We start from the raw sequence: 51,188 nt of genomic DNA, 5'->3' as shown, positions 1-51,188 counted from the left end.
TGTGGCCTTGGACAGCACCGACAGCGTGTCGGCTCCCATCGCGAACTTCATGATCGTTCCGCACCCTCCCCGGCCCGCGATCGTGACCGCGGACCCACCCGAACAAGCAAAAGCCTGATCAGGGTAACCCACGCCACTGACACTCAGGGTGAGGATCTCCACAGGAAGCGCCGTGACGGCGGCGGCCGGTTCGTCCGGGTGTCACATCGGGATGCCGCGGTTCCACCCGGGCTTCCTGATGAGTCGCCCGTCGTTCCTGCGTGCGCGGCACTCGTCCGCGAACGCGGTGGCCGCGTCGTCGTCCGTGAGGAAGCACTCATACTCGTCGGCGGAGAGCTCGTAGTACTCGATCAGCCCCGGATCACTCGGGTGCGCCGAACTGTTCGAGGAGCGTGGCCGTGTAGTGGCCCGTGACGGCGCGGCTCGCGCGTCGCTCGGCGTCGGTCTCGGGCGGGATCGTCGCGTTGCGGCGGAGCGCGTCCAGCACGTACTCGCACGCGGCGGACTCCGTCGCGAACTCATGGACCGTCGTGAACTCGCCGCGGTCGACGCCGCCGACCGCGAACACGCCGTCGTGCGCCCAGATGACGAGTGACGCCGACTCCGCATCGCCGGCGCCGAGCACCGGAAAGCGCTTGTCGAAGACCGAGGCCGCTCCGAGCTCACGCTTCAGCGTGGCGCAGAGTTCTGGGTAATCCATGGCCGAACCTCCTTGATGTCAGCCACCATAGGTGATGTAGCCCCATCGCCAGGCGAGGGCGTCGACCCCCGTCTCATCGAGGCCGGGCAACGCCTCACGCAGCCGCGCCATGACCGTCGCCTGGGCGTGCTCTCGGGCGACTCCGTCGAGCGTGACCGCGTCCGCGGCGCTCAGCGCCTCCTTCACGAGCGGGAGCAACTGGTCGAAGTGATCGGGCGTGAACGCGAACAGCGCCGTCTCGTCGGCGGTCGGAATCTTGCGGACACCTCGTCCGACATACGCGGCGATCGCCCCGCCCCACAGGGCGAGCACCGTCTCATCGGCGATAGACATACAGCACCCTTCCACATCCAGCTCCTGCGGCCGACAGGGGCTACCAGCCGTGCGCCTCGAGGAACTTGTCGGGCACCCACAGGCGAGCGACCTCGGCGAACGCATCGACGAGGGTCGCGACATCCTCCACGCTCCTGAGCCCCACGACCGGCTGAGGCACTTTCATCCCGATTCGCCGCGACCCGTAGTCGACGCTGAACCCGCCGCGACCGCGATCGTAGAAGTACACGATCGGCAGGTAGTCGAAGACCTGGAACTCGAGCGTCAGCCACGGGGTCGGCTGATCCCGCGACTCCGACACGACGAAGCCCCCGACCGCGTTTCCGAGTCGCGCTCTGAGCGCGTCGATGAGGACCTCCGCGAGACGCGACATCGATCCCGGGAATCGCGGTTCAACCATCGGCATCCATCCTCACCCTCGTTCGGCCCTGCTTCTGAAGGTACGTCCACTCGGCGCACAGTGCGAACAGCGCGCGCGACAGCGCCCTGACAGCGCCGCCCGCCCCGTGACAGCGGCGCGACAGCGCCCGCGGCGCACGCTGGACGCATGACCTCAACCACTCGCACATCCCTCGTCCCCGCGGTGCGCGCCGAGGGCCTCGTCAAGGTCTTCGGCGACAACCGCGCGGTCGACGGCGTCGACCTCACCGTCGAAGCCGGGACCGTCTACGGCGTGCTCGGCCCGAACGGCGCCGGCAAGACCACCACCATCAACATGCTCGCAACCCTGCTGCGCCCCGACGGCGGCCGCGCCGAGATCTTCGGCCACGACGTCGTCCGAGAGCCGCAGGTCGTCCGCCAGCTCATCGGCGTCACCGGCCAGTTCGCGTCGGTCGACGAGACGCTCTCGGCGACCGAGAACCTCATCATCTTCTCGCGGCTGCTCGGCCTGTCGCGCACCGACGCGAAGCTCAAGGCGGCCGACCTGCTCGAGCGTTTCGCGCTGACGGATGCCGCAAAGCGGCCGCTCAAGAAGTTCTCGGGTGGCATGCGCCGGCGCCTCGACCTCGCGGCATCCCTCATCGCACAGCCCCCGCTCATCTTCCTCGACGAGCCGACCACGGGCCTGGACCCCCGCACCCGCGGCCAGATGTGGGACACGATCCGCGAGCTCGTCGCCACGGGCTCGACCGTGCTCCTCACGACCCAGTACCTCGACGAGGCCGACCAGCTGGCCGACCGCATCGCGGTGATCGACCGCGGCCGCGTCGTCGCCGAGGGCACGGCCGACGAGCTCAAGTCGTCGGTGGGCACCTCCAGCCTGCAGCTGCGGATCGCGGATGCCGCCGACACGGCCGACGCGCTGCGCGCGATCGAGCAGGTGCTCGGCGTGCGCGGAACGCTCTCGCCCGAGGCATCCCGCATCACCGCCCCCATGGCCGACGCCGACCGCGTCGCCGACCTGCTCATCACGTTCCGCGAGGCGGGCATCCACCTCACCGAGATGAGCGTGCAGAAGCCGACGCTCGACGAGGTCTTCCTCACCATCACCGGCCACGATGCCGCCGACCAGGCGCCCGACGCGGCATCCGACTCTCAGAAAGAAGAGGTGCCCGCATGACCGCCATCGCCGCCACCCCGATCATCCCGGCGACCGAGCGTCGCCTGAAGAACCACACGTCGATCTCGCAGACGCTGCAGAACACGTTCACGATGGCCTACCGCGGCCTCGTGAAGATCCGCCGCACGCCCGAGCAGCTCATCGACGTCACGGTGCAGCCGATCATCTTCACGCTCATGTTCGCGTACCTGTTCGGCGGCGCCATCGCCGGAGACGTGCAGAGCTACCTGCCGGCGCTGATCCCCGGCATCCTCGTGCAGACCGTCATCACGACCTCGGTCGTCACCGGCACGCAGCTGCGCGAAGACATGGACAAGGGCGTGTTCGACCGCTTCCGGTCGCTGCCGATCGCGCGCATCGCGCCGCTGTCGGGGGCGCTCCTCGCCGACACCCTGCGCTACGCGATCGCCACGACCATCACGTTCGTCGTCGGCTTCATCATGGGCTACCACCCCGCCGGCGGCCTCGGCGCGGTCGTGATCGCGGCGCTGCTCGTGATCGCGTGCTCGTGGGCGATCAGCTGGATCTTCGCGTTCTTCGGCGTCATCGCCCGCACCGCCGCGAGCGTGCAGGGCATCTCGATGCTCGTGCTGTTCCCGCTGACGTTCCTCTCGAACGCGTACGTGCCGGTCGACACGCTGCCGTCGTGGCTCGCGTGGTTCGCGAACGTCAACCCGATCTCGCACCTCGTCACAGCGGTGCGCGACCTTGCGAACAACGGCGTGTTCGGCGTCGACGCCTGGGTGTCGCTCCTCGGCGCCGCGGTGATCGTCGCGATCTTCGCGCCGCTCACCGTGCGCGCCTACATGCGCAAGGCATAGCCCGGCGCCCGTCGAGTGGATGCCTCGGCCGGTCGCCCTCGCGGACGACCGGCCGTCTCGCGCGGCGTGCGCGAGCGCGCCACTTTGCGGCGAACGCTGCGCGAATATGCGCAGCGTTCGCATCGAACTGCAGCGCTCGCGGTGCGGACCTCGACACCACGACCTTTCGCGACGGGTCAGACCTCGTCGAGGAGCGCCGCGAGCTCGTCGAGAGTCGGGGTCGCGGCATCCGTCGCGGCATCCGTCGTGGTGGACTCGGCATCGATCTGTGCGCGCACGCGGCGCAGATACGGGTCGGTCTCGTCGGCGCGGCCGCGCAGCGCCGCCGCCCGCCGCAGCGCCCCGGCGGCGAGCAGGGGGCGGCCGGTCGCCGCGAGCCATCCGGCGATGCTCAGCGCGACGTCGGCCAGGACCGGCTGATCGCCCGAATGCACCGCGGCGGGGATCGCCGCCCGCAGCAGCTCGCGGGCCTCGCCCGGCCGATCCAGCAGGAGCATCGCCTGGGCGCGCTTCGAGTTCGCCATCGCGATCAGCTGCTCGGGGTATCCGGGATCGAAGCTCACGACCACGCGGTCGAGATGCCGCAGCGCCGCCTCGCCGTCGCCCACCGCGATCTCGAACAGTCCCGCGTTCAGCTCGGACTGGCTGATCGCGCGCTGCGACCCGTCGGCGCGCGCGAGCCGGTCGATGTCGGCGATCTCGGCGCGCGCTTCGTCGATGCGGCCGAGTCGCGCGAGCAGTGACACGCTCTGCGACCGCTGCTGCAGGCGGTCGACGACCGATGTGAGCCCCGCGAGCTGCTCGGTCGAGGCCTGCGACACCGCGAGCGCGTCCTCGAGCCGCCCCTCGAGCATGAGCCACTCCGAGCGCATCTGGCTCGCGAACGCGATGCCCCACACGTCGCCGAGGTCGTGGAACATGCTCAGGGCCCGCTCGCTCTCGACCCCGAGCACGTCGTTGTCGCCGTTGTTCTGCGCGATCGCCGATCGCAGCAGGGCGACGAAGGCGTGCGTCCACGCGGGGGCTCCTGCGGGGGCGTCGCCGAGCGTGAACTCGCGCGTCCACATCCCGCCGTCCGCCCGGTCGCGCAGGGCGCCGTCGATCGCGCGCAGCAGCGGGCCGAGCGCCGAGGTGAGCTCGGACGGATGCGCCGTCGCAGCGGCGAGCAGGGTCTCTTTCCGCTCGTCGAACGCCGCGAGGGCGCGGGCCTGCGCCGCGGCAGAGTCGGCGGCGCCGAACCCGCTGAACAGCATCCCCACGCTTGCAACGACCACGGCGGCTTCCGAGTCCAGCCCGTCGCCCGGATCGAATCGCGTGACGCCGGTGACGATGTCTTCGAAGCGCTCGCGCATCATCCAGCCCCACACGCTCGCCCGCACGAGGTCTGTGCCGGTCTGGCGCAGGTCGGCCTGCTCGCCCGACGCGCGCAGCGCCGCCGACAGGTTCTCCTCGTTGGTGTCGAACCACGCGAGACCCTCGCGCACGCGGGGCCCGCGCAGGGTCGCGTCGCGAGCGAGGGCGAGCTCGGCCATCGTGCGCGCCTGAGCCGCGCGGAACCGCGCCTCGTCGCCCTCGGCACGCAGCCGGTCGACGCCGTACTCGCGCACCGTCTCGAGCACGCGGAAGCGCCCGTGGTCGCGTCGCACGAGCGACCGATCGACGAGCGCGTCGAAGGCCGCGGCATCCAGCCCGAACCATCGGCCCGCGATCTGCGCGTCCGCCGCGTCGAGCCCGTCGGGGAAGACTGCCATTGCGCGCAGCGCGTCGCGCTCGGGGCCGCTCAGGGTCTCCCAGCTCCAGTCGATGAGGGCGCGGAGGGTGCGGTGCCGCGGCTCGACCGCGCGGGGTCCTGCGTCCAGCAGCGCGAACCGGTCGTCCAGGCCCGCGGCGACCTCGGCGAGCGTGAGGGTGCGCGTCTTGGCCGCGGCCAGCTCGAGCGCCAGGGGCAGGCCGTCCAGACGCCGCACGATGCTCGCGACGAGCGTCTCGTCGGCATAGTCGGGACCTGACCCGCGCGCCGCGCGCACGCGCCGCGAGAACAGCTCGACCGCATCGGTCTGCGGCAGCGGACCCAGGTCGACGAACGCCTCGCCCGGCACGCCGAGCGGCTCGCGGCTGGTCGCCAGGATGCGCGCGCCCGGCACGGCGCGCAAGAGCTCGAGCGTCACGCGCGCGGCTTCGAGCGCGACGTGCTCGCAGTTGTCGAGCACGAGCAGCAGCTCACGTCCGGCGAGGGCCTCGATCGCGCGATCGCGCGGGGTGGCGGCCTGCACGGGGGCGGTCGAGTCGACACGGATGCTGCGCCCCACCGCGCCCGCGACCGCGGCCCACACCTCGCCATCTGTCGCCGGGGCGAGCTCGACCACGATCGCATCGGCGTGGTGGCGGGCGGTCTCGAGGGCGAGCGTCGTCTTGCCGGCGCCGCCCGGCCCGACGAGGGTCACCAGGCGCGCCTCGCCGAGCTGGAGCGCGATCAGGTCGAGCTCGCGACGTCGCCCGACGAGCGGGGTCAGCGCGGCGGGCACGGCAGAGGCGTGCGTGGCCGAGGCCTCGGAGACCGGCGGCGCCGCGGAGATCGCCGCCCCGGCCCCCGGCGCGGCCGAGCCGCCGCGCGCGAGCCGCTCGGCGTGGGCGCGGTCCTCGAGGAGGTCGCGCGTGAGCCAGTCGAACCCGTCGCCCGCCGTCCACGGGTCGCCCGTCCACAGCGCGAGCGCATCGCGGGCGAGCGCGGCCGCCGAGATGGGGTCGGCGCCTGCGCGGGCTGCGGCGACGAGGTCCTGGAACCGCGTCAGGTCGACGTCTTCGCGCGTGAGCGCGAGCCGATACCCGCCGGGCGCGGCCTCGATCGTGCCCGCGGGGAGCGCCCGCCGCAGGCGCGAGGCGAGCGACTGCAGCGCCGCGCGCGGGTCTTCGGGCGGATCGTCCGGCCACACGTCCTCGGCGAGGGCGCGATAGCCGACCGTGGTCCCGGCGTCGATCGCGAGCCGCAGCAGCAGGGCCTCTTGCCCGCGTCCGCGCACCGGCGCGGGCCGGTCGCCCGCGTCGATCGCGAGCCCCCCGAAGAACCTCAGTCGCACGCCCTCAACCCTAGGCGTGCCGCGATGCCGTGCGAGCGATGCGGCGGGTTGCGGATCGTCCGACGCTACCGGCCCTCGAGTTGGCCGTGCTCGGCCGCGGTGACGGTCTCGTACGAGGCGCGCACGATGTCTTCGAGCACCGCGAGGTCGATGTCGTCGAGGTTCTTGAGGTAGAGGCACACCCGTCCGGTTGTGTGCGGTCCGAGCCGTGACAGGGCGTCCGCGTGCGAGTCGATCCCCTCGGCGAGGTACACGACCGTCGACGGACGCCGGGGCGCGAACCCCGCGGCGCCGGTCTGTCCGCCGCCCGACGCCGAGTCGTAGTGGTGCAGGCCGAAGCCCACGATGCCCGGATGCCACATCTCGGGCTCTTCGCCGGTGACGCGCCGCATGAGGTCGACGAGGGTCGCGGCATCCCTTCGTCGCACGGCGGGCACGACCTGCGCGATGAACTCGTCGACGTCCTGCCCGGTCCGTCTCATCAGACGCCTCCGCAGCCTGAGCTTCTGCTGAGTCTCGATACAGCGCCTTCGGCGCCACTCGACCTTGCCCCGTGTCGCATCAACGCTCCTTCGGAGCATTGCCCCGACCCGCGGCAACCTTCGCGGCGCGCTTGTGCTCGCGCACGAGGGTGAGCGACTCCGGCGAGACGATGTCGGCGACGCTGCGGTGCGAGCCCTGCTCGCCGTAGGGGGCGGATGCCTCGCGCCATCCTTCGCCGGTGAAGCCGCACTGCTTGCCGAGGAGCGCGAGGAAGATCTTCGCCTTCTGCTCGCCGAAGCCGGGGAGCGCCTTCAGCCGCTTCAGCACCTCTGCGCCCGACGGCTCGCCCAGGGTCCAGATCGCGGCGGCGTCGCCGCCCCAGTCGCGGATGAGCGCGCCGCACAGCGCCTGCACGCGCGCGGCCATCGAACCGGGGAAGCGGTGCACGGCGGGGGTCTGCGAGAACAGTCCGGCGAAGGCCTCGGGGTCGTAGGCGTCGAGGGTCGCGGCATCCAGCGATCCGGCGCGCTCGCGGATCTTGAGGGGGCCCGCGAACGCCGTCTCCATCGCGACCTGCTGGTCGAGCAGCATCCCGATCAGCAGCGCGAGCGGGTCGTCGGTGAGCAGGCGGTCGGCGGCGTCGTCTCCGGTGATGTGCAGGGCCATGTGCCCAGTCTGCCAGCGGCGACCTCCGCCAGACATGCGCTGGTGGGCGTGATGACCTGTCGAGAACTGCAGGCGGGCGATGCCGCGCAGGTGCGCGATGCGTTCGTTTCGGATGCCGCAGAGATGAGCCGTCAGGGAGACGTCGACGCGACTGGCGATTGACCAGGGGCCCCCGTGATGTGGAGGGCCATTCGACCAGGTTCGCACCGGAGGTCCGGGAAAGCGCGCTTGACATGCATACTAGTTAGGCAGATAATCTAGTTATGCAGGTGAAGCACGATTCATCGGGCCCGACTCGAGAGTGGCCCAGTGATTGGATGCGAGCAATACTCGGAGCGGTGACTCTTCGCGCATTGGAGCACGGGCCGTCCTACGGGTACGCCATCATCACTGAACTCGAAGCCAGCGGAATGGGCGCCGTGAAGGGTGGCACGCTGTATCCGCTTCTGACCCGCTACGAATCGGCTGGGCTCGTCGCCGTTGAATGGCGACCGGGAGAAGCAGGGCCGGGGCGCAAGTTCTTCTCCCTCACCGAGTCCGGTCACCGCGAGTTGGAGCGAATGCGAGAGGAATGGGCGCGCTTCACCACGATCAGCAACGACTACCTCGCGAGCGTGCGAGCAGTAAGGACCGACGAGCAATGAACACGATCATGACCGACAAGACCTGGATCGATCTGTTCGTCGTCGAACTCCGCCTGCGCCGCGTGCCTGGTTCAGCGATCGGGGATGCGGTCGCCAGCGTTCGGGAACTGCTGGCTGATTCTGGGCAAAGTGCTGAGGAGGCCTTTGGGTCCGCACGGGAGTACGCGGCCTCACTTGATCTTCCCGTCGTGAATCCTCGACAGCGAGCTTTGCAGGTCGTGTTCCTGCCGGTTCTTGGTCTGTTCGCATTCCTGGTGTTCGCAGTGGCGAGTACCGCCTGGTTCGCGGGCGATCTCGTGCTGCTCTCGGTCCCCCAAGCGGCTCTGCTGGCGATCCCGGTGCTTCTGACAGTGATGTTCTCCTTCCCGTTCTACCCGCGCGCAGTCTTCCCACAGCGCTGGATCCCCTCCGCGCTGATTCTGGTGGCGGGATTGGTCAGCGCCGTAGCCGCGCTCTTCGCGCCGTCCACTGCGGATGACGCTTGGTTGGCTTTCTCCGCGTTGCCGCTGCTGATCGGCACGATGACCGTGCTCGTCATCCTGTCTGTTGTCGGAACCATCGCGACCATCAGAGGTGACGACGGGGACGAGATCATCGACCCGTCACGAGCACGGCAGCAGACGAAGCCGCGACAGGGGAGGCGGGCATTCCTCATCTTCGTCAACTGGCTCTTTCCCCTCCTGGCCATCGTCATCTTCGCCATGACGTGGGGATTCGCCCTCCTGCGCCCCTGATCATCGCCGGAACCGAAGATCCCACCCTGATCGAGCCTCATCGGGACAAGGTGCCCATCTCGGGTGCCTGAGCACGACACGGCCAACGCACCTGCTGGTGCGCCGCGCCGACCGCGTGATCGAACTGCACGACGGGCGTGTCACGTCCGAGACGCGGGGAACGGATGACGCCGCCCCCGATTCCCCGTCTGCTACTTGAGCGCCGCCCTCGCGCCGAGGCATCCGTTGTCCCGAAAGAGCCCCTTCATGTCGGGTCAGGGGTCGCCGGCATCCGCCCCTGGCCCCTTACCGGCGGATGGGAGGATAGACGTGTGCGCGACACCTCCGACACCTCCGACACCTTCGCCGCCCACGCCCGCCGCGCCCGCGTCGCCGTGGCGGGCGGGGGCGTCGCCGGGCTCGTCGCGGCGCTCGAATGCGCGAAGGTCGGCTCGCACGTCACCCTGATCGAGGCCGGCGACCGCCTCGGGGGCACGATCGGCTCGGCCGAGATCGCGGGGGCGCGGATCGACCTCACGGCTGAGGGCTTCCCGGCCGGAGCTGCCCCCGTGCGCGCGCTCGCGGGCGAGCTCTCGCTCCCGGTAGTGCCCGTGACCGGCGCCGATGTCGTGTGGATCGCGGGGCTGCCCTCGGGGTCGGCGCCGCTGCCGGAGGCGACTCTGGTCGGGATTCCCGAGAACCCGTGGCACGAATCCGTCCGCGCCATCATCGGGTGGAGCGGGGCGTGGCGCGCGTACGTCGACCGCATCCGCCCGCCCATGACGATCGGCAAGGAGCGCAGCCTCGGCCGCCTCGTGGGCTCGCGCATGGGCCAGACCGTGCTCGAGCGCCTCGTCGCACCGCTGTCGATAGGGACGTACGGCATCCACCCCGACGACGTCGACGTGGATGCCGCAGCTCCGGGCCTCAACGCGGCTCTCACGCGCAACGGGTCGCTGGCCGCCGCCGTCGCGCAGCTGCGGCCCGAGGCGCCGGCGCCGCTCGCGACCGTCGACGGCGGCATGGCGCGACTGATCGACGCCTTGCAGGCACGGCTGGCAGAGCTCGGCGTCGAGGTGCGCACCGGGGTCCGGGTGACCTCCCTCGCCGCGCGCGGCGGGCGCTGGATCGTCGAGACCGCCCCGAGCGAGTCGTCCCCGGCCGCCTCCGATCCGGCGCGAGAACAGGCGACGGATGCCCCGCCCGAGCCGTTCGACGCCGTCATCGTCGCGACACCCGAGGCCACCGCGCGAGCCCTGCTCGCCCCCGTCGTGGCGGGCCTGGACTCGCATCCGGCCCCGACGACGTCGCTGGAGCTGGTCACCGTCGTGTTCGACGCTCCCGGGCTCGATGCTCCCGCTCCCGCATCCGCCGCCGCGGCCACCGCGGTGTACACCGTCCCCGGCAGCCGCCGCGCGACCAGGCTGCTCGTGCTGTCCCGCCGCCACCCGGCGCTGGCCGCAGCCACCGGGTCCCACGTGGTGCGCGTGACCTTCGGCGCACCCGGCGAGCGCCCCGCGACCGAGGGGCTCGACGACGCCGAGGCGTTCGCGGTCGCGGTGGCCGAGGCATCCGCGATGCTCGGTATCGACCCCGCCTCGATCACCGTGCGTGGCGCGCACCGCGTGCGCGCGGAGCTTCCCCGCCCGGAGTCGGCGATCGGCCGCGCCGAGTCCAACGCCGCCGCGCGGCACACGGTGGCCGGTGTCGCGGGGCTCGGGGTCGTGGGGGCGTGGCTGTCGGGCCCGGGACTCGCACAGGTCGTGCTCGATGCCCGCGAAGAGGCCGACCGTGTGCGCAGGGCGCTGCTGTGGGGCGACGCGCCGACGCAGTGAAGACGGCAGAATGATGGTTCCGGAGCCCGAAGTCAAGAGGATGCCGGAATCGGAATACAGGACTAACGTGGGCCGTGTCGAACACGCGGAAGACCGTCAGGAGACCTCATGAGGGGCAAGGCAGGACTCGTCATCGGACTCGCGGTGGGTTACGTCCTCGGCACACGTGCCGGGCGCGAGCGCTACGAGCAGATCAAGGCGCAGGCGGTCAAGGTGTGGAACACCAAGCCCGTGCAGGATCAGGTCGACAAGGTCAAGGACTTCGCGAAGTCGAGCGCGATGGCGCTGCCCAGCACCCTGTGGGACACCGCGGTCAAGGTCGGCAAGGCCGCCTCGAAGGGCACGCCCGGGCAGCGCGTGGACGCTGCGATCAAGGTGGGCAAGGACTCGGCCGACGATCTCGGCGCGGCGGCGGGGACGTCGGCGCGCGCGGTGAAGGACGCGGCCGAGGACGCGCTCGACGACGTGTCGAAGGCCGTCAAGGGCCTCGCCGACGACGGGCAGTGACGTGAGCGAGCCGCGCCGCAGTCGCGACCGCGCCGACGACAGCCTGCTCACGCTGCTCGGCGACATTCCCGAACTCGTCCGCAATCTCGTCATCGCCGAGGTCGACGCGGCGAAGGCGTGGCTCGCCAAAGCCGCGAAAGACGGCGGCTGGGGTGCGCTGTGGATCATCGCGGCACTGTTCGTGCTGTTCTGGTCGATCCCCGCCCTCGGCGCCTTCCTCATCGCCGGGCTCTCGTCGTGGTGGCCGGTGTGGGCTTCGGCGCTGTTCGTGTTCGGTTTGACGCTCGTCGTGGCGATCGTGCTGGCCCTCCTGGGCGTCTTCCGATTCCGCAGGCTCGCCAAGCGGCAGAATCCGGTGCAGTCGATCGCCCAGGACGTGAGAGAGGTTCGCGATGAGTTCTGACCTGTCGCCCAGCGACCCCGGCGTACCCCGCACCGTGGTGCCGTCGGGCATCGCAGACCCGGTCGAGCGTGCGCGCGCCGAACTCAAGGCGGCCCTCGCCGCGATCGACGAGAAGGCGAACGTGCCCAGGCGCCTCGAGCGCGCGATCGACCGCAACCTCAGCAAGGCGCGTGCCTTCCAGCGCCGCAGTCCCGCGCTCGCGACGGCCGCGGTCGTCGCAAGCGCTGCCGCGGTCGGCGCGATCGTATGGGCGGCGGTGCGCGCGTACACGCGCCGCTGAAGCCGGATGCCGCGGCATCCGCCCGGGGGTCTTTCCGTGATCTGCCCGTGATCATACGGCGCGCAGTCCCGGGGTATGCTCAGGAACAAGCAGTGCGATGGAGCGATGCTGCCGATGCGTGCAACCGCAGATCCCGTACGGTTTCGCAGAGCGTCGGCTGCTCGATTTCGGGGTGGCCGGCGATGGACCACCAGCCCCTTCGGATACCCCCCCACACCATGAACGCAGCAGCAAAGCCGACGCCCGAAAAGCCCCTCACCGGGTGGCGCGTTCTCGTACCCCGGGGCGGCCCGTGGGGTGACTCGGTCGCGGCGACCCTGCGCCGTCAGGGGGCGACGCCGGTGGTCGCGCCGCTGATCAACTTCGCCCCGACGAACGACCTCGACACGCTCGAGAAGGCGCTCACCGACCTCGCTGAGGGCGTATTCGACTGGCTCACCGTCACCAGCGCCACCACCGTCGACGTGCTGTACGCCTACCGTGCGATGATCCCCGCCAAGACGAAGGTCGCCGCTGTCGGTGAGACCACCGCCGCGGCGCTGCAGGCCATGGGCTTCCGCGTCGACCTGGTGCCCGACACCGACAACTCCGCCGCCGGCATGGCCGAGCAGATGATCGCGCTCGAGCCCGAGCCGCGTGACGTGCTGACCTTGCGCAGCGAGATCGCCAAGCCCCTGCTCACGCGTCGCCTCGAGGCCGCGGGGCACCGCGTGCGCAGCGTCATCGCGTATCGCACCGTGGGGGTGCCGGTCACCGACCGCATCGCGGCCGACGTCGAGAGCGGGCGCATCAACGCGATCCTCGTCACCAGCGGCTCGGTGGCCGAGCAGGTCAACCTGCAGTTCCCCGACCTGCCCGCCTCGACCGTCATCGCCGCGATCGGCCCCCGCACCGCGAAGGACGCCCGGCGCGCCGGACTCTCGGTCGACGTGGTCGCCGAGACCCAGACCGTCGACGCCCTCATCACCGCCGTCGCGCAGTTCTCGCTGCCGCACGCGGCCGACGAGTTCGCTCCGCCCACCGGTATGCTCCCGCGCATCGAGCGCTGACGCGGGCGGGCCGCCTCGCGCGGGTGAGTGGGACGGCTGGCGAACGCACGCTCGCACGTGCCCTAGCCTGGACGGATGCCGTCCCCACCCCGCGTCGTCGTGCTCGCCGGAGGCGTCGGAGGCTCGAAGTTCACACTCGGGGTCCGCGGCGCACTGGCCGCGCGGGGGGTGGCCGACACCGCCGCGCAGCTCACGGTCGTCGTCAACACCGGCGACGACCTGTGGCTGTCGGGTGTGCGGCTGCAGCCCGACGTCGACTCGATCGTTTACGCGCTCGCCGGGGTGAACGACACCGTGCGCGGATGGGGCCGCACGGGCGACACCGAACGGGCAGGCCACGAACTGCAGGAGTGGGGCGCGGGCTGGCCGTGGTTCACGCTCGGCGACCTCGACCTCGGCACGCACCTCGCGCGCACCGGCTGGCTGCGCGAGGGCTTTTCGCCCACCGAGGTGATCGAGCGGATGTCGCACCGCTGGCCCCTCGGAGCGCGCCTGCTTCCGATGACCGACGCCGAGGTCGACACCACCGTCACCGTGCGCGACGCGGCCTGCGGCCAGCAGCGCGACCTGCACTTCCAGGAGTGGTGGACGCGGCACCGCGCGACCCTCGAGCCCGTCCGCTTCACGAATCCGGGCGTCGAGGCGGCAGTCCCCGCGCCGGGAGTGCTCGACGCGATCGCCGCGGCCGACGTCGTGCTGCTCGCCCCCTCCAACCCGGTCGTGTCGATCGGTCCGATTCTCGCCGTGCCCGGCATCCGCGACGCCCTTCGCGCGACGCGCGCGCCCGTCGTCGGGGTCTCCGGCATCATCGGCGGACAGGTCGTGCGCGGCATGGCCGACGTGTGCCTGCGGGCGATCGGCGTCGAGACGTCCGCCGCCGCCGTCGCGGGGCTGTACGGAGCGCGCGCAGGTGCCGGGCTGCTCGACGCGTGGCTCATCGCCGAAGAGGACGCGCACCTCGCTCCCGAGGTCGACGGGCTCGGCATCCGCCCGCTCGTCACGCCCCTGTGGATGACGGATGCCGCCACCTCTGCCGCGCTCGGCGAGGCCGCGCTCGCCGCGGCGGGGGTCTGACGTGCCTGACCTGGCCTGGTGGGCCTGGGCGCTGCTGTGCCTTGCGGCGATCGTCGTGGGCGTCTCGAAGACGGCGGTGCCGGGCGCGAACGCGATCTCGGTGGCGATCTTCGCGGCCCTGCTGCCGGCGCGCCAGTCGACCGGCGCGCTGCTGGTGCTGCTCCTGGTGGCGGACCTGTTCGCGATCGTCGCCTACCGTCGGCACGTCGATTGGGCCACGCTGCTGCGGCTCGCGCCGGCCGTCGTGGCCGGCCTGCTCCTGGGCGTGCTGTTCCTCGCCTTCGCCGACGACGAGGGCGTGCGGCGGGTGATCGGTGCGCTGCTGCTGGCGGTGATCGCCTTCACGCTCGGGTGGCGGCGGCTGCGCCGGGCCGTCGAAGACCCCGGGCCGCATCGCCTGGCGGCGGCCACCTACGGCACCCTCGGCGGGTTCACCACGATGGTGGCCAACGCGGCCGGCCCCGTCATGTCGATGTACTTCCTCGCGGCGCGGTTCCCGGTGAAGCTGTGGCTGGGCACCGCGGCGTGGTCCTTCTTCCTGATCAACGTCTCGAAGCTGCCGTTCTCGATCGGGCTCGGGCTCATCACGCCGTCCGGCCTGCTGCTCGATCTGGTGCTCGTGCCGCTCGTGGTCGCCGGGGCCCTGTCGGGCCGGTGGCTCGCCGGCCGTCTCGACCAGAGGCTGTTCGAGCGCCTGGTGATCGGCTTCACCGTCGTCGGCGCGTTGTACCTGCTGCTCGCGCCGTAACCAGGCAGCTTCTTTGGGCGGCGGCGGTGTGCTGCTGCGCAGTCACGTTCTGCCGGCGCGCGGGGCCGCCGACTCGCGGTTCGGGATCGCGGAGCGCAGGGACGGGGTGCGAAGCTGCCAGGACGGTGCCTACGCAGGATGGGCGGCGAGGAGCGCGGCGGTGCGTGGGCCGAGGCCGAGGGCGCGGGCTGCGTCAAGCTGCGCGACGGTGTCGACGTCGTGGCGGAGGGTCGAGGCATCCGTCACCGAGAGTGCCGCCGCGCCCAGCGCGAGGTGCTTCGCGAACGAGCCCTCGCCGAACGCCGACGTCCAGGGGATCGCTGGCGCGGCGGTCAGCAGCGTCGTGCCGGTGCCGTCGGCGTCTGCGACGACGGCGCGTGCGAGGCCGCGCGCTTCACGCAGCGCCGCGGCGAGGTCGGCGGGGCGAAGCGCCGGCAGATCTCCGAGCAGCGCGGCGCGCGGGGTTCGTTCGTCGACCGCGGCGACGCCGGCGGCGATCGCCGGGTTGAGCCCGCCGGGCGAGGGCTCAGGGACGAAGCGCAGGCCGCGGATGCCGGCTGCCTCGAGCGCCAGCCCGCCGTCGTCGCCCACCACCACGACCTGCCGCACCACCTCACACGCCGCGACGGCCGCGATCGTGTCCAGTGCGATCGCCCTCGCGAGCGCCTGCCGGTCGACGCCGGGGATGGCGAGGCGCGATTTTCCGCGGGCGGCGGGCTTCACCGGGATGACGACGGCCCAGCCGGGTCGGCCGAACTCCTCCGAATCGGCGTGCGCGGGCCCCGAAACAGCCGGATCCGGGCCATTCACCGCCGAATCGGAGGAGTTCTGCAGACGAGCGTCGCTCACGCCCCGAACCGGGCGCGCAGGCGGGGCAGGATCTCGGCGCCGTACATCCGCAGGAACGCGGCCTGGTCGGCTCCGGGGTCGTGGAACACCAGGTGCCGGAAACCCAGGTGCACGTACTCGGCGATCCGCTCGACGTGCTCGTCGGGGTCGGTCGAGACGATGAACCGCGACGCGGCCCGCTCGATGGGCAGCTGCTCGCCGAGCCGCTGCATGTCGATCGGGTCGTCGACGCCCATCTTCTCTTCGGGCGACAGGGCGAGCGGGGCCCAGAACCGCGTCTTCTCGAGTGCCTCCTCGAGGGTGGGTGCGAACGAGACCTTGACCTCCATGAGCGTGTCGATCGCGTCGGGCGACCGGCCGGCCTTCTCGATCCCCTCGTTGAGCGCCGGCATGAGCGTGTCGGTGTACAGCTCGGGCTTCTTGCCGCTGGTGGTGATGAATCCGTTCGCGATGCGGCCGGCGAGCCTCGTGGCTGCCGGCCCCGCGGCGCCGATGTAGATCGGCACGGGTGCGGGCAGCTTGTCGTAGATGGTGACGTTGCGGGTGTGGTAGAACTCGCCGTCGAAGGTGACGCGGTCCTCGGACCACAGCCGCCGGATGAGGCCGATCGCCTCTTTCAGCCGGCGGAAGCGCTCGGGCGGGTCGGGCCACGCGATGCCGAGGTTGGCCTCGTTGAGCGCCTCGCCCGTGCCGACGCCGAGGATCACGCGCTCGGGATACATCACCCCGAGCGTCGCGAAGTCCTGCGCGACCACGGTCGGGTTGTATCGGAACGTGGGGGTCAGCACCGACGTTCCGATCAGCACGCGTGAGGTTTTCGCCCCGAGCGCGCCGAGCCACGGGACCGATGCCGGTGCGTGGCCGCCCTCGTGCAGCCACGGCTGCAGGTGGTCCGACACGAACACCGAGTCGAAGCCCATCTCTTCGGCGAGGATCGCGTAGTCCAGCAGCTCGGTCGGCCCGAACTGCTCGGCCGATGCCTTGTATCCGAAGCGCAGGGGGATGGTCATGACACTCCTCTCGCCGCGCGCCGTGCGCGGCTCGTTGCGAATTCGGATCCGTCCGCGCGAGCAAGCCGTGCGCGGAACGCGTCGACGGTGCCCGGCCACAGCAGCGTCAGCCGCCCCGACCGCTCGTCGACGTACCAGTTGCGGCATCCGCCGGTGATCCAGGGGGTGGATGCCGCGGCATCCGCGATCTCGTCGGTGTACGCGGCTTCAGCGCCGGGGTCGAGCCGCAGCACGCCCCCCGCCCGGTCGCGGGCGACCAGGCACCGCACCGCGTACGCCGCCTGCTCTTCGATCATGAGGATCGAGGACGAATGGCCGAGGGCGGCGTTGGGCCCGTCGAGGATGAACAGGTTCGGAAAGCCCGACACGACGGTCGACCCGAACGAGGTCATGCCCTCGAACCAGTGCACCGCGAGCGACTCGCCGCCCTCGCCGTGCACGAGGTCGGCGTACGGCTGGCGGGTCGTCGCGAACCCGGTCGCGAGCACGAGCGCATCGGCTTGGTGCCGCGAGCCGTCGGCGGCGACGAGGGTGCGGCCTTCGACCCGCGCGAGCGCCGATGGCACGAGGCCGATCGCCCCCGTGGCGAGGGCGGGGTAGAAGTCGTCCGACAGCAGCACGCGCTTGCACCCGAACGCGTAGCCGGGCGTGAGCCGGGCGCGCAGCGCGGGGTCGGGAACCTGCGCGTCGAGGTGTGCGAGGGCGATGGCCTTGGCGGTGGCGGATGCCTCGGCATCGCCCGACCGCGACGCGAAGCGCGCCTCGCCTTCGGCGTAGAGGTCCGCGCGCAGCCGCGCGAGTTCGCCGGGGTGGGTCGCGAAGCGCTCGCGCTCGGCGTCGGAGTACGCGTGGGCTCCGCGCGGCACGATCCACGCCGGCGTGCGCTGGAAGAGCGTGACCCGGCTGGTGCGGGCGAGCTCGGGGGCGAGCTGCACGGCGCTCGCGCCGCTGCCGACGACCGCCACGTGCAGGCCCGCGAGGTCGGCGTCGTGATCCCAGCGGGCGGAGTGGAAGAGGGGGCCGGGGAAGGTCTCGAGGCCGTCGATGTCGGGAATGCGCGGCTCGGTCAGCCGACCGCACGCGAGCACGAGCGCGGACGCGGCGATCGCCCCGGCCGGGGTCTCGACGCGCCAGAGATCGGCCTCGTCGTCCCACCGGGCCCCCGTCATCGGCGTTCCCAGGCGCAGGCGGTCGCCGAGCCGTTCGGCGGCGGCGACGTCGCGGAGGTAGCTTCGGATCTCATCGCCGCGCGCGTACAGCCCCGACCAGCCCGGGTTGGGGTGGCTCGCCAGACCGTACAGGTGCGCGGGCACATCGCACGCGACGCCGGGGTAGGTGTTGTCGCGCCAGGTGCCGCCGACGGATGCCGCGCGCTCCAGGATCACGAAGTCGTCGCGGCCCGCGCGCCGCAGCGCGATCGCCATCGCAAGCCCCGCGAACCCCGCTCCGACGATCGCGATCTCGACCCGCTCGCCGCGAGGGCCCTCGGTCCCCGCCGGTCGCGCAGCCGCCGCGGGTTTCCCCGCCGGTCGAGTAGCCGCCTCGGTTTTCCCCGCCGGTCGCGTAGCCGCCGTGGGTTTCCCCGCCGGTCGAGTAGCTGCCGCAGGCGGCGTATCGAGACCCTGCCCGCAAGGGGGGTCGGTGTCCGTCGGTCGAGTAGCTGCCGCAGGCGGCGTATCGAGACCCTGCTCGCGAGGGGGGTCGGTGTCCGCCGGTCGAGTAGCCGCCGCAGGCGGCGTATCGAGACCCTGCCCGCGAGGGGGGTTGGTGTCCGTCGGTCGAGTAGCTGCCGCAGGCGGCGTATCGGGACCCCGCTCGCGAAGGGCGTCGGGGTCGAGGTCCCCGGTGCGGATGGTCTCGATACGCTCGCTGCGCGAGCTACTCGACCGGCGGGGTTCGTCGCTGCGCGAGCTACTCGACCGGCGGGGTTCGTCGCTGTGCGGGCTGTTTGACTGGCGGGGTTCGTCGCTGCGCGAGCTGTTTGACCGGCGGGGTTCGTCGCTGCGCGAGCTGTTTGACCGGCGGGGTTCGTCGCCCCGAGGGCTGTTCGACTGGCGGGGTTCGTCGCTCATCGCGCGCTCGCACTGCGGTAGTCGGTCGTGCGCAGGCGGAACGGCCGGAACAGCCGCGCGGCGAGGGTCGAGGCATCCGTCACCGGCAGTTCCTGGCCGAACTCGATGCCCGCCTCGGGCTTCACGCGCCCGTCGAGCAGGGTGCCGCCGAGGTCGTCGCCGCCGGCCTGCAGCAGCACCGCGGCGGCCTGGCGGCCGACGCGGGTCCACGGGATCTGCACGTGGGGGATGCTGCCGCTCAGCGCCAGTCGCGAGACGGCGACCATCGCGCGGTGCTCGTCGATCGCGGCGCGGCCGTCGACGAGCGGGACCCCGCCCGCGGGCCCCGGAAGGGGGATCGGCACGAACTCGGTGAACCCTCCGGTGTCGGCCTGGATCTCGCGCAGGCGACGCAGGTGCGCGATGCGCTCGGCGGCGGTCTCGACGTGCCCGTAGAACAGCACCGACGTCGAGCGGAACCCCGCCCGATGCGCGGCCGTGATGCCTTCGATCCACCGGTCGATCTCGAGGTCGCCGGGCGCGACCAGGCCGCGCACGCGTTCGCTCAGCACCTTGACCCCCGTGCCGGGCACGGTGTCGACCCCCGCCTCGCGCAGCGCCGCGAGCGCCCCGTCGAGGCCGAGGCCGCCGCGGTCGGCGAGGTCGCGGACGTCCTGCGGGCGGTACGCGTGCACGTGCATGCGCGGGGTCGCGGCCTTGATCGCGCGCGCGATGTCGAGATACGCCTGGGGCGCCTCGCCGAAAGGCAGCAGGCCCTGCACGCAGATCTCGGTCGCGCCGAGTTCCCACGCGTCGGCCGCGATCGCGGCGACGTCGTCGAGGTCGAACTCGTCGGGCGCGGTCGCGCCCGACGCGCGGAACCCGCTCGAGGTCAGGTTTCGGTTCACGACCAGGCTGACGGCCTCGCCCACCGTGTACCGCCGCACGTCGTCGGCGGTCGCAGCCAGCGCGTCGAGCCCGTCGCCGGTCGCGGTGAGCAGGGCGGCCCACTCCCGCTCGTCGAGCGCGAGGGGGTCGGATGCCGCGGCTTCTGCCAGCCGCCGGACCGATGCCGGAGCCGCGGCGAGGGGCGGAACCGGTGCCGCCGCTCGAGCAGCCGCCGCAGGCGGCGTATCGAGACCCCGCCGACGAGAGGCGCTGGGTCCCGATCCGGCGTCGCTCGGGCCGGGGGTCTCGATACGCTCGCTGCGCGGGCTGCTCGACCGGCGGGGGGTGGTGTCGGAGTGGGACTCGGCGTCGCTCGGGTCGGGGGTCTCGATACGCCCGCTGCGCGGGCTGCTCGACCGGCGGGGGGTGGTGTCGGAGTGGGACTCGGCGTCGCTCGGGCCGGGGGTCTCGATACGCCCGCTGCGCGGGCTGCTCGACCGGCGGGGGGTGGTGTCGGAGTGGGACTCGGTGTCGGTCGGGCCGGGGGTCTCGATACGCCCGCTGCGCGGGCTGCTCGACCGGGGATCGCGGGCCAACCCGGAAACGGGATCGGCGAGCGCGGCCACCGGAGCCCGCAGGGCGGGGTCGAGCCAGGTCGCGGCATCCGTCACGAACTCCGGATGCGCCGTCAGGCGCTCCCGCAGCTCGAAGCCGAGCTCGGCTGTCATGCGGGCGAGGTCTTCGAGGTGCGGCCACGGGCGCTCGGGGTTGACGTGGTCGGCGGTGAGGGGCGAGACGCCGCCCCAGTCGTCGGCGCCGGCGCGCACGAGCAGCGCGAACTCGGCCGGGTCCGAGAGGTTCGGCGGCACCTGGATGCGCATGCGCGGGCCGAAGACGAGCCGGGCGACGGCGACGGCGGCGACGTACTCGAGCAGGTCGGCGTCGGGCGCGGCCTGCATCGCGGTGCGGGGCTTCGCGCGGAAGTTCTGCACGATCACCTCTTGCACGTGCCCCTGGCCGCCCACCGAGTGGCGCTCGTGCAGCTCGCGCAGGGCGATGAGCGACTCGGCGCGGTCGCGCACGGTCTCGCCGATCCCCACGAGGATTCCCGTCGTGAACGGCACCCGCTCGCGCCCGGCGTCGTCGATCACCCCGAGCCGCACCGCCGGATCCTTGTCGGGCGACCCGTAGTGCACCTGTCCCGGCTGTTCGAACAGGCGCCGCGAGGTCGTCTCGAGCATCATCCCCATCGAGGGGGCGACGGGCCGCAGCATCCGCAGCTCGTCCACCGACATCACGCCCGGGTTCGCATGCGCGAGCAGGCCGGTCTCGGCCGTCACCAGCGCCGCGACATGGGCGACGTACTCGATCGTCGAGGCGAACCCATGCTCGTCGAGCCACGCGCGCGCCTCGGGCCAGCGCTCCTCGGGGCGGTCGCCGAGGGTCAGCAGCACCTCTTTGCAGCCCATCGCCTGGCCCTGGCGCACGACGGCGAGCACCTGCTCGGGCGACATGTAGGCGGGCTTGTGCTTCTTCAGCAGCTGTCCGGGGGTGTCGACGAACACGCAGTAGTGACAGCGGTCGCGGCACAGGGTCGTGAGGGGCACGAAGACCTTGCGCGAATACGTGATGACGCCGGGGCGGCCCGCGGCGGCGAGGCCGCTGTCGCGGACGGATGCCGCCAGCCGCAGCATCCGCTCCAGATCGTCGTCTCGCGCGCCCAGCAGGGCGATCGCGTCGTCGACTCCCAGCCTCGCCCCGCGCTCGAGGCGATCGAGCACCGCGGAGGGCGCATCCGCGCGTTCAGGGTCGAGCGCGCCCACGCGCCCGGCGGCTCCGCGCGGCGCTTCAGCGACCCGGGGAGTGGACGTGGGAAGAGTCACCGATCCAGTCTCGCACTCGCCACGCGCACAGAGGCCTCGGTGGCCGAAGCCAGCGTGCCCGGATTGTTGCGCGTCTGTCATCAAAGCGACTGCGGTGGCTCACCGGCCGCTGGCAGACTAGGCGCATGGTGACTCTTCTGCTCGACTCGACGCGGCTCGAGATCGCGCTGTCGAGCCTCGAGCGGGCACTCGCCCACCGCAAGCAGAACGTGCTCGTCGAGCGGTCGGCGATCCGCAAGGTGCAGCTCACCGAAGACGCGTGGATGTGGCTGCGCGGCGTGCCCGCCCCCGGCACGCACCTGTGGGGCCTGGCGGCGATCGGCACGTGGAAGTCCCCCGGCGGGACCGATTTCGCGGTGCTGCGCCGTCACCGTGCGGGCGTGGTGATCGATCTCGAGGGGCATGAGGACTTCGATCGTGTGATCCTCACGACCCGGCACGGGCTCGCGCTCGTGCAGGCGCTGCAGCTCGACGGCGAGGCCCAGGCGGCCGATGTCGCCGAGATCGCCGCGGCGACCCTGCCGGTGCCCGTCCAGCCCGCGGGCAAGAAGAAGCCGCGCACCGCGCCGACTCCGGCCCCCGCGACCTAGCGGCGAGACACGCACGCGCCGAAAGGACGCGCTCTCTGATGAGAGCGACAGGTCGGCCTGGTCGCTACGCCACGTCGCGTCGCCAGCTCGCGAGGTAGCCGAGCACCAGCAGCACCACGGCGTACCCGAGCAGCACGAGACCGCCGACCCACCATTCGAGCGGGTCGGAGGATGCCCCGGCCCCGGGTCCGGCCGCGACCGAGAAGATGCTCGCGCCCACGAGCGTGTCGCTCGCCGCGCCCGGAAGGTAGCGCGTGACCGGCTCGAGCTGCTCGACGAACGCGGCGGCGGCACGTGCGACCGGCTCGAGGAACTGCGTGAACACCAGGACGCCCACGATCGCGCCGACCTGGTTGCGCACGAGCGCGCCGACGCCGATGCCCACGATGACCCACAGCACGTACGCGAGCACCATGCGGCCGATCATCGCCCACGTGTCGGCCGAGCCGAGGTCGGTGTCGAGCCCGTACGCGGCCAGGAGCCCGGCCGAGGGACCAACCGACGAGATCACGCCGATGACGCCGAACAGCACTCCGACGACGACGCCGATCGCCGTCTTCGCCCACAGCACGGTGCCGCGGCGGGGCGTGGCGAGGAAGGTCGGCGTGAGGGTCTTGTGGCGGAACTCGGCCGTCACCATGAGCGTGCCCATCAGCAGCGGGAAGACGTACCCGACCGCGGTCGCGGTGCTGTACAGCAGGGGGCTCAGCTGGTCCGAGGGCAGCACCGGACCCTCGCCGCCTCCGATCGAGCCCGTGCTCGACGCGGCGAGGGCGAACGCGAGCACCGTCGCAGTGAAGCCGACGTACGCGACGAGCACGATCGCGAGGATCCACCACATCGAGGTCGAGAACTGCTTCGTGAACTCCGAGCGGCTCGCGGCGACCAGGCTCATCGCTGCTCACCCCCCTCGTGCTCGCCGTGGCCGGCATGGTCGTCGGGCTCCCCGGGCTCGTCGGGGCGTGCGGGCTCGTCGGGGCTCGGGTCGGGGTCGGCTTCGACCGGTGTGCCGCCTCCGCCGGAGGCCGCGCCGTCGACGCTGTCGTCGAACGCCGCGAAGAAGCGGTCGGCCTCGCGGTCGGAGTCGGTCTTCACGTACTGCTCCCACGGGCGGTCGCTGTGCACAGGCGAGTCGTCGTCGAGAGGCTCGCCGGTTTCGCCGTCGTCGCGCGCGGGCCCGTCGCCGTAGCCGGATCCGGGTGCCTCGGCCTGCGAACCCGACCGGTCGGCGTCCTCGCCCGCGCCGCCGGACAGCTCTTCGTCGATCTCGCCGATCGCCTCGACGTCGGGGTCGGCATCGACCGGTGCGCGGTCTTCGGTCGGGGTGTCGCTCGCGACCGGTGCGCGCTCTTCGGTCGGGGTTTCCTCGGCGTCCGGTGCGCGGTCTTCGGTCGGGGTGTCGCTCGCGTCTGGTGCGCGGTCTTCGGTCGGGGTGTCGCTCGCGTCTGGTGCGCGGTCTTCGGTCGGGGTGTCGCTCGCGTCTGGTGCGCGGTCTTCGGTCGGGGTTTCGTCCGCAGCCGGTGCGCCGTCCTGCGCCGGGGTGTCGCCCGCGAGTTCTTGGTCGATCCGCCCGATCGCCTCGACGACGTCGTGCGCGTCGCCGGGAGCGTCGTCCGCTCCCGGCGTGGCCTCGGTCGCCCCGGTCCCGGCGACATCGGGGAAGCCGTCCGAAGCTGCTCCCTCGACCCACACCTCGTCATCGGCCCGCGACTCCTCGGCGGCGAGCCCGGCGGCGGCCACCGCCGCGGCGGAGGCGCCGGGCGCGGCGGCGGTCTCGCTGCCGAAGCCGCCCGCGAGGGCGGAGGCCTCAGACGCCTCGTCGTCCGCGTCGGTCGGGGGCTCGGCCTCGTCCGCGATGGCCGCGGCCTCGGCATCCGCATCGCCCGTCACGATCTCGGACGTCGTCTCGGAACCGGCCTCAGCGGCAGCTTCCGCAACTGCCGCAACCCCGGCGACCGCCGCGCTCGCGTGCACGCGGGCCCCGTTGACGAGATCGAGGAAGACCTCTTCGAGCGCGGGGCCGCGCCGCTGCAACAACGACAGTGCGACGCCCGCGGTGGCCGCGACGGCTCCGACCTGGGTGGGCTCGTGGCCGCGCACGGTGATGCCCGATCGCAGCAGCTCATGCGAGATCCCGGCCGTGTCGAGCGCGGCGGCCAGAGCCGCGCGATCCGGCGCGTCGACGACCGTGGTGTACTCCGACGGGTCGGCGAGCTCTTCCAGCCCGCCTTGGAAGACGAGCCGCCCGTTCGCGAGGATGAGCAGCGCGTCCACGGTCTGCTGCACCTCGGCCAGCAGATGCGACGACACGAGGATCGTGCGGCCCTCCCGGGCGAGCGTGCGAAGGAGCGACCGCATCCACTTGATGCCCTCAGGGTCGAGGCCGTTGGTGGGCTCGTCGAGAACGAGCACCCCGGGGTCGCCGAGCAGCGCGTAGGCAAGGCCCAGGCGCTGGCGCATCCCGAGGGAGTAGCCCCCGACCTTGCGGCCGGCGGCGTCGGCGAGGCCGACGAGTCCGAGCGCCTCGTCCACGCGTGCGTCGGGCAGCGACGCGGCGCGCGCGTATACCCGCAGGTGGTTCGCGCCGGTGCGCCCGGGGTGGAAGCTCGACGCTTCGAGCACGGCGCCCACGGTCTGCAGCGGATGCTTCAGCTTCGCGTACGCGACTCCGCCGATCGTCGCCCGCCCGGAGGTCGCCCGCACGAGCCCGAGGATGACGCGCAGCGACGTCGTCTTGCCGGCGCCGTTCGGGCCGAGGAATCCGGTCACGTGCCCCGGTTCAACCCGAGCCGACAGCTCTGACACCGCGGTGACGCCCCCGAACCGCTTGGTGACCCCAGAGAATTCCAGCACAAGTCCTTCGGGCATTCCCACCCTCTCGTCTTCGGGAGCCGTTTCCCATATCTTGGCGGAAACCGCGCGCGATCACAGCAAGGTGACCTGTCGCGCGCGCTGCGGCTGGGCGCGCCGAGCAGGTGCTCGCCAACCGCGCGGGCCGATAGCCTTCACTCGTGAGCGACACCTCGACACACGACGAACCGCGCGTGCTCGCGCGCGCGGCGCACGGACTCGGCCGACTGACCCTGAACCGCCCGCGGGCCATCAACGCGCTGGACCTGTCGATGGTGCAGGCCCTCACGGCGGCGTTGGAGCGATGGGAGCACGACTCCGACGTGCAGACGGTGCTGCTCGACGGCGCCGGCGAGCGCGGACTGTGCGCGGGCGGCGACGTGCGGGGGCTCTACGAGCAGATCGTGGGCGGCGACGCCGAGAGCGCGGCGGACTTCTTCCGCGCCGAATACTCCCTCAACGCGCGCATCGGCCAGTACCCGAAGCCGTTCGTCGCCCTCGCCGACGGCATCACGATGGGCGGCGGCATCGGCCTGGCCGGCCACGCCGGCATCCGCATCGTGACCGAGCGGTCGAAGCTGGCGATGCCAGAGACCCGCATCGGCTTCACCCCCGACGTCGGCGGCACGTGGCTGCTCTCGCGGGCCCCCGGGCGGCTGGGCGAGTATCTCGCGCTGACCGGCGCGACGATGGATGCCGCCGACGCGATCCACGCGGGCCTCGCCGACACCCTCGTGCCGTCCGAGCACCTCGACGACCTGCGCGACGCGCTCGAGACGCGCGCCGACCCCGGCAGCCCTGCCGAGCTCGTGCTGCTGTTCGACCAGACCCCCGAGCGATCGAAGCTCGAAGACGCGCGCGCGTGGATCGACGACGCGTTCGCCGCCGGCACTGTGGCCGAGATCGTCGAGCGTCTGCGCGCGCGACCGGAGGCCGAGGCATCCGCCACCGCCGACCTGCTCGGCGAGCTGTCGCCCACCGGGCTCGCCGTCACGCTCGAGGCCGTGCGCCGGGCGCGCGAGCTGCCCACCCTGCGGGACGTGCTCGCGCAGGAGTACGGCCTGGTGATGTGGTTCGCCACGACCCAGCCAGACCTCACCGAGGGCATCCGCGCGCAGCTGGTCGACAAGGACCGCACCCCGCGCTGGTCGCCGGCGACGATCGCAGAGCTGGCGCCGGATGCCGCCGCCTCCGCGTTCGCGTATCGACCGGTCGTTGCGCTGTGGGGCGACCCGCCCGCCTGACCCGACCATGGCATCACAGGCGACCACCCGGACGCGGACCGCGAAGCGGTCGCGGCGGCGGTGGTCGCTCGGGATCGCGGTCGACTGGTTCTTCTTCATCTTCGCGGGCCTCGCCGCGATCTGGCTCGCCTACCTCGGCCTGACCGAGACGTTCCATCTGGGCTGGTGGGCCATCCTTTCGGCAATCCTGTTCTGGGTGCTGCTGGCCTACCTCGTGCTGCCGAGGCTGCACCGGATCCTCACCACGATCTACGTGCCGGACTACTTCATCGGGCGCACGCGCACCAGTGACGGACTGCTGGGCGACCCGGTGAACCTCGCGTTCATGGGCCGCGCCGAGCAGATCCAGGGGGCCATGCGCGCCGCCGGCTGGACCGAGGCCGACCCGGTGACCCTCGGGTCGTCATGGCGCATCGTGCTGTCGACGATCACGCGCCGCAGCTACGAAGAGGCGCCGGTGAGCCCGCTGTTCCTGTTCTCGCGTCAGCAGGACTTCGCATTCCAGCAGGAGGTCGACGGCAGTCCCGGCAAGCGTCACCACGTGCGGTTCTGGCGCTGCCCCGATGACTGGCTGCTGCCGGGCGGGCGGCGCGTGGACTGGCTCGCGGCGGGCACCTTCGACACCTCCGTCGGGCTGTCCCTCTTCACGCTGCAGGTCACCCACCGCATCGACGACGACACCGACGTCGAGCGCGACCACATCGTCCGCACCCTGCTCGAGTCCGACCCGACGATCACCGTCGACGTCATCGCCGACTTCTCGAGCGGGTATCACGCGCGCAACGGCGGCGGCGACTCGATCCACACCGACGGCGACCTGCCGATCGTCGACGTCGGCAGCACCGCCTCGAGCATTCCGGTGGCGCACGTGTACGAGCCCGCCGCGCACCCCGAGACGGCACCGCTCAAGCGGCCCGCGTTCGAGTCCGCCGAGCGCCTGCTGCAGCGACCCGGGTTCGACCCTGACATGAAACGGCCGTCGTCGGTCGTCGCCGGGGCATCCCTCGTGTTCCTGCGAGCCGCGGCGGGTCTCATCGTGCTGGCCGACATCGCGCTGAACTGGGCGGAGTTCGCGACCCCCGACGCGATGGACACGGACGACGCCGCGACCGCCGAACTCGTGCTGGTCGTCTTCGCCGCGTTCATGGCGGCGAGCGTGCTCCTCGACACGGTGCTGGGCGTGCTGATCGCGCGCGGTGTGAACTGGGCGCGGGTGACGGCGATGGTGTTCTCGACCATCTCGATCTCGACGTCCTTCGTCGACTGGTGGAACGACTCCGCAGAAGAGATCACCATCAACACCACGCTGTTCTCGCTGGGCCTGGACATCCTGCTGCTGCTGGCACTGTCGAGCCGCAGTGCGGCCGCGTACGCGCGTCGCAACGAGAGAAGATGACGGATGCCGCGCCCGGCGCCCCGTCGCAGGCTCGGGCGTCGTTTCGTCTCGTGGAGCGAGGGGCCGACGGCGACCGAGACGAGACCACGACCTCACCCGGCGACGTGCGGCAGAATCGGTGCAGCCCCTTGACGGGCCGGGACCGGACCGCAAGCCCGGGGATCAGGAGTTCGCGTGTTCGACAGTCCGCTCTCGGCGTCGGCGTACGAGGTGCTGGGCGTCGACCCCACTGCCGACGAGGAGGAGCTGCGCAAGGCGTACCGCCTGCGGCTGCGGCAGACGCATCCCGACACGGGCGGTGACGCGGCGCAGTTCATCCAGGTGCAGCGCGCGTGGGAGCTCGTCGGCACGGCAGGCGCCCGCGCCGCGTACGATCGCGGCCACGGCTTCGGCGGGGCGCCCGAGCCCGAATGGGCGGGCTTCCGGCCGCCGCGACAGACGCAGACCCGCGACACGCGCCCGCGGGCGCGCTCCTTCGGCCAGCCCGGCGGCTGGCGGCGCGAGCGCTACCTCACGCTGATCCGCGAATGGGCGGGCCGCGGGGTCACCCTCGAGGATCCGTACGACCCGGCTCTCGTCCGCTCGGCGCCGCACCATCTGCGCCGGCTCCTCGCTGACGCGCTCGCCGAAGAGGCGACGGCACGCATCGTGTCCGACCTCGGCATGGGCTATACGGTGTGGCACGACGTGATGGCAGACCCGCGCGACCCCGAGGCGAAGCTCGACCACATCGTGCTCGGCCCGAGCGGGCTGTACGGCGTGCTGTCCGAGGACTTCGGCGGCCCGGTGCGCCTGCGCCGCGGCGAGCTCGTCGGCGACGGCGTCGCCGGGGCGCCGATCGCCGAGCTCGTGCGCGGCATGCGCGCCCTCGCGCGCTCCGCCGGCGTGCGCTTCAGCGGGGCGATCGTGGTGCTGCCCGACGACGACCTCGAGCAGGGCATCGCCGAGACCGGCAAGGTGCGCGGGATGCCGGTGGCCGTCGTCTCGCGCAGCGCGCTGTCGACCGTGCTGCGGCGGGGTGTCACCGGTGCGCGCTCGATCGGCGGCAACGAGGTGTTCGACGTGCGGACGCGCCTGCAGCAGGTGGTGCGCTTCGCCTGAGCCGCCCCTAGGCTCGCGACGTGGACCCTGTGATCGCGATCTTCGTCATCCTGGCGGTCGCGATCGTCGCGTTCGTGTCGGGAAAGGTGGCGATCGAGATCGTCGCGCTCGGCGTGGCGCTGGCCCTGTGGGCGACGGGCGTGCTGACGCTGCCCGAGGCGCTCGCCGGATTCGGCGATCCCACCGTGCTGTTCATCGCGTCGCTGTTCGTCGTCAGCGAGTCGCTCGATGCGACCGGCGTGACGGTGTGGATCGCGCAGCACGTCGTGGGCCGTGCCGGCACCAAGCGCGGGCGGCTGACCGTCGTGATCGGCGCGATCGCCGCGGTGCTGACGGCGTTCATCAGCATCAACGGGGCGGTCGCGGCGCTGCTGCCGGTCGTGGTGGTGGTGGCGCTGCGCGCGCGGATCGTGCCGTCGCGCATGCTGATCCCGCTCGCCTTCGCCGCGAGCGCCGGGTCGCTGCTGACCCTGACCGGCACGCCCGTGAACATCCTCGTGTCGCAGGCGGCCGCTCAGGCGGGCGGCCGCGAGTTCGGGTTCTTCGAGTTCGCGATCGTGGGCGTTCCGCTCGTGCTCTGCACGGTCGCGCTCGTGGCGCTGCTCGGCCGCAGGCTCCTGCCCGCACGCGAGGCCGACCACGTCGACGGGGTCACCGACACCGGCGAGAAGGCGCGGCTGCTGCGCGAGAGCTACGCCGTCGACCTCGACACCCGCACCCTGTTCAGCGCGCAGGACGGGGTCGTCGAGGTGCTCATCGCGCCGCGGTCGTCGCTCATCGGGCGCCGCGTGTCGCCGGGTATGACCACCACGGAGGAGGACCTCGTGATCCTCGCGATCCGGCGCGGCGACGAGGTTCCGGATGCCTCGGCCGGCCGCACCCGCTCGTTCACGCTGCAGGCGGGCGACGCCGTGCTCGTGCAGGGGCCGTGGGGGGCACTGGAGCGGTACTCCCGCTCGCGCGACGTCATCGCCGTGACCTCGCCGCAGACCTTGCAGCGCGCCGTGCCGCTCGGGCGCGGCGCGAAGCGGGCGCTCGTGGTGCTCGGAGTCATGGTCGTGCTGCTTGCCACGGGCCTGCTTCCGCCCGCGGTCGTGGGCCTGCTCGCGGCCGGCTCCCTCATCGCCATGCGCGTGCTGTCGGTGCGTCAGACCTACCGTTCGATCTCGTGGACGACGATCGTGCTGATCGCCGGGATGATTCCGCTGTCGGGCGCGTTCGTGTCGACCGGCGCCGCCGACGTCGTCGCCGGCGCTGTGCTCTCGTTCACGGGCGGCGCCTCGCCGCTGCTGGCTCTGCTCGTGCTGTGCGTCGTCACCCTGTTGCTCGGCCAGTTCATCTCGAACGTCGCCACGGTGCTGATCGTCATGCCGATCGCGGTGTCGGTCGCGCAGACAGCGGGTGTCAGCATCCAGCCGTTCATGATGGCCCTCACCGTCGCCGGGGCCGCGGCGTTCCTCACTCCGATCGCGACGCCGGTGAACCTCATGGTGATGCGGCCGGGCGGCTACCGCTTCGGCGACTACTGGAAGCTCGGGCTGCCGCTGGCGCTGGTGTTCCTCGCGTTCGCGGTGCTGTATGTGCCGCTGATCTGGCCGTTCTGAGGCGGCTGCGCGGTCAGTCGCCCGTGAGCCCGAACAGATCGAGCGGATGGGTGAGGCGCCACCAGGGGCTCGGCCCCTCGATGTCGGCGGTGAGGCTCACCTCGACCGTCGCCGAGTCGAGGGGACCGGCGACGGTCAGGGTTCCGACCTTGTCGCCCTTCGTGCGCGCGTCGCCGAGCGAGAAGTCCGTGGTCACCGTGCCGGTGCCGCCGTTCCACAGGATGACGTTCGCGTCGGCATCCGTTACGACCTGGACAGGCTCGCCCCACTTGGTCTTGACAAGACCCGCGGTCGTTCCGGTGGTCACCGACGGCTTCGGCTGCAGCTCGGCCTCGAGCTGGGCGTAGAGGGCGCGTGACACCGCGAGACGGGAGTCGTTGTCGGGCTGACCGAGCACCGACGCCGTCACCCGCACCGTGGTCTGGCCGATGGTGAGGTTCTTGGCCGACAGCAGGTTCCAGCTGTCGAGCGTGCCCGTCTTGATCCCGATCACGCCCGGATCAGCCAGCAGGCCGTTGGTGTTCTCGACGTGTCCCGCGCCCGGCAGGTCGACCGCCGGCGTCGCGACGATCTCGGCGATGACGGGGTTGGCGAGCGCTTTCTCGGCGAGGACGAGCAAAGCCTCGGGCGTGGCCATGTTGCCGCTGTCGATACCCGTGGGCTCGACGATCGAGATGCCCGAGACGCCGTGCGCCGCCAGCCACGAGTTCGCCGCGTCCGCATACACCCGGTTCGAGGGCCAGATGCTGTAGGCGAGGCGGTCGGCGTAGTTGTTCGCCGAGCCGATGAGCATGCCCTGCAGCATCTGGTACTCGGTGAGGCTCTCGTCCACCGGGACGTCGAGCGCCGACTCGCCGCCATCGAGATAGTCCCAGTAGTCGTAGCGATCCGAGTACGAGAAGCGGTACGAGGGCCCCTGCTCGCCGGGGGCGAGGGGCAGCTCCTCCAGCACGAGCAGGGCGGTGACGATCTTCGTGATGCTCGCCATCTGCAGCATGTCGCCGCTGGAGGCGACGCTGCCGTCGATGCCGTGCACGTCGACCGCAGCGGCTCCGACCCCCGGCCACGGCATGGCCGCGGGGGCCGCGGCGATGGGCTGGGCCTGCAGGCTCTCGACCTTCGGCTGCACCGCGTTCAGGGGCCACATCAGTGTCGTCGCGGCGTACGCGCCGACGAGTGCGAGCGCGGCCGCGGTCGGGATGAGCACGCCCGGGCGCAGCGGCGAACGGCGCGGGGGGCGCGCGAGCAACTCGTTCTCGACCGGCACGTACGGGCTCGCGGCGGCGGTGAGGTAGGTGCTCGTGCGCGGGCGAGCGGTGATCGTGCTCTCGTCGACCCACGCCAGGGCGATGCCGCTGGCCGCGGCGGTCACGGCCGGGGCCGCGGTCGTGGTCACCGAATCCGGCTCTTTCTCGACCGGCGTGAGCGGGCCCGGGTCGGGGAGCGGCAGGGACGCGGCGACGGCCTCTGGGGTGGGCGGCGCGACGGGCGCCGCAGAGGCGGTGAACGAGAAGACGGATGCCTCGGCCGACGGCCCGCTCGAGCGCGCGTAGCCCGGCTGGGCCGCGTCCGACGCCTCGACGGCGTCGACCGGGCCGAACAGCGCCGACAGCGTCAGCGGCCCCGACTCGGGGGGAAGGGCGGGCTTGTCGGCGGGCGCCGGTGCGATCGGAGCGGGTGCGGGCGAGGCATCGGGCTTCTCAGGCGACCCGATCACGTCGACCGGTCCGGTGGGACCGAACAGGGCCGACAGCGTCAGCGGACCGGAGTCGGGCGGCACCGGGGTCGCTCCCGCGGGGGTCTCGGGCGATGCCGGGGCGGGGAGGACGGGTGCCGGTGCGGCCGACGCCGAGGCGATCCACGCGGGGGCGACCGGTGCTGCGGGGGCGGCATCCGGCTGTGCGGGGGAGGCGACCACGTCGAGCGGGCCGGTGGGCGCGAACAGCGACTCGAGGTTGAGCGGCCCGGACTCGTCGGGGACCGCAGTGCTGCGCCCCGCCGGGGCGCCCTTCGCCCCGGCGGCGAGCGGCGAGCCGACGCCGGCGGCGACCCCGCGCGCCGGATCGCTGCGCTTGGGCCCCGGCGTCCACTCCGGCTCGACGCTGCGCCCGAACAGGCGCTTGAACCCGCTGGCGTCGGAGCGTTCCGGTGCCGGCTTCGGCTCTTCGGTGCGGACGGCAGAGGGTGCGGAAGGTTCGGCTGAGGGGGGTGGGGCGATGGGCGGGAACGCGGAGGGCGGCGCCGCGGGAACGGGGGAGGCCGCAGGCGCCGCATCGTTCGCCGGGGCGAGGGGCGCCGCACTCGGAACCCGGTCGATCAGCGGGGTCTCGGGCGAAGCGGGCGCCGGATCGCGCCGACCCGTGGATGTCTCCGCCTGGTCCATGCGCGCCGCGCGCAGTGCGCGGCGGGAGGGGGGCGGATCGGCGAGGGTCATCCGGATAATTTACCTTGCGCGCGGGCTATACTCGTCGCGACAACCACGGGAGTCCGGTGCACCGGGCTGAGAGGAAGCGAAACCACGCTTCGACCGTCGAACCTGATCTGGATCATGCCAGCGCAGGGAGGAGCATTCATGCACACGTCCACGTCCGTCTCCGACGCCGCCTCGGGCACCGTCCACCGCCTTCGGTGGCGCATCGTCGACATCGTCGTCGCCAGCGTCATCGGCGTCGCATCCGGCCTCATCTTCCTGGCTTGGAACATCGGCTACCTCGGCCCGAAGGCCCTGCTCGAGCCGCTGCTGCCGGGCCTTCAGGGCCTGCTCGACGGACCGTGGCTGTTCGCCGGGGTGCTGGGTGCGCTGATCATCCGCAAGCCCGGTGCCGCGATCTACACCGAGGTGCTCGCCGCCGTCGTGTCGGCGCTCGTCGGCAACCAGTGGGGCGGGTTCCTCACGATCGAGGCCGGCATCGTGCAGGGCCTCGGCGCCGAGATCGTGTTCCTGATCTTCTTCTACAAGAAGTGGTCGCTGCCGGTCGCGGTGCTCGCCGGTGCCGGAGCGGCGCTCGCGGGCGGGATCAACAACATGATCCTCTGGTACGTCGGGGCCGACGCCGCCTTCACGACCGTGTACCTGATCAGCACCGTGCTCTCGGGCGCCGTGATCGCGGGCGGGCTGTCGTGGCTGCTCGCCCGGGGGCTTGCCAAGACCGGCGCGCTCGACCGCTTCGCGTCGGGTCGCGAAGCGCGCGGACGCGTCTGATCCGATGAGTGCCTCGCTGCGGCCGGCAGCCGTCGAGGCGCGCGGGTGGGGCTGGCGGCACGCCGGGCGGCACGCGTGGGCGGTGACGGATGCCTCCTTCCGCATCGACCCCGGAGAACGCGTGCTGCTGCTCGGCGCCTCGGGCGCGGGCAAGTCGACACTGCTGCACGGCATCGCCGGCGTGCTCGGCGGCCAGGACGAGGGCGAGTCGTCGGGAGTGCTCCTGGTCGACGGGGTCGCCGCCCCGCTCGCGCACGGCCGCGCGGGACTGGTGCTGCAGGACCCCGACTCGCAGGTGATCCTCGCGCGCGTGGGCGACGACGTGGCGTTCGGCTGCGAGAACCTCGGCGTCGCGCGCGACGAGATCTGGCGCCGGGTGGGAGAGGCCCTCGACGCGGTCGGGCTCGACCTGCCGCTCGACCGGCCGACCAAGGCGCTCTCGGGCGGGCAGAAGCAGCGGCTCGCGCTCGCCGGTGTGCTGGCGATGCGCCCGGGGCTGGTGCTGCTGGACGAGCCGACGGCGAACCTCGATCCGGCGGGGGTCGGCGAGGTGCGGGCATCCGTCACGCGCGTGCTCGAGGCGACCGGCGCGACCCTCGTGGTCGTCGAGCACCGGGTCGACGTGTGGCTGCCGCTCGTGGACCGCGTGATCGTGCTCGGCGGCGGCGGCGTGATCGCCGACGGGCCGCCCGCCCGTGTGCTGGGCGAGCGCGGGGCCGAACTCGCCGCGCTCGGCACGTGGGTTCCGGGCATCCCTCCCGCCGTTCCCGCGCCGCCGCCGTCGGCGCCCGGCGAGGCGCTGCTGGCGGCGCACGGGCTCTCGGTCGCGCGCGTGCGCGCAGTGCCGGTCGCCTCGGGGCTGTCGCTCGACGTGCCGGAAGGCGCCGTCACGGCGATCACCGGACCCAACGGCGCGGGCAAGTCGACCCTCGGCCTCACCCTCGCGGGACTCCTGCCCCCGCACGCCGGGCGGGTCTGGGCGGCGCCCGGACTGGCGCGGGGCGTGCGCGGCGCGCCGATCGAGTGGCCGTCGCGCGAGCTGCTGACTCGCATCGGCACCGTCTTCCAGGAGCCCGAGCATCAGCTGCTGTCCACCACGGTGCGCGGTGAGCTCGAGGTGGGCCCGCGCGCGCTCGGCCTCACCCCCGGCGAGACCGCCGCCCGCGTCGACGAGCTGCTCGAACGGCTGCGCCTGGCGCACCTGGCCGCAGCGAACCCATACACCCTCTCGGGCGGCGAGAAGCGCCGGCTGACAGTCGCCGCGGCGCTGGCGACGCGCCCGCGCGTGCTCGTCCTCGACGAGCCCACGTTCGGTCAGGACGCCCGCACCTGGGCCGAGCTCGTGGCGCTGCTGGCGCGCCTGCGCGACGGGACGGATGCGGCGGGCTCGGGGCGCTCCGCGATCGTGGTCATCACCCACGACGACGCCGTGGTCGACGCGCTCCACGCCCGTCGCTTCAGCCTGGAGGCTGCGGCATGACCCCGGCGTCTGTTCTTCGCGGTTCGGGGCCACGGCGCCCGGCGGAGGCGTCCGCATGACCCTGCTCGACACCCGCGCGCGCACCGGCGCGGTCGCCCGCATCAACCCGGTCGCCAAGCTCGGGGCATCCGCCCTCGTCGCCCTGCCGCTCGTGCTCACGCTCGACATCGTCTCGGCCGCCGTCGCGCTGGCGCTCGAACTCGTGCTGTTCCCGTTCGCGGGGCTGACCTGGCGCGAGTTCTGGGCGCGCACGTGGCCGGTGTGGATCGCCGCCCCGCTCACCGCCCTCACGATCGCGCTGTACGGCGAGGCGTCGGGCGTCGTGCTGTTGGAGTGGTTCGTGGTGCGCGTGAGCGAGGGGTCGCTCGAGCTGTCGGTCGCGACGTTCTTCCGGGTGCTGGCGATCGCGCTGCCGTCGGTCGTGCTGTTCGTCACGGTCGACCCGACCGACCTCGCCGACGGTCTCGGCCAGGTGCTGAAGCTGCCCGCGCGGTTCGTGATGGGCGCGCTCGCGGGGCTGCGCATGGTGGGGCTCTTCCTCGACGACTGGCGCGCGCTCGAACTGGCGCGCCGCGCGCGGGGCGTGGCCGACCGCGGACGCCTGCGCCGCTTCTTCGGCATGGCGTTCGCGCTGCTGGTGCTGTCGATCCGGCGCGGGTCGAAGCTCGCGACCGCGATGGAGGCTCGCGGGTTCGGCGCCCCCGGTGCGCGGACCTGGGCGCGCGAGTCCCGGTTCGGCGGGCGCGAGTGGGCGCTCATGGCGCTCGGGCTCGCGATCGCGCTGATCGCGGTGGGTGCGGCGGTGGCCGCGGGCGCCTGGAACTTCATCCTCGGGCCGGGGTGAGGCATCCGCTCTCTTGCGGCTACCGGCCCTCGAGCGCTTCGCGCAGGATCAGCGCGTGGTTGCGATCGGGGTCGGCCACGGCATACAGCAGCGTGACGACCGGATGCCCCGACACCGCGTCGCGGAGCGCCCGGACGGCGCCCGCCGCCGGACCCGCGAGCTCGGCGCGGTAGGCGTCGGCGAAGGCGTCCCACGTCATCCCGCCGTGGTGGAAGGCCTTGCGCAGCTCGGTCGAGGGCGCGGCATCCTTCGCCCACACATCGACCGCCGCGCGCTGCTTCGACAGCCCGCGCGGCCACAGCCGGTCGACCAGCACGCGAAACCCGTCGCCCGGCGCAGGCGGGTCGTACACGCGCTTGAGACGCAGGTCCACGGGTTCAGTCTGGCCCGCGGGCCGGCGCGGGTCGAGGCATCCGTCGTGCTTCTGCCTCGTGCGGCACTTTCGTGCGACTGCGCTGCATCGGTGCGCCGCAGTCGCACGAATCCGCAGCAGCGGCACCGCCCGAGGCGGCAGCCGGATCGCTAGCCTGGCAGTGCGACGGATGCCCCGCCCCCGCCCGACACCGACGTATCGGTGAAACTCAGTACCGCGTAGGGTGGGATGCGATTTCCGAGTTCGAAGGAGAGCATATGGACACCGCAGGCGCCCCCGGCGAGGTCGAGCCGATCCTGTTCCAGGTCGACGACGGCCTCGCGCGGATCACGCTGAACCGCCCCGGCCGGCTGAACGCCTTCGACCAGGGGCTCGCCGTCGCCTGGCGGCGCGTGACCGTCGAGGCGACCTCGCGCGACGACGTCGGCGCGATCCTGCTCGACGCGGCGGGCCGCTCGTTCTGCGCCGGCGGCGACGTTCAGGCGATGGCCGCGGGCGGCATCGCCAGCGGCGCCGACATCCACGCGCTGGCCGAGGTCATCAACACCGGCATCCGGGCGCTCACCGAGTCGTCGATCCCCGTCGTGGCGGCCGCGCAGGGCACGACGGCCGGCGGCGGGCTCGGCATCCTGATGACCAGCGACTACGCGATCATCGGAGCGGACTCGCGCATCGGCAGTCTGTACGCGAACATCGGGCTCACGCCCGACCTGTCGGTGTCGGCGCAGCTGGCCCGCGCCGTCGGCGAGCGCCGTGCGCTGCAGCTCGTGCTGCAGGACCGCCTGCTGAGCGCCGAGGAGGCGCTCGACTGGGGGCTCGTGGCCGAGGTCGTGTCGGCCGAGAACCCCGCCGACATCCCCACGCGGGTGCGGGCGCGCGCCGAGCAGGTTGCGCGGTTCTGGCTCGCCGGCGCGTACAGCGCGTACGGGCAGGCCAAGCGCCTGGTGCGCTCCCAGCCGACCCGTACGTTCGCCGAGCAGCTCTCGGAAGAGGGCCGGTCGATCGGGGCGGCCTTCGACACCCCCGACGCCCAGGCGCGCATCGCGGCGTTCGCCGCCGCCTCCGCTTCTCGTTCCCGCTCCTGACCCGCCCGACACTCCGTCGAGCGACCGCGTTCTCGCCGAGCAACCCCGTCATCGACGCGCACAACGTGCGGTCTCGGCGAGAAACCACGATCTCGACACACCGGGGAACACCCGAAAGGACACCGAAATGACCGACGCAACGCTCGCCGGAAAGACCATCCTGATGTCGGGCGGCAGCCGCGGCATCGGCCTCGCGATCGCCCTGCGGGCCGCGCGCGACGGCGCCAACATCGCGCTGCTGGCCAAGACCGACACCCCCCACCCCAAGCTCGAGGGCACCGTGCACTCCGCCGCCGAGGCGATCCGCGCGGCCGGCGGCCAGGCGCTGGGCATCGTCGGCGACGTGCGCAACGACGACGACGTCACCGAGGCGGTGCTCAAGACGCAGGGCGAGTTCGGCGGCATCGACATCGTCGTCAACAACGCGTCGGTGATCGACCTGTCGGGCTCGCTCGACCTCGCCGTGAAGAAGTACGACCTCATGCAGGACGTCAACGTGCGCGGCACGTTCATGCTCTCGCGTGCGGCGGTGCCGGTGCTGAAGGATGCCCCGAACCCGCACATCCTGTCGCTGTCGCCGCCCCTCAACCTGACGCCGAAGTGGCTCGGCGCGCACACCGGGTACACCCTCGCGAAGTACGGCATGACGATGGCGACCCTCGGCCTCGCAGCGGAGTTCGCCGAGGCCGGCATCGCGGCGAACACGCTGTGGCCGGCGACGACGATCGCAACCGCGGCGGTGCAGTTCGCGCTCGGCGGCGACCGCATGATGAAGGTCAGCCGCACGCCCGAGATCTACGCGGATGCCGCGTACGAGGTCTTGCTGAAGCCGTCGCGCGAATACACCGGGCAGACCCTCATCGTCGAGGACGTGCTGCGCGACGCCGGCGTCACCGACTTCTCGCGCTACGCCGCCGTTCCCGGCACGCCCGACGAGGCGCTGTTCCCCGACATCTTCCTGTAGGCCGGCGTCCGAGACGAGGGCGTCTCACGAAACGAGGGCGTTTGCGCAGCATCCGTCCTCGTTTCGTGTTTTCGCCTCGTTTCGCGCACCCGCACGCCGGTCGTTGAGCGAGCGAAGCGAGACGAAACGGCCCCCGGATGGAACCGCACAGGCGACGGATGCCGCGACCTCAGTCCGCCCGCACCAGCAGGTCGCCGATCTCGCAGTCCAGCGCGCGGCAGATCGCCGACAGCGTCGAGTAGCGGATCGCCCGGGCCCGGTCGTTCTTGAGGATCGAGAGGTTCACCACCGAGACACCCACGAGCTCGGACAGGCGCGTGAGGGTCATGCCGCGCGCGGCCAGCAGCTCATCGAGTCGGCAGTGGACGCCGCTCGGCCCCTCGTCGTCGGCCGGGCTCACACGAGGCCCTCTGTGTCGCGCTGCAGGCGCTGCATACGCTGAAAGAGGTACGCGAGCGCGATGAGCCCCAACGAGACGACGGGAATCGTGAGGCCCCACGGCGACACTCCGAAACCGGGGACGAGGATGCCGCCAACGGCGTCGTTCAGCTCGAACGCGGCCTGCATCGCGCCGAAGCCCGACAGTGCCGTTGCGAGCAGGGGACCGAGCACGAGTGCGAACGCGGCGATCAGTGTGACCCGGAACAGCGGGGACCGGAACGGCCTGCCCGACGCCGCCGCGAGCATGAGCCAGACCACGGCTAGGCCGACCAGCAACGCCGTGGCGGCGAGCAGCAGCCCGCCGCCCGCGAGCGACCAGCGCGCTCCGGTGCTGAGGGCACTCGTCGTCACCGAGACCGTGTCGACGCTCGCGGTCGTCACCCCGAGGCCGGGCTCGACGGGCAGTTGCTGCTCGGCGAGCAGCGAGAGAGTGACCGAATCCGCCCACGCGTACGTCGCCGCGGCGATGAGCTGACCCGCCGCGAGCGCGCATGCCATCGCCGCCGCGAGTGCGCCGATCACCCTCATCGTGACTCGATCCGCTCGCGCGATCATGGTCTGCTCCATCACCCGACTCCTTATCGATATTCGTTGTTATCGAAAAACGATAAGACAAGCGGATGCCCCGACACAACCCCCTCGTGCACGATCAGCCCACGGCGAACACCGGCGTGAGGCATCCGCCGCCTGGCTACCCTCGATGTAAGGCGCCAGCTCGGAGGTCAACCGACCCCTCACGCCCTCGGAGGAAAGACGATGTTCGAGAGATTCACGGACCGTGCCCGTCGCGTGGTCGTCCTCGCCCAGGAAGAGGCGAAGATGCTGAACCACAACTACATCGGCACCGAGCACATCCTGCTCGGTCTCATCCACGAGGGCGAAGGCGTCGCCGCCAAGGCGCTGGAGTCCCTCGGCATCTCGCTCGACGCTGTGCGCGAGCAGGTGCAGGACATCATCGGCCAGGGTCAGCAGCAGCCGACCGGGCACATCCCGTTCACGCCGCGCGCCAAGAAGGTGCTCGAGCTCTCGCTGCGCGAGGCGCTGCAGCTCGGCCACAACTACATCGGCACCGAGCACATCCTGCTGGGCCTCATCCGCGAGGGCGAGGGCGTCGCCGCGCAGGTGCTCGTCAAGCTCGGCGCCGACCTCAACAAGGTGCGCCAGCAGGTCATCCAGCTGCTCTCGGGCTACCAGGGCAAAGAGCCCGCGGGTGTCGCGTCGGGTGCGGGCGAGCAGACCCAGGGCACCACGCAGGGCGGCTCACAGGTGCTCGACCAGTTCGGCCGCAACCTCACGCAGGCCGCGCGCGAGAACAAGCTCGACCCGGTCATCGGGCGCGAGAAAGAGATCGAGCGCGTCATGCAGATCCTGTCGCGCCGCTCCAAGAACAACCCGGTGCTGATCGGCGAGCCCGGCGTCGGCAAGACCGCCGTCGTCGAGGGCCTCGCGCAGGCGATCGTCAAGAACGACGTGCCCGAGACGCTGAAGGACAAGCAGCTCTACTCGCTCGACCTCGGCTCGCTCATCGCCGGCTCCCGCTACCGCGGCGACTTTGAGGAGCGCCTGAAGAAGGTCACCAAAGAGATCCGCACGCGCGGCGACATCATCGTCTTCATCGACGAGATCCACACGCTCGTGGGCGCCGGCGCCGCCGAGGGCGCGATCGACGCCGCGTCGATCCTCAAGCCGCTGCTGGCCCGCGGCGAGCTGCAGACGATCGGTGCGACGACCCTCGACGAGTACCGCAAGCACTTCGAGAAGGATGCCGCGCTCGAGCGCCGCTTCCAGCCGATCCAGGTCGCCGAGCCCAGCCTCCCGCACGCGATCAACATCCTGAAGGGCCTGCGCGACCGCTACGAGGCGCACCACAAGGTGCAGATCACCGACGGCGCGATCGTCGCGGCGGCCAACCTCGCCGACCGCTACATCTCGGACCGGTTCCTGCCCGACAAGGCGATCGACCTGATCGACGAGGCCGGGGCCCGTCTGCGTCTGTCGATCCTGTCGAGCCCGCCCGAGCTGCGCGAGTTCGACGAGAAGATCGCCAGTGTGCGCGAGCAGAAGGAGCTCGCCAGCGAGGAGCAGGACTTCGAGAAGGCGGCGTCGCTGCGCGACGAGGAGAAGTCCCTCCTCGCCGAGCGCCTGCGCCTCGAGAAGCAGTGGCGCTCGGGTGATGTCGCCAGCCACGCGGTGGTCGACGAGGGCCTGATCGCCGAGGTGCTCGCCCAGGCCACCGGCATCCCGGTGTTCAAGCTCACCGAAGAGGAATCCAGCCGCCTGGTCTTCATGGAGAAGGCGCTGCACCAGCGCGTCATCGGCCAGGAGGAGGCGATCGCCGCCCTGTCGAAGACGATCCGCCGCCAGCGCGCCGGTCTCAAGGACCCCAAGCGCCCGTCGGGCTCGTTCATCTTCGCCGGGCCCACCGGCGTCGGAAAGACCGAGCTCGCGAAGGCCCTCGCGGAGTTCCTGTTCGACGACGAGGCCGCACTGATCTCGCTCGACATGTCGGAGTTCGGCGAGAAGCACACCGTCTCGCGCCTGTTCGGTGCCCCTCCCGGGTTCGTCGGGTTCGAAGAGGGCGGCCAGCTCACCGAGAAGGTGCGCCGCAAGCCGTTCTCGGTGGTGCTCTTCGACGAGATCGAGAAGGCGCACCCCGATATCTTCAACTCGCTCCTGCAGATCCTCGAAGAGGGTCGCCTGACCGATGGTCAGGGTCGCGTGATCGACTTCAAGAACACCGTGATCATCATGACGACCAACCTCGGTTCTGCCGCGATCGCCGGTGGCCCCGTCGGCTTCCAGGTCGAAGGCAACACGCAGACGACCTACGACCGCATGAAGGGCAAGGTCGACGAAGAGCTCAAGCGCCACTTCAAGCCCGAGTTCCTCAACCGCGTCGACGACATCATCGTGTTCCCGCAGCTCACGAAGGAGGAGCTGGTGCAGATCGTGGATCTGTTCACCAAGCGCCTCGCCGAGCGTCTGCTGGACCGCGACATGACCGTCGAGCTGTCGCAGATCGCGAAAGAGAAGCTGATCGAGATCGGCTTCGACCCGGCGCTCGGCGCCCGGCCGCTGCGTCGTGCGATGCAGCGCGAGGTCGAGGATCGCCTCAGCGAGCGCATCCTGCACGGCGAGCTCAACCCCGGCGACCACGTGAAGGTCGACGTCGACAACGGGCAGTTCACGTTCGAGAGCGGCCCGCGCGGCGAGAAGGTGTCGGTCGGCATCAACACGCACGCCGAGCTGACTGCGACGCCCGACCTCGCGGCCGGCGCGTAACGCCCATACAGCAGAGCGGATGCCGTGACCTGCGGCATCCGCTCTGCTGCGTCTGCTCGTCGCACAGTGCCCGGCTCACGCCCGGCGTCGCGCATGCGAGGAGCGGATGCCCCCGCATCCGCTCCTCGTCGCGCCCCGAACGGACGAGGCGGTCCCCCCGGATCGTCGTCCGTGCTCCCCAGCTCAGGGGCTGTTGGTGAAGACGCTGAAGTCTTCAAGAGAAGGATGACGTGTAAAGGTAGGTTCTGTCTACCTTTGGACAGAGGGATCGCTCCCAGGAGGCCCCCATGGCGCAGACCGCCACGCTCCCCGTCGCCGCCGATGAGGCATCCGCGGTGCGCCGCCCCGTGGTCGGGCTCACGACCTACCTCGAGCGCACGCAGCAGGGGGTGTGGGATGTGCAGGCCGCGTTCCTGCCGCAGCAGTACTTCGCCTCGGTGACCGCCGTCGGCGGCATCGCGGTGCTGCTGCCGCCGCAGCCCGCGAGCCACGACGCGGCAGGTGCCGTCCTGGACGGCCTCGACGGACTCATCCTCACCGGGGGCCTCGACATCGACCCTGCGCTGTACGGCGCTGCGAGGCATCCGCTCACCGACCCCGCCCGCCCCGACCGCGACGCGTGGGAACTGGCGCTCCTGCGCGAGGCGCAGCGGCGACAGATGCCGGTGCTCGCGATCTGCCGGGGGTTGCAGCTGGTGAACGTGGCGCGCGGCGGCACACTGCACCAGCACCTGCCCGAGGCGCTCGGCACCGAGCGCTACCAGATCGGCGGGGGCGTGTTCGCCCAGAACACGGTCGACGTCGCCCCGGGCTCGGTGCTCGCAGGCATGGTCGGCCCCGGACCGCTCGCGGTGCACAGCTACCACCACCAGGGGATCGACCGGCTCGGCGCGGGGCTCGTGGCCACCGCGCACACCGATGACGGACTCGTGCAGGCCATCGAGTCGGACGGCGACGGGTACCTCGTGGGGGTGCAGTGGCACCCCGAGGAGAACACCGACGACAAGAGCCTGTTCGACCGGCTCGTGGCCGAGGCATCCGTCTTCGCGGCGGCGCACCGGCCGGTGTCGCAGGCGCGCGGCGAACAAATCTGACATGCTCGTCGAAGTCGCCTCATGACCGGCTCGCGGTGAGAGCGTCGGGCCGGATCGGCGTGGAGGCGACACAAGCCCTGCCGATCGGGTCTCCCGTCCCGATCGATTCCCCGACGATGGGTGCGGCATGACCGAGGCGCGGCAGCGCGAGGTGGGGCGGGTCGTCTATCGGCCCGTCCGCGAGGCGAACGCCCTCGAGGACACCACCGCGCGCATCGTGCAGACGATCCGCCTCGGCGTGGTCGGGCCGGGGGAGTCGCTGCCTGCCGAACGCGAACTCGCCGCCCGCTACGAGGTGAGCCGTGACACCGTGCGCGAGGCGATCCGCGAACTGGCCGACACCGGCTTCCTGGTGCGGCGACGGGGCCGCGGCGGCGGCACGTTCGTGGCCGATCCGCTTCCGTCCACTCCTCCGGAAGACGTCGACCCTCGCGAGCTTGATGACGTGCTGGGCCTGCGTCGCGTGCTCGAGGCAGGCACGGCGCGCGCCGCGGCGGGCCGCGCGCTCGACGACGCCGCGAGGGCCGAGCTGTGGGAGCGGCATGAGGCGACACGCACGGCATCAGCGGCCGACTACCGGCGGCACGACACGCGCCTGCACCTGGCGATCGCAGAGCTCTCCGGCATTCCCTCGCTCGTGCCTCTCGTGGCCGACAACCGGGCGCGCGTGAACGGCTGGCTCGACACCTTCCCCGTGCTGCCGCGCAACATCGAGCACGCGAACGCGCAGCACGAGCGGCTCGTGCGGGCGATCACAGGCGGCAGACCGGATGCCGCGGTCAAGGCGATCCTCGAGCACCTGGCGGGCTCCGAGGCGCTGCTTCGCGGATTTCTCGGCTGAACCGTCGTGACAGCAGCCTCCGGCGCGGCACAGCGGCCCCCGCATCGACGGCCCCAGCGACCACGGCCCCGCGTGATCGGCGCCGGGACGGAGGAATAAGCTGAACGGGTGATGCAGTACACCGTGCGAGCCGCGCGCACCGCCGACGTGCGGGGCATCCAGTCGATGCTCGAGCCGTACGTGCAGCGGCGCATCCTGCTCGGCAAAGATCTGGTGGTGCTGTTCGAGGCGACCCAGCAGTTCGTCGTCGCCGAGGACGAGCACGGGCGGCTGATCGGCTGCGGCGCGCTGCACGTCATGTGGGACGACCTGGGCGAGGTGCGCACCCTCATCGTCACCGACGACTGGCTGCACCACGGCGTCGGCCGGGCGATCGTCGAGCGGCTCGAGGCGAACGCCCGCGAGCTGGGGCTCACACGCCTGTTCTGCCTCACGTTCGAGGTCGACTTCTTCACGCGCCGCGGGTACTCGCCGATCGGCGAGGCCGTCGTCGACTCCGATGTGTACTCGCAGCTCGTGCGCAGCCCCGACGAGGGCATCGCGGAGTTCCTCGACCTCGCGCACGTGAAGCCGAACACGCTCGGCAACACCCGCATGCTCAAGGTGCTGTAGCCGTCCCGCCGTGTCGGGCGCGCCATCCCGGTGCCGCCGTGACACCGACCTACCCTGATCGTATGAGCGGCACGGTGAGAAGGCGACGGCACTCACCCGCGGTGTACCGGCGCCGACGACTGGTGGTCGTGCTCGGCATCCTGGTGGTCGTCGCGGCCGTCTGGCTGCTGATCACGCAGCCGTGGAGCGGTTGGGCGGGCCAGGCGGATGCCGGGGGCCCGCAGAACCCGGACTCGCAGACGGTCGCCGGCCCGGCGCCGACGATCCCGGTGCCCGATTCCAACGCGGTGCCCGAGCAGTCTCCGGCCGCCGATCCTGCGGATTCCGACGGCGACCCCGCAGCGACCGACCCCGCGGCGGGGTCGCCGTCGGCGACGCCCACGGTCGGATCGTGCCACAACGACGACATCACGGTGCAGGCCGTCACCGACGCCGAGACCTACGATCCCGGGCAGAACCCGCAGCTGTCGATCACCCTCACCAACAAGAGCAGCGCCGACTGCGCGATCAACGTGGGCACGGCGACCCAGTCGTTCACGATCTCGAGCGGCGACGACACATGGTGGCGGTCGACGGACTGCCAGACGACCTCGAGCGACATGATCGTGACTCTCAAAGCCGGGCAGACCGTGTCGAGCGCGGCTCCGCTCGCGTGGGACCGCACCCGCTCGTCGGTTGCGATGTGCGACTCGACGGAGCGTCAGCAGGCGGGCGACGGCGGGGCGACCTACCGCCTCACCGTCGAGATCGGCGGGTTCACGTCGATGCAGCCGAAGCAGTTCTTCCTTTCCTGACGAGCACCCGTCGGCGGGGCCGTCACGCGGGGCACGCGCGGCCGGGCGGGCTACGCTGGACGGATGGCATCGGGCAAGAAGCGCGGCAAGCGCAGTGCGGCGCAGCCTCTCGAGTTCCGCAACACGCAGCTTGCCGATGCGCTCCAGACGCAGGACATGGCGGCCGTCGCGTTCGCGCTGCGGCACGGACCGACGGTCGTGCCGCTGCTGCGCCCCGGGCCGCGCGACAACCCGCTCGACGCGGGCGAGGTCTGGACCTACCGCGACCCGAGCACCGGCGACATCGCGCTGCTGCTGTTCAGCGACGCCGCCCACAAGCCCGAGACGCTGCCCCCGGGCGTGGCCCTGCAGTCGCCCGCGTGGCTGCGCACGTTCCTCGGCGCGTACGAGGACGTCATCACCACGGTGTTCTTCGACATCGCCGGTCCACACCCGATGCAGGCCGCACCGGGCGACCTGATCGCCGCGCTCGACGCCTGAGGGGCGAAGCCTCTGCGAACACCACCGGGCGCCTTGACACGCGCTGGAGCCGGGACGAGATACTCGTTCCCATGGAACTGTTGCTCGGGCTCTTGTGCGCCGCAGGTCTCGTGATTCCGATCGCGCTCGGCTGCCTGCCGAGTCAGCGCCGGCGCGCGGGCAGCCGCTGAGTCGAGGACTCGCCGAGCACGTGGGCGCGCGTCAGAACGCAGGGATGCCGTGCTCCGGTCGCGACTGCACCTCGAGGCGCAGCCGGTCGAGCGCACCGCGGAGCGACCCGGCCGAAGCATCCACCACCGTCTCGTAGCCGAGCCGGCCCGCCTCGGACGCGCGCTGCGCCGACTGCGTGACCGGCCGGATCTCGCCCGCGAGCGTGAGCTCGCCGATCGCGGCCGTACCACGGGGCAGCGCCCGCTCGCGCACCGAGTTGGCCACGGCGATCGCGATCGCGAGGTCGGCGGCGGGCTCGACGAGCCGCACCCCGCCGACCGTCGAGACGTAGACGTCCTGCTCGGACACCGCGATGCCGGCCCGCTTCTCGAGCACGGCCAGCACCATCGCGACGCGCGCCGCATCGACTCCGCTCACCACGCGTCGAGGGTTCGGACCGCCGTTCTTGATCGTGAGGGCCTGCACCTCGACGGGCAGCGCCCGGCGGCCCTCGAGGGCGATCGTGACACAGGTGCCGGCGACGGGGACGCCGTGCCCGAGGAACAGGGCACTGGGATCGGGCACCTCGGCGATGCCGCTGCCGGTCATGTCGAAGCAGCCGACCTCGTCGGTCGGACCGAACCGGTTCTTCAGCGCGCGCACGAATCGCAGCGACGTCTGGCGGTCGCCCTCGAAGTGGCACACGACGTCTACCAGGTGCTCCAGAATGCGGGGGCCCGCGATCGAGCCGTCTTTCGTCACGTGCCCGACGATCACGACCGGCAGGCCGCGTTCCTTCGCGACACGGATGAGCGTCGAGGCGACTTCGCGCACCTGCGACGGATGCCCCGCCATGCCGTCCGAGAGCGACGAGGCAACCGTCTGCACCGAGTCAACGATGAGCAGGTCAGGCCGAACCTCGTCGACATGCCCGAGGATCGTCGCCAGATCGGTCTCGCTGGCGAGGTACAGCTCGTCGTGCAGGGCGCCGGTGCGCTCGGCGCGCAGACGCACCTGCGCGGTCGACTCCTCGGCGCTCGCGTAGAGCACCCGCTGGCCGCCGCGGGCAGAGGCGACGGCCACCTCGAGCAGCAGCGTCGACTTGCCGACGCCCGGCTCGCCCGACAGCAGGATCGCCGCGCCCGGCACGAGACCCCCGCCCAGCACCCGGTCGAACTCGCCGACGCCGCTGGTGCGGCGGGGCGAGTCGCTCGTGTCGATCGCCGTGATCGGCCGCGCCGCGCGGGCGGCGCCGGGGGAGACGGGCGCGACCGCGCGGGTCAGGCCGACGGGCTCGGATGCTTCGACCACCGTGCCCCACTGCTGGCACTCGCCGCATCGGCCGACCCACTTGAGGGCCGTCCACCCGCACTCGGTGCACCGGTAGGGTGCGGTGGTCGTGGGTCGTCGGGTCGCCATGCCGAAAGACTACGGCGGGGGAGGGACATCGGTTCGAAGGCCCGACGGGCGCGAGCTGCGCCGGCAGTCTGCTGTGGCTCAGGCGTCGTCGAAACCGGTGTCGGTCAAGGCACGCCCCTGCTCCGCGACGATGCGCCGCTGCTCTTCGATGCGGCGGTGCAGCTCGGTCTGCGCGGCGTCGACGACGCGCTGGTCGACAGGAGGGCTCTGGACGGTCGTGGTGCCGTGGTGCGCGGCGATGTGACGCGCCAGCTCGGGGCCGGACTCCCACGAGGTGATCAGGGCGTAGCGCGGTGCGGGTCCGCGGTGCCACACCGCGTGCCACAGCCGCTGCGTGTCGACGATCACCCGCGTGCCCGCCGCGAGCGGGATGCGCACCTCGGAGGCCGGGTCGAACCGGTCTTCACGCAGCAGAAGCATCGAGTCCGCGTCATCCGTCAGATTGCACAACCCGCGCACGATCCAGCCGGTGCCCTCGGGGTTCAGGCGGTTGTTGTCGTCCTGGTGCAGGTTGTGGACGGCGTCGGCGTACTCGTTCGGCTGCAGTTCGATCACCCGGCACCGGCCGATGACGGCGCCGGGCTGCTGTGCGAGCCGCACCAGCGCCGGCGCCTTCTCGGACTGCGCGGCGATCCATACGCCGTCCTTGTCGGTGCGCGGCGGGGTGCGGTTCCAGAAGGCATTGCACTCGAGCTCGCCCGAGAAGCTCGTCAGCGGCGCGAAGCGCGTGATGCCCGACGACCGCCACGGCGTGTACTCGAGCTCCCGCCACTCGGCCGGATCGATCGACGAGTCGTCCGGCTCGAGCACGGCGAACCCAGTCTCTTCGAGAATCGGCAGCGTCACATACGCGCTCATGCAGACCTCCTCGCGGCCTCCCGCGAAGCGAGGCGGCTGGAGGTCAGCATAGGCGGATGCCGCGGCCGAGGCATCCGCTCGTCACCGTGGAAAAGCTCCCCGTGATGGTCAGCGCAGGCTGTCGGCCACCGCGCGCAGCGCGTCGGCCGACAGTCGGAACAGCCCCAGCTCGCTCGGCGAGAGCGAGGTCTCGCGGATCGCCCGCGCGCCCTTCGCGTTGACGATCGACGGCACCGAGAGGGCGACGCCGTTGACCCCGTGGAAGTCGTGCAGCACGGTCGACACCGGCATGACCGCGTTCTCGTCGTTGAGGATCGCCTCGACGATGCGGGCCGACGTCACCCCGATCGCGTAGTTCGTGGACCCCTTGCCCTGGATCACCTTGTACGCCGCGTCGCGCACGTCGACAGCGATCTTGTCGAGTTCGTCGACTGTGAGCCGGCGGCCCTCGGGGGTGACCCAGTCGAGGATCGGAACCGTGCCGATCGTCGTGGCCGACCACAGCGGAAACTCCGTGTCGCCGTGCTCGCCGACGATGTACGCATGCACGCTCGACGCATTCACACCCACGCGGGTCGCCAGCTCCCAGCGCAGCCGCGACGTGTCGAGCACGGTGCCCGACGCGAAGATGCGCTCCGGGGGCAGGCCCGTGATCTCCTGGGCGAGCACGGTCAGCACATCGCACGGGTTCGTCACGATCACGAACACCGCGTTCGGCGCGACCTCCAGCAGTTGAGGCATCAGCGACTTCATGATGTTCGCGTTCACACTCGCCAGCTCGATGCGCGTCTGCCCCGGCCGCTGCGCCGCGCCGGCCGTGATCACGATGACGTGAGAGCCTTCGGCCACCGAGAGGTCGCTGCCGCCGATGATGTCGCTCGATCCGGTGAACAGGGTGCCGTGGGCGAGGTCGAGCGTCTCGGCCTCGACCCGCTCGGTCGCGATGTCGTACAGCGCGACGTGACGCGCCGACCCCCGGATGAGGCACGCGTACGCGGTGCTCGACCCGACCGAGCCCGCCCCGACGACGGTGACCTTGGAGTTCTCGATGACTGCCATGGGCACAGTCTGGCAGGGCGCCCACGCGGCGGAAAAGGGGTGTGACGACGGATGCCGCAGCCCTCGATCCGCGCGGGCCGCAGCATCCGTCCGGGTCCCTGCCTCTCCCGCGCCGACTGGTCGTACCCTGAACGTGGCGGGCGGGCGCCCGGCCGGATCGGAGAGAGCGCATGGAGTTCGGAATCCACATCGCAGACTTCACCTGGAACACAGGCGCCGCCCAGCTCGGCTCCGCGCTGGCGGCGCACGTGCGCAACGCGGAGGCGGCGGGCATCCGGCGCATCACCGTCATGGACCACTTCTGGCAGCTGCCCGGGATCGGTCCCGTCGAACACGAGATGCTCGAGGCGTACGCGACGCTGGGGTTCATCGCGGCGCACACCGAGACGGCGCTGCTGCACACGCTCGTGACCGGCGTGATCTACCGGCATCCGGCGCTGCTGGCCAAGCAGGTCTCGACCCTCAACGTGCTGTCGGGCGGTCGGGTCGGTCTCGGCGTGGGCGCCGCATGGAACGAGCAGGAGTGCCGCGGGCTCGGGTTCGAGTTCCCGCCGGTCGCGGCGCGGTTCGAGCAGCTGGAGGAGACGCTGCAGATCTGCCGGCAGATGTGGTCGGACTCCGACGGGCCGTATGACGGCGCCCTGTGGCAGCTCGAGAGAACCTTGAACTCACCGCAGAACGTGTCCAGGCCGTACCTCTTGATCGGCGGCGGTGGCGAGAAGAAGACGCTGCGGCTGGTCGCCCAGTACGCGGATGCCTGCAACCTCGGTGTTCGCGACGAGCTTCCGACCCACAAGCTCGACGTGCTGCGCGCCCACTGCGAGGCTGTCGGACGCGACTACGACACGATCGAGAAGACGGCGATGATCGGCATCGACCCTTCGTCATCGCCCGACGCGATCGCCGCGACCGTTCGCGGGCTCGAGGGGATCGGGTTCACCGCGACCTACGTGTTCTCGGTCGGGATCGACGAGCCGGCGCGCGTGGTCGACCTGATCGCGGAGGTCGCCGGGCGCGTGTGAAGAGGGTGGTCTTGGTGTCGCGATCGCGGTTCGGGGCCGGCCCAGGGACGGGGTTGGGTAGAGGCTCGGGAACTCGGGCTCGATTCGGCGGATCCCGCCGCATGTCGTAAGCTTGTCGGCGGTGACGTGTCCGAGCGGCCGAAGGTGCAACTCTCGAAAAGTTGTGTAGGGTAACCCCCTACCGTGGGTTCAAATCCCACCGTCACCGCCATCCTGAAGGCCCCGAGATCCGCGTATTTCCGCGGGAGTCGGGGCCTTCGGTCTATCGCGAACCTGCCCCGTGTGAAAGAAACGTGAAGATCGCTTCGCGGACCGGGTCAAGTCAGTTCTCGCCCGCCTTCGCGAAACCGTGATTTCACACGCCTGGCGTGGTCGTCGTGGAGGGAGCATCGGGAGTGATCGACAACTCCCACACGCGGTACGCAGTGGGCTGACCCTCGTGGTCGGCGTCTTGGGCATCACGCACCCAGGTGTCGGCTCCGGCGCGACTCGCGCAGACCGCAACGGGGATCGGGCCGACCGTCACCACCCAAACGATCGCAGGCTTGGCCTCCGTCGCCTCGATCGAGATCTGGGCGTGCTGGGTCCCTGTCTCGGCCACCACGTACACGTCTTGACGTGCCCGTCCGAGCGCGCCAGCGACATCATCAAGGTCCTCGTCGAACAGGTCGGCGTAGGTGTCGAGGGTCATCGCCGCGGAGGCGTGCCCTAGCTGTTCTTCCCACGGTGGTTGTGTGCAGCGTGGCGTGATGGGGTAGGGCGAGGACCTCCGGTATCGATGTGGGTTACCACACTCACTCGATCCACGGAGGTCCTCGTGTCTTACGT

At 71.7% G+C, this 51,188-nt stretch carries 48 protein-coding genes, 1 tRNA gene and 1 riboswitch; of the genes, 29 read left to right on the top strand and 20 right to left on the bottom strand.

The genetic code is table 11. From position 1 onward, the window contains the following. Positions 1-361 precede the first annotated feature (361 nt). From AB1K54_RS15530 to AB1K54_RS15520, 3 genes are read right to left on the bottom strand one after another with little or no spacing between them, the layout of a single operon-like run. Positions 362-700: a hypothetical protein gene (locus AB1K54_RS15530; protein ID WP_371203662.1), complete on the bottom strand. Its 339-nt coding sequence runs from the start codon at positions 698-700 to the stop codon at positions 362-364. A gap of 18 nt (positions 701-718) precedes the next feature. After that, a complete protein-coding gene (locus AB1K54_RS15525) occupies positions 719-1,033 on the bottom strand; it encodes a hypothetical protein (protein WP_371203661.1) in 315 nt (104 codons plus the stop codon). A 40-nt stretch (positions 1,034-1,073) separates the two neighbouring features. Next, positions 1,074-1,433 carry a hypothetical protein gene (locus AB1K54_RS15520; RefSeq protein WP_371203660.1) on the bottom strand — a complete coding sequence of 120 codons (360 nt, stop codon included), beginning with the start codon at positions 1,431-1,433 and terminating at the stop codon, positions 1,074-1,076. A 147-nt stretch (positions 1,434-1,580) separates the two neighbouring features. On the opposite strand from AB1K54_RS15520, the gene AB1K54_RS15515 reads away from it, so the two are divergent. Then, a complete protein-coding gene (locus tag AB1K54_RS15515; RefSeq protein WP_371203659.1) occupies positions 1,581-2,594 on the top strand; it encodes an ATP-binding cassette domain-containing protein in 1,014 nt (337 codons plus the stop codon). Continuing rightward, a complete protein-coding gene (locus tag AB1K54_RS15510) occupies positions 2,591-3,415 on the top strand; it encodes an ABC transporter permease (protein WP_371203658.1) in 825 nt (274 codons plus the stop codon). The genes AB1K54_RS15515 and AB1K54_RS15510 overlap by 4 nt, the downstream gene beginning before the upstream one ends. A gap of 176 nt (positions 3,416-3,591) precedes the next feature. Here AB1K54_RS15510 and AB1K54_RS15505 read toward each other — a convergent pair whose 3' ends face one another. From AB1K54_RS15505 to AB1K54_RS15495, 3 genes are all read right to left on the bottom strand, one after another. After that, positions 3,592-6,492, bottom strand: a complete 2,901-nt coding sequence (locus AB1K54_RS15505; protein ID WP_371203657.1) for an AAA family ATPase — start codon at positions 6,490-6,492, stop codon at positions 3,592-3,594. A gap of 65 nt (positions 6,493-6,557) precedes the next feature. After that, positions 6,558-6,974, bottom strand: coding sequence for a DUF1801 domain-containing protein (locus AB1K54_RS15500; RefSeq protein ID WP_371203656.1), 417 nt, complete (start codon positions 6,972-6,974; stop codon positions 6,558-6,560). Between the two features lie 79 nt (positions 6,975-7,053). Next, complete coding sequence (locus tag AB1K54_RS15495; protein ID WP_371203655.1) at positions 7,054-7,641, bottom strand: HhH-GPD-type base excision DNA repair protein; 588 nt, start codon at positions 7,639-7,641, stop codon at positions 7,054-7,056. A gap of 338 nt (positions 7,642-7,979) precedes the next feature. Here AB1K54_RS15495 and AB1K54_RS15490 point away from each other — a divergent pair, with 338 nt between their 5' ends. The 9 genes from AB1K54_RS15490 to AB1K54_RS15450 all read left to right on the top strand — a co-directional run bounded on the left by AB1K54_RS15490 (position 7,980) and on the right by AB1K54_RS15450 (position 14,894). Further along, positions 7,980-8,285 carry a PadR family transcriptional regulator gene (locus AB1K54_RS15490; RefSeq protein WP_371203654.1) on the top strand — a complete coding sequence of 102 codons (306 nt, stop codon included), beginning with the start codon at positions 7,980-7,982 and terminating at the stop codon, positions 8,283-8,285. Between the two features lie 8 nt (positions 8,286-8,293). Further along, positions 8,294-9,019, top strand: a complete 726-nt coding sequence (locus AB1K54_RS15485) for a hypothetical protein (RefSeq protein ID WP_371203653.1) — start codon at positions 8,294-8,296, stop codon at positions 9,017-9,019. Between the two features lie 311 nt (positions 9,020-9,330). After that, entirely contained in the window at positions 9,331-10,833 is a 1,503-nt protein-coding gene (locus AB1K54_RS15480) for an NAD(P)/FAD-dependent oxidoreductase (protein WP_371203652.1), read from the top strand. 108 nt (positions 10,834-10,941) lie between these two features. Continuing rightward, complete coding sequence (locus tag AB1K54_RS15475; RefSeq protein WP_371203651.1) at positions 10,942-11,340, top strand: hypothetical protein; 399 nt, start codon at positions 10,942-10,944, stop codon at positions 11,338-11,340. 1 nt (position 11,341) lies between these two features. Beyond that, on the top strand, positions 11,342-11,743 hold the full coding sequence (locus AB1K54_RS15470; RefSeq protein ID WP_371203650.1) for a phage holin family protein: 402 nt from the start codon (positions 11,342-11,344) through the stop codon (positions 11,741-11,743). Next, positions 11,733-12,023, top strand: a complete 291-nt coding sequence (locus tag AB1K54_RS15465; RefSeq protein ID WP_371203649.1) for a hypothetical protein — start codon at positions 11,733-11,735, stop codon at positions 12,021-12,023. The genes AB1K54_RS15470 and AB1K54_RS15465 overlap by 11 nt, the downstream gene beginning before the upstream one ends. 218 nt (positions 12,024-12,241) lie before the next feature. After that, positions 12,242-13,072, top strand: coding sequence for a uroporphyrinogen-III synthase (locus AB1K54_RS15460; RefSeq protein ID WP_371203648.1), 831 nt, complete (start codon positions 12,242-12,244; stop codon positions 13,070-13,072). Between the two features lie 75 nt (positions 13,073-13,147). Further along, complete coding sequence (gene cofD / locus AB1K54_RS15455; protein WP_371203647.1) at positions 13,148-14,146, top strand: 2-phospho-L-lactate transferase; 999 nt, start codon at positions 13,148-13,150, stop codon at positions 14,144-14,146. Between the two features lies 1 nt (position 14,147). Continuing rightward, complete coding sequence (locus tag AB1K54_RS15450; RefSeq protein WP_371203646.1) at positions 14,148-14,894, top strand: sulfite exporter TauE/SafE family protein; 747 nt, start codon at positions 14,148-14,150, stop codon at positions 14,892-14,894. A gap of 129 nt (positions 14,895-15,023) precedes the next feature. Here AB1K54_RS15450 and cofC read toward each other — a convergent pair whose 3' ends face one another. The 4 genes from cofC to cofG all read right to left on the bottom strand — a co-directional run bounded on the left by cofC (position 15,024) and on the right by cofG (position 21,515). Beyond that, a complete protein-coding gene (cofC, locus tag AB1K54_RS15445) occupies positions 15,024-15,743 on the bottom strand; it encodes a 2-phospho-L-lactate guanylyltransferase (protein ID WP_371203645.1) in 720 nt (239 codons plus the stop codon). Next, complete coding sequence (fgd, locus tag AB1K54_RS15440) at positions 15,740-16,753, bottom strand: glucose-6-phosphate dehydrogenase (coenzyme-F420) (protein ID WP_371203644.1); 1,014 nt, start codon at positions 16,751-16,753, stop codon at positions 15,740-15,742. Before fgd ends, cofC begins: the two co-directional genes overlap by 4 nt. Further along, entirely contained in the window at positions 16,750-18,207 is a 1,458-nt protein-coding gene (locus AB1K54_RS15435) for a flavin-containing monooxygenase (RefSeq protein WP_371203665.1), read from the bottom strand. The genes fgd and AB1K54_RS15435 overlap by 4 nt, the downstream gene beginning before the upstream one ends. A 614-nt stretch (positions 18,208-18,821) precedes the next feature. Next, complete coding sequence (cofG, locus tag AB1K54_RS15430; RefSeq protein WP_371203664.1) at positions 18,822-21,515, bottom strand: 7,8-didemethyl-8-hydroxy-5-deazariboflavin synthase CofG; 2,694 nt, start codon at positions 21,513-21,515, stop codon at positions 18,822-18,824. A gap of 185 nt (positions 21,516-21,700) precedes the next feature. Between cofG and AB1K54_RS15425 the strand changes: the two genes are divergently transcribed. Continuing rightward, positions 21,701-22,165, top strand: coding sequence for a hypothetical protein (locus tag AB1K54_RS15425; RefSeq protein ID WP_371203643.1), 465 nt, complete (start codon positions 21,701-21,703; stop codon positions 22,163-22,165). A 64-nt stretch (positions 22,166-22,229) separates the two neighbouring features. Here AB1K54_RS15425 and AB1K54_RS15420 read toward each other — a convergent pair whose 3' ends face one another. Next, positions 22,230-23,060, bottom strand: coding sequence for an ABC transporter permease (locus AB1K54_RS15420; protein ID WP_371203642.1), 831 nt, complete (start codon positions 23,058-23,060; stop codon positions 22,230-22,232). Further along, entirely contained in the window at positions 23,057-25,033 is a 1,977-nt protein-coding gene (locus AB1K54_RS15415) for an ATP-binding cassette domain-containing protein (protein WP_371203641.1), read from the bottom strand. Before AB1K54_RS15415 ends, AB1K54_RS15420 begins: the two co-directional genes overlap by 4 nt. A gap of 143 nt (positions 25,034-25,176) precedes the next feature. Between AB1K54_RS15415 and AB1K54_RS15410 the strand changes: the two genes are divergently transcribed. From AB1K54_RS15410 to AB1K54_RS15395, 4 genes are all read left to right on the top strand, one after another. Beyond that, positions 25,177-26,259, top strand: coding sequence for an enoyl-CoA hydratase/isomerase family protein (locus AB1K54_RS15410; protein WP_371203640.1), 1,083 nt, complete (start codon positions 25,177-25,179; stop codon positions 26,257-26,259). Positions 26,260-26,266: 7 nt separating this feature from the next. Beyond that, complete coding sequence (locus AB1K54_RS15405) at positions 26,267-27,655, top strand: LssY C-terminal domain-containing protein (protein ID WP_371203639.1); 1,389 nt, start codon at positions 26,267-26,269, stop codon at positions 27,653-27,655. A 174-nt stretch (positions 27,656-27,829) separates the two neighbouring features. Next, positions 27,830-28,756, top strand: a complete 927-nt coding sequence (locus AB1K54_RS15400) for a DnaJ domain-containing protein (RefSeq protein WP_371203638.1) — start codon at positions 27,830-27,832, stop codon at positions 28,754-28,756. Between the two features lie 20 nt (positions 28,757-28,776). Further along, positions 28,777-30,360 (top strand): SLC13 family permease, encoded by a 1,584-nt coding sequence (locus tag AB1K54_RS15395; RefSeq protein ID WP_371203637.1) that lies wholly within the window; start codon positions 28,777-28,779, stop codon positions 30,358-30,360. A gap of 13 nt (positions 30,361-30,373) precedes the next feature. Here AB1K54_RS15395 and AB1K54_RS15390 read toward each other — a convergent pair whose 3' ends face one another. Further along, positions 30,374-32,794 (bottom strand): D-alanyl-D-alanine carboxypeptidase family protein, encoded by a 2,421-nt coding sequence (locus tag AB1K54_RS15390; RefSeq protein WP_371203636.1) that lies wholly within the window; start codon positions 32,792-32,794, stop codon positions 30,374-30,376. 35 nt (positions 32,795-32,829) lie between these two features. Beyond that, positions 32,830-32,940: riboswitch (TPP riboswitch) on the top strand. Here AB1K54_RS15390 and AB1K54_RS15385 point away from each other — a divergent pair. From AB1K54_RS15385 to AB1K54_RS15375, 3 genes are all read left to right on the top strand, one after another. Next, positions 32,933-33,562 (top strand): ECF transporter S component, encoded by a 630-nt coding sequence (locus AB1K54_RS15385; RefSeq protein WP_371203635.1) that lies wholly within the window; start codon positions 32,933-32,935, stop codon positions 33,560-33,562. Its footprint overlaps the riboswitch before it by 8 nt. A gap of 4 nt (positions 33,563-33,566) precedes the next feature. Beyond that, positions 33,567-35,042 carry an ABC transporter ATP-binding protein gene (locus AB1K54_RS15380; protein ID WP_371203634.1) on the top strand — a complete coding sequence of 492 codons (1,476 nt, stop codon included), beginning with the start codon at positions 33,567-33,569 and terminating at the stop codon, positions 35,040-35,042. A gap of 55 nt (positions 35,043-35,097) precedes the next feature. After that, entirely contained in the window at positions 35,098-35,886 is a 789-nt protein-coding gene (locus AB1K54_RS15375; RefSeq protein WP_371203633.1) for an energy-coupling factor transporter transmembrane protein EcfT, read from the top strand. A 19-nt stretch (positions 35,887-35,905) separates the two neighbouring features. Here the strand turns inward: AB1K54_RS15375 and AB1K54_RS15370 are convergent, their stop codons facing one another. After that, complete coding sequence (locus tag AB1K54_RS15370) at positions 35,906-36,259, bottom strand: DUF488 domain-containing protein (RefSeq protein WP_371203632.1); 354 nt, start codon at positions 36,257-36,259, stop codon at positions 35,906-35,908. Between the two features lie 257 nt (positions 36,260-36,516). Here AB1K54_RS15370 and AB1K54_RS15365 point away from each other — a divergent pair, with 257 nt between their 5' ends. Together AB1K54_RS15365 and AB1K54_RS15360 are read left to right on the top strand one after the other, a co-directional pair. Beyond that, a complete protein-coding gene (locus tag AB1K54_RS15365) occupies positions 36,517-37,344 on the top strand; it encodes an enoyl-CoA hydratase/isomerase family protein (RefSeq protein WP_371203631.1) in 828 nt (275 codons plus the stop codon). 127 nt (positions 37,345-37,471) lie between these two features. Then, the gene (locus AB1K54_RS15360; protein WP_371203630.1) at positions 37,472-38,308 is read left to right on the top strand and encodes an SDR family oxidoreductase; all 837 of its coding nucleotides are present in this window, start codon (positions 37,472-37,474) and stop codon (positions 38,306-38,308) included. A 169-nt stretch (positions 38,309-38,477) separates the two neighbouring features. On the opposite strand, the gene AB1K54_RS15355 is transcribed toward AB1K54_RS15360, so the two are convergent. Continuing rightward, complete coding sequence (locus AB1K54_RS15355; RefSeq protein WP_371203629.1) at positions 38,478-38,708, bottom strand: helix-turn-helix domain-containing protein; 231 nt, start codon at positions 38,706-38,708, stop codon at positions 38,478-38,480. Then, complete coding sequence (locus AB1K54_RS15350; RefSeq protein WP_371203628.1) at positions 38,705-39,316, bottom strand: hypothetical protein; 612 nt, start codon at positions 39,314-39,316, stop codon at positions 38,705-38,707. The genes AB1K54_RS15355 and AB1K54_RS15350 overlap by 4 nt, the downstream gene beginning before the upstream one ends. A 189-nt stretch (positions 39,317-39,505) precedes the next feature. Between AB1K54_RS15350 and AB1K54_RS15345 the strand changes: the two genes are divergently transcribed. From AB1K54_RS15345 to AB1K54_RS15320, 6 genes are all read left to right on the top strand, one after another. Further along, on the top strand, positions 39,506-42,031 hold the full coding sequence (locus AB1K54_RS15345; protein WP_371203627.1) for an ATP-dependent Clp protease ATP-binding subunit: 2,526 nt from the start codon (positions 39,506-39,508) through the stop codon (positions 42,029-42,031). A gap of 287 nt (positions 42,032-42,318) precedes the next feature. Further along, positions 42,319-43,125 carry a gamma-glutamyl-gamma-aminobutyrate hydrolase family protein gene (locus AB1K54_RS15340; protein WP_371203626.1) on the top strand — a complete coding sequence of 269 codons (807 nt, stop codon included), beginning with the start codon at positions 42,319-42,321 and terminating at the stop codon, positions 43,123-43,125. Between the two features lie 127 nt (positions 43,126-43,252). Beyond that, positions 43,253-43,966, top strand: coding sequence for a FadR/GntR family transcriptional regulator (locus AB1K54_RS15335; RefSeq protein ID WP_371203625.1), 714 nt, complete (start codon positions 43,253-43,255; stop codon positions 43,964-43,966). Between the two features lie 111 nt (positions 43,967-44,077). After that, positions 44,078-44,578: an amino-acid N-acetyltransferase gene (locus AB1K54_RS15330; protein WP_371203663.1), complete on the top strand. Its 501-nt coding sequence runs from the start codon at positions 44,078-44,080 to the stop codon at positions 44,576-44,578. Positions 44,579-44,640: 62 nt separating this feature from the next. Next, positions 44,641-45,372, top strand: coding sequence for a hypothetical protein (locus tag AB1K54_RS15325; RefSeq protein ID WP_371203624.1), 732 nt, complete (start codon positions 44,641-44,643; stop codon positions 45,370-45,372). Between the two features lie 63 nt (positions 45,373-45,435). Further along, positions 45,436-45,852, top strand: coding sequence for a dehydrogenase (locus AB1K54_RS15320; protein ID WP_371203623.1), 417 nt, complete (start codon positions 45,436-45,438; stop codon positions 45,850-45,852). A gap of 201 nt (positions 45,853-46,053) precedes the next feature. Here AB1K54_RS15320 and radA read toward each other — a convergent pair whose 3' ends face one another. From radA to AB1K54_RS15305, 3 genes are all read right to left on the bottom strand, one after another. Then, a complete protein-coding gene (radA, locus tag AB1K54_RS15315) occupies positions 46,054-47,421 on the bottom strand; it encodes a DNA repair protein RadA (protein WP_371203622.1) in 1,368 nt (455 codons plus the stop codon). A 78-nt stretch (positions 47,422-47,499) separates the two neighbouring features. Continuing rightward, a complete protein-coding gene (locus AB1K54_RS15310; protein ID WP_371203621.1) occupies positions 47,500-48,279 on the bottom strand; it encodes a hypothetical protein in 780 nt (259 codons plus the stop codon). A gap of 108 nt (positions 48,280-48,387) precedes the next feature. Then, complete coding sequence (locus AB1K54_RS15305) at positions 48,388-49,338, bottom strand: L-lactate dehydrogenase (protein WP_371203620.1); 951 nt, start codon at positions 49,336-49,338, stop codon at positions 48,388-48,390. 170 nt (positions 49,339-49,508) lie between these two features. Here AB1K54_RS15305 and AB1K54_RS15300 point away from each other — a divergent pair, with 170 nt between their 5' ends. Both AB1K54_RS15300 and AB1K54_RS15295 read left to right on the top strand, forming a co-directional pair. Then, entirely contained in the window at positions 49,509-50,360 is an 852-nt protein-coding gene (locus AB1K54_RS15300; protein ID WP_371203619.1) for an LLM class F420-dependent oxidoreductase, read from the top strand. A 120-nt stretch (positions 50,361-50,480) separates the two neighbouring features. After that, positions 50,481-50,571 (top strand) — tRNA-Ser (locus tag AB1K54_RS15295). A gap of 144 nt (positions 50,572-50,715) precedes the next feature. Here the strand turns inward: AB1K54_RS15295 and AB1K54_RS15290 are convergent. Continuing rightward, entirely contained in the window at positions 50,716-51,051 is a 336-nt protein-coding gene (locus AB1K54_RS15290) for a hypothetical protein (protein ID WP_371203618.1), read from the bottom strand. Between the last annotated feature and the right edge of the window lie 137 nt (positions 51,052-51,188).

It is taken from the genome of Microbacterium sp. BWT-B31 (genome assembly GCF_041379855.1).
Classification (GTDB): Bacteria; Actinomycetota; Actinomycetes; order Actinomycetales; family Microbacteriaceae; genus Microbacterium.
Note: the sequence above shows the minus strand (reverse complement) of the source record. Positions and strands in the feature narration are given on the sequence as shown.

Bases quoted from the DNA above. Each gene is read 5' to 3' on its own strand.
- AB1K54_RS15530 (WP_371203662.1), bottom strand. From the start codon at position 700: ATGGATTACCCAGAACTCTGCGCCACGCTGAAGCGTGAGCTCGGAGCG.
- AB1K54_RS15525 (WP_371203661.1), bottom strand. From the start codon at position 1,033: ATGTCTATCGCCGATGAGACGGTGCTCGCCCTGTGGGGCGGGGCGATC.
- AB1K54_RS15520 (WP_371203660.1), bottom strand. From the start codon at position 1,433: ATGGTTGAACCGCGATTCCCGGGATCGATGTCGCGTCTCGCGGAGGTC.
- AB1K54_RS15515 (WP_371203659.1), top strand. From the start codon at position 1,581: ATGACCTCAACCACTCGCACATCCCTCGTCCCCGCGGTGCGCGCCGAG.
- AB1K54_RS15510 (WP_371203658.1), top strand. From the start codon at position 2,591: ATGACCGCCATCGCCGCCACCCCGATCATCCCGGCGACCGAGCGTCGC.
- AB1K54_RS15500 (WP_371203656.1), bottom strand. From the start codon at position 6,974: ATGAGACGGACCGGGCAGGACGTCGACGAGTTCATCGCGCAGGTCGTG.
- AB1K54_RS15495 (WP_371203655.1), bottom strand. From the start codon at position 7,641: ATGGCCCTGCACATCACCGGAGACGACGCCGCCGACCGCCTGCTCACC.
- AB1K54_RS15485 (WP_371203653.1), top strand. From the start codon at position 8,294: ATGACCGACAAGACCTGGATCGATCTGTTCGTCGTCGAACTCCGCCTG.
- AB1K54_RS15475 (WP_371203651.1), top strand. From the start codon at position 10,942: ATGAGGGGCAAGGCAGGACTCGTCATCGGACTCGCGGTGGGTTACGTC.
- AB1K54_RS15465 (WP_371203649.1), top strand. From the start codon at position 11,733: ATGAGTTCTGACCTGTCGCCCAGCGACCCCGGCGTACCCCGCACCGTG.
- AB1K54_RS15460 (WP_371203648.1), top strand. From the start codon at position 12,242: ATGAACGCAGCAGCAAAGCCGACGCCCGAAAAGCCCCTCACCGGGTGG.
- cofD (WP_371203647.1), top strand. From the start codon at position 13,148: ATGCCGTCCCCACCCCGCGTCGTCGTGCTCGCCGGAGGCGTCGGAGGC.
- fgd (WP_371203644.1), bottom strand. From the start codon at position 16,753: ATGACCATCCCCCTGCGCTTCGGATACAAGGCATCGGCCGAGCAGTTC.
- AB1K54_RS15425 (WP_371203643.1), top strand. From the start codon at position 21,701: ATGGTGACTCTTCTGCTCGACTCGACGCGGCTCGAGATCGCGCTGTCG.
- AB1K54_RS15420 (WP_371203642.1), bottom strand. From the start codon at position 23,060: ATGAGCCTGGTCGCCGCGAGCCGCTCGGAGTTCACGAAGCAGTTCTCG.
- AB1K54_RS15415 (WP_371203641.1), bottom strand. From the start codon at position 25,033: ATGCCCGAAGGACTTGTGCTGGAATTCTCTGGGGTCACCAAGCGGTTC.
- AB1K54_RS15405 (WP_371203639.1), top strand. From the start codon at position 26,267: ATGGCATCACAGGCGACCACCCGGACGCGGACCGCGAAGCGGTCGCGG.
- AB1K54_RS15390 (WP_371203636.1), bottom strand. From the start codon at position 32,794: ATGACCCTCGCCGATCCGCCCCCCTCCCGCCGCGCACTGCGCGCGGCG.
- AB1K54_RS15385 (WP_371203635.1), top strand. From the start codon at position 32,933: ATGCACACGTCCACGTCCGTCTCCGACGCCGCCTCGGGCACCGTCCAC.
- AB1K54_RS15380 (WP_371203634.1), top strand. From the start codon at position 33,567: ATGAGTGCCTCGCTGCGGCCGGCAGCCGTCGAGGCGCGCGGGTGGGGC.
- AB1K54_RS15375 (WP_371203633.1), top strand. From the start codon at position 35,098: ATGACCCTGCTCGACACCCGCGCGCGCACCGGCGCGGTCGCCCGCATC.
- AB1K54_RS15365 (WP_371203631.1), top strand. From the start codon at position 36,517: ATGGACACCGCAGGCGCCCCCGGCGAGGTCGAGCCGATCCTGTTCCAG.
- AB1K54_RS15360 (WP_371203630.1), top strand. From the start codon at position 37,472: ATGACCGACGCAACGCTCGCCGGAAAGACCATCCTGATGTCGGGCGGC.
- AB1K54_RS15350 (WP_371203628.1), bottom strand. From the start codon at position 39,316: ATGGAGCAGACCATGATCGCGCGAGCGGATCGAGTCACGATGAGGGTG.
- AB1K54_RS15345 (WP_371203627.1), top strand. From the start codon at position 39,506: ATGTTCGAGAGATTCACGGACCGTGCCCGTCGCGTGGTCGTCCTCGCC.
- AB1K54_RS15340 (WP_371203626.1), top strand. From the start codon at position 42,319: ATGGCGCAGACCGCCACGCTCCCCGTCGCCGCCGATGAGGCATCCGCG.
- AB1K54_RS15335 (WP_371203625.1), top strand. From the start codon at position 43,253: ATGACCGAGGCGCGGCAGCGCGAGGTGGGGCGGGTCGTCTATCGGCCC.
- AB1K54_RS15330 (WP_371203663.1), top strand. From the start codon at position 44,078: ATGCAGTACACCGTGCGAGCCGCGCGCACCGCCGACGTGCGGGGCATC.
- AB1K54_RS15325 (WP_371203624.1), top strand. From the start codon at position 44,641: ATGAGCGGCACGGTGAGAAGGCGACGGCACTCACCCGCGGTGTACCGG.
- AB1K54_RS15320 (WP_371203623.1), top strand. From the start codon at position 45,436: ATGGCATCGGGCAAGAAGCGCGGCAAGCGCAGTGCGGCGCAGCCTCTC.
- radA (WP_371203622.1), bottom strand. From the start codon at position 47,421: ATGGCGACCCGACGACCCACGACCACCGCACCCTACCGGTGCACCGAG.
- AB1K54_RS15310 (WP_371203621.1), bottom strand. From the start codon at position 48,279: ATGAGCGCGTATGTGACGCTGCCGATTCTCGAAGAGACTGGGTTCGCC.
- AB1K54_RS15305 (WP_371203620.1), bottom strand. From the start codon at position 49,338: ATGGCAGTCATCGAGAACTCCAAGGTCACCGTCGTCGGGGCGGGCTCG.
- AB1K54_RS15300 (WP_371203619.1), top strand. From the start codon at position 49,509: ATGGAGTTCGGAATCCACATCGCAGACTTCACCTGGAACACAGGCGCC.
- AB1K54_RS15290 (WP_371203618.1), bottom strand. From the start codon at position 51,051: ATGACCCTCGACACCTACGCCGACCTGTTCGACGAGGACCTTGATGAT.